Annotated in this window: 51 protein-coding genes and 1 tRNA gene (1 of these 52 running past the window's edge); 29 read left to right on the top strand and 23 right to left on the bottom strand. The window is 65.3% G+C overall.

Going from position 1 to position 56,654, the window contains the following annotated elements; all coding sequences use genetic code 11:
* Positions 1–1,281, bottom strand: partial view of a hypothetical protein gene (locus AC1DPF_RS15980; protein WP_477962331.1) — the 5' portion only. It extends 363 nt beyond the left edge of the window; 1,281 of the gene's 1,644 nt are visible here — the first part of the coding sequence; the start codon lies at positions 1,279–1,281; its stop codon lies off the left edge, out of view.
* Between the two features lie 675 nt (positions 1,282–1,956).
* Between AC1DPF_RS15980 and AC1DPF_RS15975 the strand changes: the two genes are divergently transcribed.
* The 8 genes from AC1DPF_RS15975 (at position 1,957) to AC1DPF_RS15940 (ending at position 9,156) form a co-directional block, all read left to right on the top strand.
* On the top strand, positions 1,957–2,556 hold the full coding sequence (locus AC1DPF_RS15975; RefSeq protein ID WP_477867279.1) for an RNA polymerase sigma factor: 600 nt from the start codon (positions 1,957–1,959) through the stop codon (positions 2,554–2,556).
* On the top strand, positions 2,546–2,749 hold the full coding sequence (locus tag AC1DPF_RS15970) for a hypothetical protein (RefSeq protein ID WP_477867277.1): 204 nt from the start codon (positions 2,546–2,548) through the stop codon (positions 2,747–2,749). Before AC1DPF_RS15975 ends, AC1DPF_RS15970 begins: the two co-directional genes overlap by 11 nt.
* A complete protein-coding gene (locus AC1DPF_RS15965; RefSeq protein WP_477867275.1) occupies positions 2,736–3,953 on the top strand; it encodes a dipeptidase in 1,218 nt (405 codons plus the stop codon). Before AC1DPF_RS15970 ends, AC1DPF_RS15965 begins: the two co-directional genes overlap by 14 nt.
* 1 nt (position 3,954) lies before the next feature.
* Positions 3,955–4,083: a hypothetical protein gene (locus AC1DPF_RS15960; protein ID WP_477867273.1), complete on the top strand. Its 129-nt coding sequence runs from the start codon at positions 3,955–3,957 to the stop codon at positions 4,081–4,083.
* Between the two features lie 85 nt (positions 4,084–4,168).
* On the top strand, positions 4,169–6,082 hold the full coding sequence (locus tag AC1DPF_RS15955; RefSeq protein WP_477867271.1) for an HAD-IIIC family phosphatase: 1,914 nt from the start codon (positions 4,169–4,171) through the stop codon (positions 6,080–6,082).
* 5 nt (positions 6,083–6,087) lie between these two features.
* Positions 6,088–6,333, top strand: a complete 246-nt coding sequence (locus AC1DPF_RS15950) for an acyl carrier protein (protein WP_477867269.1) — start codon at positions 6,088–6,090, stop codon at positions 6,331–6,333.
* 22 nt (positions 6,334–6,355) lie between these two features.
* Positions 6,356–7,963, top strand: a complete 1,608-nt coding sequence (locus AC1DPF_RS15945; RefSeq protein WP_477867267.1) for an MBOAT family O-acyltransferase — start codon at positions 6,356–6,358, stop codon at positions 7,961–7,963.
* Positions 7,963–9,156: a hypothetical protein gene (locus AC1DPF_RS15940; RefSeq protein ID WP_477867265.1), complete on the top strand. Its 1,194-nt coding sequence runs from the start codon at positions 7,963–7,965 to the stop codon at positions 9,154–9,156. Before AC1DPF_RS15945 ends, AC1DPF_RS15940 begins: the two co-directional genes overlap by 1 nt.
* 28 nt (positions 9,157–9,184) lie before the next feature.
* Here AC1DPF_RS15940 and AC1DPF_RS15935 read toward each other — a convergent pair whose 3' ends face one another.
* The 3 genes from AC1DPF_RS15935 to AC1DPF_RS15925 are packed head-to-tail and all read right to left on the bottom strand — an operon-like array spanning position 9,185 to position 12,019.
* The gene (locus AC1DPF_RS15935; protein ID WP_477867263.1) at positions 9,185–10,357 is read right to left on the bottom strand and encodes a mechanosensitive ion channel family protein; all 1,173 of its coding nucleotides are present in this window, start codon (positions 10,355–10,357) and stop codon (positions 9,185–9,187) included.
* 17 nt (positions 10,358–10,374) lie between these two features.
* Positions 10,375–11,829: a putative O-glycosylation ligase, exosortase A system-associated gene (locus AC1DPF_RS15930; protein WP_477867261.1), complete on the bottom strand. Its 1,455-nt coding sequence runs from the start codon at positions 11,827–11,829 to the stop codon at positions 10,375–10,377.
* Positions 11,822–12,019 (bottom strand): hypothetical protein, encoded by a 198-nt coding sequence (locus AC1DPF_RS15925; protein ID WP_477867259.1) that lies wholly within the window; start codon positions 12,017–12,019, stop codon positions 11,822–11,824. The genes AC1DPF_RS15930 and AC1DPF_RS15925 overlap by 8 nt, the downstream gene beginning before the upstream one ends.
* A gap of 63 nt (positions 12,020–12,082) precedes the next feature.
* Here AC1DPF_RS15925 and AC1DPF_RS15920 point away from each other — a divergent pair, with 63 nt between their 5' ends.
* Positions 12,083–13,288: a TIGR04063 family PEP-CTERM/XrtA system glycosyltransferase gene (locus AC1DPF_RS15920; protein ID WP_477962329.1), complete on the top strand. Its 1,206-nt coding sequence runs from the start codon at positions 12,083–12,085 to the stop codon at positions 13,286–13,288.
* Positions 13,289–13,414: 126 nt separating this feature from the next.
* On the top strand, positions 13,415–14,893 hold the full coding sequence (locus AC1DPF_RS15915; protein ID WP_477962327.1) for a hypothetical protein: 1,479 nt from the start codon (positions 13,415–13,417) through the stop codon (positions 14,891–14,893).
* A 108-nt stretch (positions 14,894–15,001) separates the two neighbouring features.
* Here AC1DPF_RS15915 and AC1DPF_RS15910 read toward each other — a convergent pair whose 3' ends face one another.
* The 6 genes from AC1DPF_RS15910 to AC1DPF_RS15885 all read right to left on the bottom strand — a co-directional run bounded on the left by AC1DPF_RS15910 (position 15,002) and on the right by AC1DPF_RS15885 (position 25,068).
* Positions 15,002–17,257, bottom strand: coding sequence for a CHASE2 domain-containing protein (locus tag AC1DPF_RS15910; protein ID WP_477867253.1), 2,256 nt, complete (start codon positions 17,255–17,257; stop codon positions 15,002–15,004).
* Positions 17,211–18,287: a FecR family protein gene (locus tag AC1DPF_RS15905; protein ID WP_477867251.1), complete on the bottom strand. Its 1,077-nt coding sequence runs from the start codon at positions 18,285–18,287 to the stop codon at positions 17,211–17,213. The genes AC1DPF_RS15910 and AC1DPF_RS15905 overlap by 47 nt, the downstream gene beginning before the upstream one ends.
* Positions 18,288–18,322: 35 nt before the next feature.
* Positions 18,323–19,069 carry a response regulator transcription factor gene (locus tag AC1DPF_RS15900; protein WP_477867249.1) on the bottom strand — a complete coding sequence of 249 codons (747 nt, stop codon included), beginning with the start codon at positions 19,067–19,069 and terminating at the stop codon, positions 18,323–18,325.
* A 326-nt stretch (positions 19,070–19,395) separates the two neighbouring features.
* On the bottom strand, positions 19,396–20,667 hold the full coding sequence (locus tag AC1DPF_RS15895) for a DUF445 domain-containing protein (protein ID WP_477962325.1): 1,272 nt from the start codon (positions 20,665–20,667) through the stop codon (positions 19,396–19,398).
* Positions 20,668–20,788: 121 nt separating this feature from the next.
* On the bottom strand, positions 20,789–23,878 hold the full coding sequence (locus AC1DPF_RS15890) for an efflux RND transporter permease subunit (protein ID WP_477867245.1): 3,090 nt from the start codon (positions 23,876–23,878) through the stop codon (positions 20,789–20,791).
* 17 nt (positions 23,879–23,895) lie between these two features.
* A complete protein-coding gene (locus AC1DPF_RS15885; protein ID WP_477867243.1) occupies positions 23,896–25,068 on the bottom strand; it encodes an efflux RND transporter periplasmic adaptor subunit in 1,173 nt (390 codons plus the stop codon).
* A gap of 219 nt (positions 25,069–25,287) precedes the next feature.
* Between AC1DPF_RS15885 and AC1DPF_RS15880 the strand changes: the two genes are divergently transcribed.
* The gene (locus tag AC1DPF_RS15880) at positions 25,288–26,019 is read left to right on the top strand and encodes an SIMPL domain-containing protein (protein ID WP_477867241.1); all 732 of its coding nucleotides are present in this window, start codon (positions 25,288–25,290) and stop codon (positions 26,017–26,019) included.
* 42 nt (positions 26,020–26,061) lie between these two features.
* Here AC1DPF_RS15880 and AC1DPF_RS15875 read toward each other — a convergent pair whose 3' ends face one another.
* The 4 genes from AC1DPF_RS15875 to AC1DPF_RS15860 all read right to left on the bottom strand — a co-directional run bounded on the left by AC1DPF_RS15875 (position 26,062) and on the right by AC1DPF_RS15860 (position 28,102).
* Positions 26,062–26,826 carry a DUF6065 family protein gene (locus AC1DPF_RS15875; protein ID WP_477867239.1) on the bottom strand — a complete coding sequence of 255 codons (765 nt, stop codon included), beginning with the start codon at positions 26,824–26,826 and terminating at the stop codon, positions 26,062–26,064.
* Positions 26,827–26,984: 158 nt separating this feature from the next.
* A complete protein-coding gene (locus AC1DPF_RS15870) occupies positions 26,985–27,233 on the bottom strand; it encodes a GlsB/YeaQ/YmgE family stress response membrane protein (protein WP_477867237.1) in 249 nt (82 codons plus the stop codon).
* 177 nt (positions 27,234–27,410) lie between these two features.
* Entirely contained in the window at positions 27,411–27,710 is a 300-nt protein-coding gene (gene sciP, locus AC1DPF_RS15865; RefSeq protein WP_477867235.1) for a CtrA inhibitor SciP, read from the bottom strand.
* Positions 27,711–27,820: 110 nt separating this feature from the next.
* On the bottom strand, positions 27,821–28,102 hold the full coding sequence (locus tag AC1DPF_RS15860) for a hypothetical protein (RefSeq protein WP_477867234.1): 282 nt from the start codon (positions 28,100–28,102) through the stop codon (positions 27,821–27,823).
* A gap of 112 nt (positions 28,103–28,214) precedes the next feature.
* Between AC1DPF_RS15860 and mnmA the strand changes: the two genes are divergently transcribed.
* Positions 28,215–29,336, top strand: a complete 1,122-nt coding sequence (gene mnmA / locus AC1DPF_RS15855; RefSeq protein ID WP_477962323.1) for a tRNA 2-thiouridine(34) synthase MnmA — start codon at positions 28,215–28,217, stop codon at positions 29,334–29,336.
* A 3-nt stretch (positions 29,337–29,339) separates the two neighbouring features.
* Here the strand turns inward: mnmA and AC1DPF_RS15850 are convergent, their stop codons facing one another.
* The 4 genes from AC1DPF_RS15850 to AC1DPF_RS15835 are packed head-to-tail and all read right to left on the bottom strand — an operon-like array spanning position 29,340 to position 33,022.
* Positions 29,340–30,134 (bottom strand): PhzF family phenazine biosynthesis protein, encoded by a 795-nt coding sequence (locus tag AC1DPF_RS15850; RefSeq protein WP_477962321.1) that lies wholly within the window; start codon positions 30,132–30,134, stop codon positions 29,340–29,342.
* The gene (locus AC1DPF_RS15845) at positions 30,131–31,021 is read right to left on the bottom strand and encodes a cation diffusion facilitator family transporter (RefSeq protein WP_477962319.1); all 891 of its coding nucleotides are present in this window, start codon (positions 31,019–31,021) and stop codon (positions 30,131–30,133) included. The genes AC1DPF_RS15850 and AC1DPF_RS15845 overlap by 4 nt, the downstream gene beginning before the upstream one ends.
* Positions 31,018–31,596 carry a pyridoxamine 5'-phosphate oxidase gene (gene pdxH / locus AC1DPF_RS15840; protein ID WP_477962317.1) on the bottom strand — a complete coding sequence of 193 codons (579 nt, stop codon included), beginning with the start codon at positions 31,594–31,596 and terminating at the stop codon, positions 31,018–31,020. Before pdxH ends, AC1DPF_RS15845 begins: the two co-directional genes overlap by 4 nt.
* A gap of 52 nt (positions 31,597–31,648) precedes the next feature.
* Positions 31,649–33,022, bottom strand: coding sequence for an aminotransferase-like domain-containing protein (locus tag AC1DPF_RS15835; RefSeq protein WP_477962315.1), 1,374 nt, complete (start codon positions 33,020–33,022; stop codon positions 31,649–31,651).
* 121 nt (positions 33,023–33,143) lie between these two features.
* On the opposite strand from AC1DPF_RS15835, the gene AC1DPF_RS15830 reads away from it, so the two are divergent.
* From AC1DPF_RS15830 to AC1DPF_RS15810, 5 genes are all read left to right on the top strand, one after another.
* Positions 33,144–33,293 (top strand): hypothetical protein, encoded by a 150-nt coding sequence (locus AC1DPF_RS15830; protein ID WP_477962313.1) that lies wholly within the window; start codon positions 33,144–33,146, stop codon positions 33,291–33,293.
* A gap of 2 nt (positions 33,294–33,295) precedes the next feature.
* Complete coding sequence (locus tag AC1DPF_RS15825; protein ID WP_477962311.1) at positions 33,296–33,907, top strand: LysE family translocator; 612 nt, start codon at positions 33,296–33,298, stop codon at positions 33,905–33,907.
* Between the two features lie 69 nt (positions 33,908–33,976).
* Entirely contained in the window at positions 33,977–37,309 is a 3,333-nt protein-coding gene (locus AC1DPF_RS15820) for a transglutaminase family protein (protein WP_477962309.1), read from the top strand.
* Complete coding sequence (locus tag AC1DPF_RS15815; protein ID WP_477962307.1) at positions 37,309–39,855, top strand: circularly permuted type 2 ATP-grasp protein; 2,547 nt, start codon at positions 37,309–37,311, stop codon at positions 39,853–39,855. The genes AC1DPF_RS15820 and AC1DPF_RS15815 overlap by 1 nt, the downstream gene beginning before the upstream one ends.
* A complete protein-coding gene (locus AC1DPF_RS15810; RefSeq protein WP_477867216.1) occupies positions 39,855–40,733 on the top strand; it encodes a transglutaminase family protein in 879 nt (292 codons plus the stop codon). Before AC1DPF_RS15815 ends, AC1DPF_RS15810 begins: the two co-directional genes overlap by 1 nt.
* Positions 40,734–40,862: 129 nt before the next feature.
* On the opposite strand, the gene AC1DPF_RS15805 is transcribed toward AC1DPF_RS15810, so the two are convergent.
* The gene (locus AC1DPF_RS15805; protein WP_477867214.1) at positions 40,863–41,945 is read right to left on the bottom strand and encodes a zinc-binding metallopeptidase family protein; all 1,083 of its coding nucleotides are present in this window, start codon (positions 41,943–41,945) and stop codon (positions 40,863–40,865) included.
* Positions 41,946–42,114: 169 nt separating this feature from the next.
* Between AC1DPF_RS15805 and AC1DPF_RS15800 the strand changes: the two genes are divergently transcribed.
* The 7 genes from AC1DPF_RS15800 to pgeF all read left to right on the top strand — a co-directional run bounded on the left by AC1DPF_RS15800 (position 42,115) and on the right by pgeF (position 47,482).
* The gene (locus tag AC1DPF_RS15800; protein WP_477962335.1) at positions 42,115–43,083 is read left to right on the top strand and encodes a DnaJ C-terminal domain-containing protein; all 969 of its coding nucleotides are present in this window, start codon (positions 42,115–42,117) and stop codon (positions 43,081–43,083) included.
* A 110-nt stretch (positions 43,084–43,193) separates the two neighbouring features.
* Positions 43,194–44,057, top strand: a complete 864-nt coding sequence (locus AC1DPF_RS15795; RefSeq protein ID WP_477962305.1) for a YihY/virulence factor BrkB family protein — start codon at positions 43,194–43,196, stop codon at positions 44,055–44,057.
* A 10-nt stretch (positions 44,058–44,067) separates the two neighbouring features.
* Entirely contained in the window at positions 44,068–44,871 is an 804-nt protein-coding gene (fabI, locus tag AC1DPF_RS15790; protein ID WP_477962303.1) for an enoyl-ACP reductase FabI, read from the top strand.
* A gap of 73 nt (positions 44,872–44,944) precedes the next feature.
* The gene (locus tag AC1DPF_RS15785) at positions 44,945–45,361 is read left to right on the top strand and encodes an endonuclease domain-containing protein (RefSeq protein ID WP_477962301.1); all 417 of its coding nucleotides are present in this window, start codon (positions 44,945–44,947) and stop codon (positions 45,359–45,361) included.
* Positions 45,358–46,428 (top strand): chorismate synthase, encoded by a 1,071-nt coding sequence (gene aroC, locus AC1DPF_RS15780; RefSeq protein ID WP_477962299.1) that lies wholly within the window; start codon positions 45,358–45,360, stop codon positions 46,426–46,428. The genes AC1DPF_RS15785 and aroC overlap by 4 nt, the downstream gene beginning before the upstream one ends.
* A complete protein-coding gene (locus tag AC1DPF_RS15775) occupies positions 46,425–46,718 on the top strand; it encodes an acylphosphatase (protein WP_477962297.1) in 294 nt (97 codons plus the stop codon). Before aroC ends, AC1DPF_RS15775 begins: the two co-directional genes overlap by 4 nt.
* Complete coding sequence (gene pgeF / locus AC1DPF_RS15770; RefSeq protein ID WP_477962295.1) at positions 46,715–47,482, top strand: peptidoglycan editing factor PgeF; 768 nt, start codon at positions 46,715–46,717, stop codon at positions 47,480–47,482. The genes AC1DPF_RS15775 and pgeF overlap by 4 nt, the downstream gene beginning before the upstream one ends.
* 7 nt (positions 47,483–47,489) lie before the next feature.
* Here the strand turns inward: pgeF and AC1DPF_RS15765 are convergent, their stop codons facing one another.
* Complete coding sequence (locus tag AC1DPF_RS15765; RefSeq protein ID WP_477867201.1) at positions 47,490–48,254, bottom strand: DUF1134 domain-containing protein; 765 nt, start codon at positions 48,252–48,254, stop codon at positions 47,490–47,492.
* Positions 48,255–48,403: 149 nt separating this feature from the next.
* On the opposite strand from AC1DPF_RS15765, the gene AC1DPF_RS15760 reads away from it, so the two are divergent.
* The 3 genes from AC1DPF_RS15760 (at position 48,404) to AC1DPF_RS15750 (ending at position 50,065) form a co-directional block, all read left to right on the top strand.
* Positions 48,404–48,496 (top strand) — tRNA-Ser (locus tag AC1DPF_RS15760).
* 206 nt (positions 48,497–48,702) lie between these two features.
* Positions 48,703–49,806: an NAD(P)/FAD-dependent oxidoreductase gene (locus tag AC1DPF_RS15755; RefSeq protein WP_477962293.1), complete on the top strand. Its 1,104-nt coding sequence runs from the start codon at positions 48,703–48,705 to the stop codon at positions 49,804–49,806.
* Between the two features lie 61 nt (positions 49,807–49,867).
* Entirely contained in the window at positions 49,868–50,065 is a 198-nt protein-coding gene (locus AC1DPF_RS15750; protein WP_477867197.1) for a hypothetical protein, read from the top strand.
* On the opposite strand, the gene AC1DPF_RS15745 is transcribed toward AC1DPF_RS15750, so the two are convergent.
* The 3 genes from AC1DPF_RS15745 to AC1DPF_RS15735 form a co-directional block, all read right to left on the bottom strand.
* Entirely contained in the window at positions 50,066–51,205 is a 1,140-nt protein-coding gene (locus AC1DPF_RS15745) for an FAD-dependent monooxygenase (RefSeq protein WP_477962292.1), read from the bottom strand.
* Between the two features lie 91 nt (positions 51,206–51,296).
* Positions 51,297–52,319 carry a Rieske 2Fe-2S domain-containing protein gene (locus AC1DPF_RS15740; RefSeq protein ID WP_477962290.1) on the bottom strand — a complete coding sequence of 341 codons (1,023 nt, stop codon included), beginning with the start codon at positions 52,317–52,319 and terminating at the stop codon, positions 51,297–51,299.
* A gap of 10 nt (positions 52,320–52,329) precedes the next feature.
* The gene (locus AC1DPF_RS15735; RefSeq protein WP_477867191.1) at positions 52,330–53,043 is read right to left on the bottom strand and encodes an SDR family NAD(P)-dependent oxidoreductase; all 714 of its coding nucleotides are present in this window, start codon (positions 53,041–53,043) and stop codon (positions 52,330–52,332) included.
* A gap of 270 nt (positions 53,044–53,313) precedes the next feature.
* On the opposite strand from AC1DPF_RS15735, the gene AC1DPF_RS15730 reads away from it, so the two are divergent.
* Positions 53,314–55,761 carry a TonB-dependent receptor gene (locus AC1DPF_RS15730; RefSeq protein ID WP_477867189.1) on the top strand — a complete coding sequence of 816 codons (2,448 nt, stop codon included), beginning with the start codon at positions 53,314–53,316 and terminating at the stop codon, positions 55,759–55,761.
* Between the two features lie 13 nt (positions 55,762–55,774).
* On the top strand, positions 55,775–56,654 hold an 880-nt coding region (locus tag AC1DPF_RS15725), incomplete at its 3' end, for an NAD-dependent epimerase/dehydratase family protein (protein WP_477962287.1).

Below are 56,654 nucleotides of genomic sequence, written 5' to 3'. Positions count from 1 at the left end.
CAGCGCAGCCAGCCGCACCAACGCGCCGATGCGAAGGGGATTGGTCCTACCGAGCCGATCGTCGTCGATCACCTGGCGCAGGAGGACGCTGGCGTCGGACGGAGCCTGCGCGCGTACGATCGGTTCCGCAATGAGCAGTTTCAGCGTATTCGCAACGACCGCATCCGCAGCCACCCCGGGCTGGTCCAGCAGCGTGCGCAACTGGCTTCGATAGGTGACGGCGCCGGATTTTCGCCAGAGCGGAACTTCGGCGGCCAATTGCGTCTCGATCGACATCAGCGCCGGCAGCGGCGCACCCGCTCGAATGGCCAGGTCGCGGGCCTGAGTAAGCCACATTTGTCGATCGTCCGGAGTTGCTACCGTCTCTCTGCCAAGAGCGAGCAGGACCGGTATCGCGGATATGCCGCCACCCGTGGCCTGTCGACGCGCCAGTTCGGCCTTCAGCGGCGCGAATCTGGCCGCATCGCTCGCACCCTCGGCGGCAGGCGGGGCGTGCGACGCCAGAAGCCATTTATCAAGACTTGCCGCCAGCGCCTGGCCGATCGGTGGACGCTGCGCGCTTGTGGAACAGCGAAGTTCGACCCGCGTGATCAGGCGGAATAGTTCTGGGATTTTGGCCACTTGCTCGGATCGCCACGACCAGCYGGTCACCGCGCGAGCAAATTCGAATGCAGCCTGTCCGTTGGTGGACGCATATACCGGCGTGACCCTGCCGACCGATCCATCCGCTCTGATGCTGAACTCAACCACCGCGACATCGTCCGGCTGAAGATTTGCGGGTCCGCCACAAGGCGGGGGAAGCATATGGACGGCAGTCTGGAAGGGCGCTCTTTCGATACGGCCCGCACCGGTATAGGCGAGATAGTGGCGGGCATCGTCCCGTTTTCCGGAGAGTAGTGCCGCTATGGCAAGGTCCGATCGCGTCACGATCTCCGCCGCACCAACCTTGAGATCAAGGCCGCCCTGGTTAGTCACGGCCTTTTTCAGCAACGCATATGCTTCGATGGAGAGGCCATGATTGAGCATCGCCCGCGCTCGCAGCGTCTGAAGGTTGGCGATGTTGGTCTTTTTGGGGCTGTCCACTTGAGCTGCGACGATCGCCAGCGCCTGATCAGCGTATCGGATTGCCGCATCGCCGGGATCGAACATCGTGCTGCAGCCGAGCGCGACAAGTGCGCTGGTTCGATTTGCCACATCATCGGCGAGATCCAGCGCCCGCTTGAACTCTTCCGTAGCGGCGGCATAGTCGAGATGGGCGATGGCCAGATTGCCCAGCTCCATCTCCGCGAGAAATCGGTCGCGGCGAAGTTCGGGACGGTCTGACGGTACGCCCTTCAGACCCAGCCGCAGAGTCGATTCTCCCTCCTCCAGTCTCTCCATGCGGGCGAGATCGATACCTTTGCGCAGGCGTATCGTGCCGAGGACCAGCGCGCTCCGCTGAACCCCCGGGAGTTTCTCGAGGGCCTCGAAGCCGCGAACGGCTTCATCATAGCGTCCGGCATCATGCGCGGCCGTCGCGCTGTCGAACTGCGACTGCAGCGAAGCAGCCGGAGCGGCGGGCCGCGCTGGAGGGCTCTCTGCCATCGCCGAGCCGGCCGCCAGCAGCATCGCGGCAAGGTTGCTGATCATATGTTTCCCCGTTTGCCGCAGCCTATCCGAGAAAGCATGAGGATCAAGCCGGCGGCCGTGTCGGATTGCTCCACTCTGGGAGCTATTCCGCCCTGCGGCGCATCCCGTCTGCCAGGATGCTGCCGCGTCTCATAGGAAACCGGCGTTAGTCTCCGAAACATCGGGGCGCGCTGGAGCTTGTGCCGTTGATTTCTGCACAGGAATAGGTTTTTTGATAATAATGCTGCAGCGCGGGAATCGCCGCTGGACAGCCGCTGCCAAGGCAGGTGTCTGTTGCGTAGCTGAAATGAAGGTGAGGATCGGGTCGACAGTATCAAGGGAAGCTCAGTGAGCGGTCTCGCCAAGCGTATCGACTGGTTCAAGGCGAGCATATTGCCGCATCGGGGAGCATTGCGGGCGCGTCTGCGCCGCGCGTCGCCGTCCGAGGCGGATCTCGATGATCTGGTGTCCGAGATATTCGCGCGGGCCTATGGTGCCGAAGATTGGACGAGCATCGCTGATGGACGGCATCATCTCTTTCGCATCGCCCGCAACATGTTGATCGATAATGCGAGGGGCAACGCGATGCTGCCTTCCGACAGCGTAGCCGATCTCGACCAATCCCAGCCTGACAGCCGAGCCGAAGCCGGGATCTCGGCGCGCGACGAATTGCGCCAGATGCAACGCGTGATCGAGGCTATGCCGCCGCAATGCAGGCGTGTATTCGTGCTGCGCAGGGTGCATGAGCGCTCGATTGGGGCGATAGCGGCGGAGATGGAACTGTCGCTGTCCACCGTCGAGAAGGATCTTGCCAAGGCGATGCTGTTGCTCAGCCGGGCCATCGCCGAGATGGAGGAGGGGGTCTTTGAGCGTGGCGAATCCGCCGCAGAGCGACGAAGAGCGCCGGCAGGAAAGCGCGGCGAGCTTTTTCGTCAGGATGCTCGATGACCCCGCCGATGTCGTCCGTGCCGAGATCGAGCAATGGCTGACTGCAGATCACCGCAACGCGGTCGCCTTCGCGCAGGTCGCGAGGGCATGGGATCGGGCGGGCATGCTCCGTTCGGTCGCGCCGTCCCCCGATCATGATCCCCATCGTTCCCCCGGTGAGCCGGTGCTTCCGCCCGATCATGGCCAGCAATAACCGCTGGATGGCGGTTGCCGCCGCTATGCTGGCGATGGCCGCGCCGGCCGCAGCGGCGACGCTCCAGCAGCGGCTGCTCACGCTCGACAGCCATCTCGATACCCCGGCGTCGCTGGCGAAGCCCGGCTGGAAGATAGAGGATCGCCACGCTTATGCTCAGGACTATAGCCAGGTCGATCTGCCGCGAATGAAGTCGGGAGGGCTCGATGGCGGCTTCTGGGCGATCTTCACGCCGCAGGGGCCGCTCGATGATGCCGGCTTTGCCCATGCTCGCGACTATGCGCTCCTGCGCGGCATGGCGATCCGCGAGATGGCAGCGGCCGATCCGAAGAATTTCGCGCTGGCGGTGAACGCCGCCGATGCACCGGCCATCGCCGCCCAGGGCAGGCGCGTCGTTTATATGAGCATCGAAAACGCCTATCCGCTCGGGCACGATATCAGCCTTCTGGAGACCTTTCACGCGATGGGCGTGCGGCTGCTCGGCTTTGCGCATTTCACCAACAACCAGTTCGCCGACAGCTCGACCGATCCCGCGGGTCCGAAATGGGGCGGGCTCAGCCCGGAAGGCAAGGCTTTGCTCGCGGAGGCCAACCGGCTCGGAGTCGTGCTAGATGCCTCGCATTCCTCCGATGCGGTGTTCGACGATTTCCTGCGGCTGTCCAAGTCGCCCTTCATCCTGTCGCATTCCGGCTGCAAGGCCGTCTTCGACCATCCGCGAAACATCGACGATGATCGGCTGCGCAAGCTGGCAGCGGCCGGCGGCGTCATCCAGATCAACAGCCTTGGTGCCTATCTCCGCAAGCTGAATAACGATCCCGAGCGCGGCAAGGCGCTCGACGCGCTGGCGCGCCGGAGCGAAGGCGCACCACTTGGCGTGGGATCCTATCGCGCCCTGCTCGCCGAGCGCCACGCCATCGATATCGCCCATCCCGCCGAACGGGCCAGCTTCGACGATTTCATGGCTCACCTGCTCCACGCGCTGAAAGTGGCCGGCGTCGACCATGTCGGAATCGGTTTGGACTGGGATGGCGGCGGCGGCGTGGTGGGGCTGGAGGATGTAACGGGCCTCCCCAAGATCAGCGCCGCACTGATCAAGGCCGGCTACGGCGAAGCCGACCTCCAGAAAATCTGGAGTGGCAATCTACTGCGCGTGATGGCGGCGGCGCAGGCCGAAGGCGCGCGCGAGCGAGGCGAGGCGCCATGAGGTGACGGCCGGTCTGCTGGCCCCGCGCCTCATGGAGCCCTTCGAAGCGATAGCGCCCGGCGGCGTGCCTGTGCCGCTGGTGCGGATGGGCAAGGCCATTGCCTTTGGCGCCGATTTATCGTCATCGTGAAAGTACCGATGATGATCGCCCGTACCTTCCAAACTCCATCTCCAGCCACAGGCGAAGCCAGCGTTGTTCGGCAGGGAAGATCTGCATGACCGACCGGCCGGCGCAGGCCTATCCGGAACTTTCCTGGTTGCCCGATCCGCTGCCGACCTGGGCCGCCGAGCTTGCCGCCGAGGTGCCACCGGAGCAGGGCTGGCAGCATCTGATTGCGCTTGCCGCCTGGCGGCTGGGCGGTCTGGCGACCGTTCGGCTCGATCGCCGCCTGCAGCGCCTGTTCGGAGACGGGCCTCCGCCTGATCTCTCTACCCGGCCGGTGCGCCTGGCGGTGCTCGCATCATCGACGGTGGATCACCTGCTGCCCGCCTTGCGAGTCGCCGCCCTGCGGCGCGGCCTGTGGTTGACGACCTATGTCTGCGACTATGGCCAATATCGGCATGAGCTGCTCGATCCCGGTTCCGCGCTCCATGCCTTCCGGCCCACCGCGATCCTGTTCGCGCTGGACTCCCATCATCTCGCAGGGAGCTTCCGCGTCGATGAATCCGCCTCTGCGGCAGACAAGAGGCTCGACCGGCTGGTCGACGATCTTGCTTCGCTGTGGAGCAAGGCGCGGGCATCGTTCGGCTGCGCGATCCTGCACCAGATGGCGTTGCCGGTTTTCCCGGTACTGCTGGGCAATGCCGAGCATCGGCTGGCCGGTTCTCCCGCTGCGGCCATCGCTGCCCTGAACCAGCGGCTGCGTCTTCGCGCGGATAGCCAAGGCGTCGACATCGTGGCGCTCGACAGCCGCGCCGCGCAGGACGGCATAAGGGCGTGGCACGATCCGGTGCTGTGGCACCGTGCAAAGCAGGAACTGCACCCGCTTGCAGCGCCGGTCTATGGCGATCTGGTGTCGCGTCTGCTGGCGGCGCAGCAGGGCCGCTCGTTCAAATGCCTGGTGCTCGATCTCGACAATACCCTGTGGGGCGGGGTGATCGGCGACGATGGCCTGGAGGGGATATCCCTCGGCCAGGGGAGTGCGCTCGGTGAGGCCTATGCGGCGTTCCAGCGATATGTCCTCGACCTGTCGAAGCGCGGGATCATCCTCGCCGTCTGTTCGAAGAATGACGAGGCCAACGGGCTCGAGCCGTTCGACAAGCATCCCGAGATGCTGCTCCGCCGATCCGATATCGCCTGCTTCGCGATCAACTGGTCCGACAAGGTCGCCAACATCCGCTACATCGCGGAGCGCCTGAACATCGGTCTCGATGCGCTGGTGTTCGCCGACGACAACCCGTTCGAGCGGAACCTGGTCCGGCGAGACCTGCCGATGGTCGCGGTGCCCGAGCTGCCCGAGGATCCAGCTCTATACGCCGAGTGCATCGCGTCCGCGGGCTATTTCGAGAGCGGCCAGCCGACGGAGGAGGACCTGGACCGAACGCGCCAATATCAGGCGAACGCCGAGCGCGAGGAGCTGCGCGGCGCGACGACCGATCTCGAATCCTATCTGCGCAGCCTCGACATGGAGATGCGGTGGCGACGTTTCGACGCCATCGGCCAGTCGCGCATCGTCCAGCTGATCAACAAGACCAACCAGTTCAACCTCACCACGCGGCGCAGCAGCGATGATGAGGTGGCGGCGCTGAGCACCGACGATCGCGCGCTGACCCTGCAGATCCGGCTCGTCGACCAGTTCGGCGACAACGGGGTGATCGCGATCGTGACCGGCCGCGACGGTAGGCCAGGCGACATCGTCCTCGATACCTGGCTGATGAGCTGCCGTGTGCTGGGCCGCCAGGTGGAAGAGGCGACTCTCAACCTGGTCGCGGCCGAGGCGCGACGGCTCGGCGCGTCGCGTCTCATCGGCGAGTATATTCCGAGCGCGAAAAACGCCATGGTGCGCGATCATTATGCGAAACTCGGATTCGCGTTGCTCGAGGACGGCGGGGAAGGAGTGACCCGCTGGGTCTTGCCGCTGGACAGCTTCGCGCCAAGACCGACTTTCATTCGTAGCGTAGGGGGGTGAACTTCATGGATCAGGCGCAGGTAGCGGCGCAGCTATCGGAGATATTGGGCGAGGTTCTCGACGAACCCGGTCTGGTGCTGACGCCGGAGACGACGGCGGCCGACGTCGCGCACTGGGATTCGATGACCAACATCACCTTCGTCGTCGAAGTCGAAAGCCGCTTCGGCATCAAGTTCAAGACCGCGGAGATCGAGGAAATGCGCAACGTGGGGGACATGATTGCGATGATCCGGGAGAAGCTGGCCAGATAATCGATAGCGCGGGGCGGGGGCCATGCTGTTCAATTCCTACGAGTTCATCCTGGCGTTCGTTCCGATCGTCGTGGCGATCTATTATGCGTTCGGCACAGCGCGCCGGTCGGCGGCGCTGTTGTGGCTCGTCTTCGCCTCGCTGCTCTTCTATGCGTGGTGGCGCCCGCTCAACGTCGCGCTGATCGCGCCGTCGATTGCCATCAATTATCTGCTCGTCACCCTGCTGCTGCGCCTCGACGATCGCCGGCCACGGCTGGCGACGGCGCTGTTCTGGGTAGGGATAGCGTTCAATCTCGCCTTCCTGGGCTATTTCAAATATCGCAATTTCTTCTTCACCACGGTCAACGATGTCACAGGCAGTTCCTTCTCGCTCGACGATCTGATCCTGCCGCTGGGCATATCGTTCATTACCTTCCAGAAGATCGCGCTGCTCGTCGACGTGCGGGCCGGGCGGGTCGCCAAGGTGAACCTCCGCGACTACGCGTTGTTCGTCCTCTTCTTCCCGCAGCTGATCGCCGGGCCGATCGTCCATTATCGCGAGCTCATGCCGCAATTCGCCGCCGCCGATGGGCGCGCGCGGAGCGAGGATTTCGCGGTGGGGCTGACGCTGTTCTTCACCGGCCTGTTCAAGAAGGTGATGATCGCGGACCCGATCGCGGCGCTGATCGGCCCGACCTGGACTGCAGCGAGCGTTGGTGGCCATCCCGGGCTGGCGCAAGCCTGGGGTGCGGCGCTGGGCTATATGCTTCAGCTTTACTTCGATTTTTCGGGCTATTCGGACATGGCGATCGGCGCGGCGCGGCTGTTCGGCATCAAGCTGCCCTATAATTTCGATTCGCCGCTCAAGGCCACCAGCATCATCGATTACTGGTCGCGCTGGCACGTGACGCTAACCCGCTTCCTGACCGCCTATATCTTCAGCCCGATCAGCCTCGCGCTCACCCGCAAGCGCGCCGCGAAGCGGCTACCGGGAATGGCCGGCCGCCGCACCACATCGAAGGCATTTTTCGTGCTGCTCGCCTATCCGACGATGACGACGATGGTGCTGGCCGGCGTGTGGCACGGCGCGGGGTATCAATTTCTGCTGTTCGGCGTCTTGCACGGGGTGGCGCTGGTGATCAACCATGGCTGGCGGCTTCGTCGCCCGCTCTGGTGGCCAAGCGGCAGCACGGCCGCAATGCTCACCAAGCCGGGATCGTGGGCGCTGACCTTCCTGTTCGTGGTCTCGGCCGAGGTCTTCTTCAGGGCTTCGTCGGTCGGCGCCGGAATCGACATCTTGCGGGGCATGGCCGGGGTCAATGGCTTCACCCTCCCGGCGGCCATCGCGGCCAGGCTTGGGCCCGGCCTGCCGGTCGCCGCCGCTTTCGAAAGTGGAGTCGAGTTCGCCCAACTCTGGGGTCTGATGGCAATCGCGTTGTTCGTCGTCCTGGCGTTGCCCAACAGCTATGAGATGCTCGCCGATCATGCTCCCGCGCTCGGCTTCAAGACTCGCCCGTCGGGCCAGACCCGATTGCTCGGGTGCATGACCTGGGCGCCCTCCGCGCGCTGGGCTGTAGGGCTCTCGGGCGTCACCGCGCTGGGCCTGCTGTCGCTGAATCGCGTCAGCGACTTTCTGTATTGGCATTTCTGATGGCGCGGGTCTCGGGGATGCTGGTCTATTGCAAGCGCTGGCTCGCGGCCTTGCTGCTGCTGGTAGCGATTGTCGCCCTGGTCAACGGGCTCGTCGATCCTTATCTCGTGATCGGCGCGCCCCGGATTACGGGCGTGAACGCCGCGAAGCCGGTGACGATCGATCACACCCAGCTTGCCAAGAACCATCTTGTCCTGCGCATGCCGGCGCGGGGCCTGATGCTGGGCAGCTCGAAGGTCGAGGTCGGCCTCGATCCTGCCAGCACTTCCTGGCCCGCTGACGGCCGTCCAGTCTTCAACTATGGCATACCCGGCAGCGGCATCCGCGATGCCACCGCCAATCTGCGCCGCGCCATGGCGCAGCATGCGGTGCGACGCGTCCTGGTTCTGATCGAGCTCGAAGAATATATGCGCCCGGAAGCGGCTGGCGCACCGATCAGCCCGGCTCCCGCCCGATTCCCGGCCTTGGGCGACGGGGCCGGTGACGTGCTGCTGGCGACTCTGTCGACCGATGCGCTGGTGGCGAGCGCGAAGACGCTGTTGGCGCAGCGTGATCCTAACGTCATCGACCTGTCGCCTGCAGGCACAATGAGCGAAGGCGGATTCCGCAGGGTAGCGCTGTCAGACGGCTTCGACGCCCTGTTCCTGCAGAAGGACCGCATGCTGATCGCCAGCTTCGCTGACATGGCAGCCAGGCTGAAGGCCAACCCCGATGCGCCGCTGGCGCACCTTGCCGATCTGGAGGACCTGATCAGGCTGTGCCGCCAGCATGGCATCACGCTCGACATCGCCATCGCGCCTTTCCACGCCGATTATCTCGACGCCCTCGATCGCGCCGGCCTCTGGCCGCGCTACGAGCAGGCCAAGCGCGCGCTGGCCGTGCTGGTGGCCGAAGCGGGGCAGGGACAGGTGCCGCTATGGGACTTCCTCGGATATGACAGCTTTTCGACCGAGCCCGTCCCCGATCCGGGCGACCGCTCGGGTTCGACCCGCTGGTTCTGGGAACCGAGCCATTTCAGGCAGCGCCTTGGAGAGAAGATCCTCGCCACGATCTACCGCGGCGACCGGGCCTATGGCGTGCCGCTGGCACCAGGCAGCATAGATACGCGATTGCTCGCCGAGCGGCAGGCGAGACGCATCTATCGGACAGGCGGCAGAGCCGGGCTTGACCGGCTGGTTCGCGCCAGCCGCTAGCCTCGGCGTTCCGTCCGCTGCCGGCGGGTCAACCGACCTTTCGGGGCGCCGTGGCCGGTTCCGGCAGCGCATAGGGCATGATCATGGTTCCATCCGGCGCTGCGGTGAAGGTCGTCTGGGTCGGATAGGCGAACATGATGCCTTCGCGCGCAAATGCCTCCAGGATCGCGATGCATATCTCGTGACGGACATGGTTGAACACCTCGCCATCCTCGTCGATCACGTCGAACAGCAATTCGAAATCGAGGCTCGACGCGCCGAAATTGATCATCTGACAATGCAGGAAGGCGCTCTTGTCCTGCCGCGTCACGATCGCCTTCACCAGATCGGGGAGCCGGCGCAGCACCTCGGGCGGGGTCTGGTAGGTCACACCGAGCATCAGCGTCGCGCGCCGGCGCATGGTGTGCGCCAGATTGTGCAACTCCTTGTTGAGCAGGTTGGTGTTGGAGATCACCACCTCCTCGCCGGTCGCTGCGCGCAAGCGCGTGGTCTTCAGACCGATCGCCTCGACGGTGCCGGTTGTCTGGTCCCATCTGACCGTGTCGCCACGGCGGAACGGCTTGTCGAAGATTATGGCGAGCGACGCGAACAGGTCGGAGAAGATGCCCTGGGCGGCGAGGCCGATGGCGATGCCGCCGATGCCGAGGCTGGCGACCAGGCCCGTGATGTTGACCCCAACATTGTCGAGGATCAGGAGGGTCGCGACGATGAAGCATATCGCCGTGACCAGCACGCGGATCAGGCCGATCGCCGATCCGAGCGTCGAGGAATTGCTTTCGTCCTCGCCGGCCCGATGTTCGGCGATGCCGATCAGTATCTCGCGCGTCCACAGCGCAGCCTGGATCGCGGTCGCGACGATGAACAGGAAGCGGACGGTATCCGCGACCATCGCCGGCGGCATCGCATAGCCGCTGACGATCCTGGCGGCGAGCATGATGATGAAGAACAGGTTGGTGCGTGCGACGGCCCGGCCGAGGATGCGGGGCCAATGGCCGATATGCCTGCGCCGGCACATTCTCGTGCCGAGCATGCGGAGGCCGAACAGGCCCACCACGATCATCGCGCCCGCTATGCCCGCCAGGGCGATGCTGAGATAATGGCTGGTCGTCCAGCCTATGATCTGGGTCCATAGCTGCTGCAAGTCGGTGGCCGACTGTATCAGGGGATTACCCCCGCCGTTGCTGGTCAAATCGCCGTTCACTTTCATTCGAACACCCGTCATTTTCCGCTCATCGTTCCCCAACGGGGCTGCGTCCGGCGCCGTTCCGCCATAGTCGGCTGGGGCGTGGGAGCTTCGGGATGAGGTTCCTCTTCCTGCGCGATCTGCGCCTCGGTTTCGATCTCGCGCCGGCGCTTGCGGAACGGATTCCAGGCCCGCTTCTTGATATGGGTCTGCACATAGCGGTCAAAGCCGATCTCCACCGCGATCATGAAATAGATGAACGGCTGGAAGGCGATGCCTACGAACGAGCAGCCTAGCATATAGATCAGATGGCCGTTCTGGAGCGCCGCCGCCAGCGGCGAGACCCAGGCATTTTCGCCCTGGTGCTTACGGTAGGTTCGTCGGATCACCTCCATCCGGACGATGCCGATCAGGTGCACCATCAGGAAGATCGCCAGGCCCGGATAGCCCTGTTCGCCGAGCATCTCGAAATAGGCATTGTGGAACGCGCGGCCGGCATCGTAGCCGATCATCTTGACCACGGTGCCGTCGGCGGTCTTATAGCTCATGTCGATCTCGAGCTTGTTGCCGATGTACGAATTGAAGCCGCCGCCGAACGGGTGATCCTTCGCATATTCGATCGTCCACTTCCACACCGCCAGCCGGGTCGAAGCGGAAGCATCGGCGTGGTAGCCCTGGATTGTGTCCATCCGCTGCGTGTAGCTTTTGGGCAGGAAGGGAATGCCGCCGATGACGATGGCGGCCATGATGGCAAGATAGGTCATCCGCCGCCGCGCCGCGCGAAGCTCCAGCACGGCCATCAGCACGATGCATAGCAGCCCGGTGCGGGTCTGGGTGCCGATCGGGATCAGCAGGCAGGCGAAGGCGAAGGCGTACCAATAGAGTCTGGAGAATATCGTTGGAACCACGATCGTGGAATATTTCGCCATGTACAGGATCAGCGGGATCGACGAGATCGCGAAGGCCGATATGGTGCTGCTTTCGTACATGCCGCTGTTGTTGGCGACCATGAGGTTGAGGGTGCCATAGCCGCCGCCGCCGGCCAGTGTCTTCATGCCGCCGACGATCGCGATCGATGAAATCGACAGCAGCATGAACAGCAGAATGCCCTCGATGCGGACGCGCGTATAAAGCGTGACGGGCATGAAGATGGCGAACACCATCGCCTTCCACACCCAGTCCCATTTCTCCGCCGCGGCATCGGGATAGTCCGCGGTCGCCGTCGTGTAGGCGCACAGCAGCAGCAGGATGATCAGCAATATCTGGCGTGGGGTCGGCTTGCTCAGGCTCTTGTCGTCGTTCATCGCCCAGCCGGCGAACGACGCCACGAAGACCATCAGCGATATCGGAACCGAACTCAGCAGATAGTAGGACAGCCGCTGCGGCGACACGATATCGACATAGATATAGGTGCACAGAAACAGGAAGGGCCGGCGAAATCCCAGGAGCATGATCCCGACCAGGAAGCCGATCAGGAAAAGGTCACGCACGGTTCGAGCCAGGCCTGATTTCGCCGGTTTCCACCCCGGCGCGTCTTGGCGTCTGCTTTTTGGGGAGCACCGTCTTGAAATGCCGGCCCGTCTCGTTCGGCTCCTCGTTGAGATGAGGATGGACGAGCATCTTTAGAGCGACGAAGCCGAGCAGGAAATGGGCCAGCAATAGCGACAATGTGTCGATCATGAACGGTGTCCCGACCCGATTCCGGTTGACAATGAAAGCCTCTTCATGCGCGTTTCGTTACAGATGAAGCTTCTCCATATCCTAGATCATAGCCTGCCCATACACAGCGGCTATACTTTTCGCACACGGGCGATCCTCAAGGCGCAGATCGCGATGGGCTGGGACGTGCTCGGCGTGACCGGCCCGCGCTACAATGCCCCGCAGCCCGACCCTGCCGAAGAGGAGGGGCTCAGCTTCCGGCGGACGCCGCCGGCCCGGGCTGGACGGCCGCCGATCGGCGAGTTGCGCGAAATCGGCGCGCTGACCAGGCGGGCGGTCGAAGTGGCTTCCGAATGGCGGCCCGACATCATCCACGCCCATTCGCCTGCGATGATCGGCCTGGCTGGCCTGCGCGCCGCGCGCCGGCTGAAAATTCCGTTCCTGTATGAGATACGGGCCTTCTGGGAAGATGCCGCAGTGGGCAACGGTACAGGCTGCGAAGGTTCGGCGATGTATCGCCTCACCCGCATGCTGGAGACATATGTCGTTCGGCGTGCGGATGCGGTGTCGGTGATCTGCGAAGGCTTGCGGTCGGATCTGGTGCGGCGCGGCATCGCGGGCGACAAGATCATGGTATCGCCCAATGGCGTCGATCTCGACCTGTTCGGCGATCCTCCACCGCGGGATGCGGCGCTTGCTGCGCAGCTTGGGCTCGACGGCGCCGACGTGATCGGCTTCATCGGCTCCTTCTATGACTATGAGGGGCTCGACGACCTGATCGCGGCGATGCCGATGCTGGTCGCGCGGCGGCCGCAGGCGGTGCTGCTGCTTGTCGGGGGCGGGCCGATGGAGGCGGCGTTGCGCGCCCAGGCTGTGGCGTCCCCGGCCGCGGACCGGATCCGCTTCGTCGGGCGCGTGCCGCACCAGGAGGTGGAGCGCTATTACAGCCTCACCGACATATTGGCCTATCCGCGCAAGTCGATGCGGCTCACCGACCTGGTCACGCCGCTCAAGCCGCTGGAGGCGATGGCGCAGCGCCGGCTGGTGGCGGCATCGGATGTCGGCGGTCATCGCGAACTGATCGAGGATGGGGTGACCGGCACATTGTTCCGGCCCGATGATCCGGAGGCGATCGCCGAGGCGCTTGCGGGGCTGCTCGATGACAGGAGCGGCTGGGACAAGCGGCGTGATATCGCCCGCGCTTTCGTCGAGCGCGAGCGCAACTGGAGCGTGAATGTCGCGCGCTATCGGCCGGTTTACCAACGCTTGACCGCCAGGACTGCGGGCTGAAATATATTTGGCATTTGTTTTCGACGGCAAGTGAATCCCAATTTCGCCGTAATAGTAAGCGATAAGACTTCAGATATGGGCGTTCCGATGGTTCAGAAGCAGACGCGTCGACGGTCCAGCCTCGTCATGGGTGCGCTGTTGGCGCTGCTGTTGGGAATAGCCGCGGCCTTTTTCGTGTTCGCCGTGCCGATCCACATGCTCGAAGCGGTGACGACGACGACCCGGCTGTCCAGGCTCATGGTCCAGGCCGAGCCGCCGATATCACCCAATGACCGGATGTTGCTCGCGGTGCTGGCCGGGATTCTCACGACGGGCATCGGCTGGGTGCTGGTCGACTGGCTGCTGTTCGGCCGCGCGGGGATGCGGACGCTGATACGGGAGCGCGAGGACGATTATGAGGACGAGGACGGTGATGCCTTCCGTCCGACCGATCCGTTCGATCTGGTCACCCCGGCCCTGCTGCCTGCAGGGGATTGGAATCCGCCGGCTTTCGGAGATGCGCGACGTCCGCTGTCGGCACGGACGGACATCGGCGATCCGCCCCGGGCTGGTATGGTGTTCGGCGAAAGCCCGGCGTCGAATCCCGGCATCGATCAGCAGATCCCGCCGATCGACCAGATAATCCCTGGCGCCCAGGGCTCAGCTGTCGCTGCGCCGCCGCCGTTTCACACGCCGTCACTGCAACCGCCGCCGCTGCAGTCGATCGTGCCGCCGCCATTGTTCCCGACCGCGCCTGCAGGCAAGCCGACGCCCAGTGTGCCGCCGGCGCAGGGCGGCGCCGGGTTGTGGGGCGCGCCGGAGAGCCGGGACGCCGATGGCCGGCTTCCGGCCTCCTGGCCGCAACTCGACCTGCCCAGCGCGGAAGCATCTCGGCAGGAGGTCGCCTCACCGTCACTGCCCGGGGCTGACCTTGCGCCCCAGCCGATTGCCGGGATGCCGAATTGGCTTCCGGCCCCAGGGCCCCGGCCCGAGCCCCAGCAGCCGGCCGAGCAGTCCGCAGCTCCGGCGGCGTCGATCCTGCCCGAACCGCTCGCCGGGCAGGTGGAGACCGCTCCGCCGGCGCCCATTGCTGCCGCGCAGCCGATGCCACCGCTAGAATGGCCAGCGCCAGTGCCCGCGCCGTTGCAGCCTTCTTCGCGGTCTTCCGCTGCACCCGAAGCGCGTCTTACCCAGCCGGTGCAGTCGATTGCTCCGCAGCCGCAGGTCCACGAGCCGCTATCTCCGCAGGCCATGCCGGCGCCGCCAACCTCCGCGCAGCTGCCGGCCGTTCGCACATCCTCGGAGCCCGGCTTCGATCGGGCGAGGCTGGAGGATCTGCTGGCAAGGCTCGAGCGTGGTCTTCAGAATCGCCGTTCCCCGGTTGCTCCAACCTTGCAGGCGCCGGTTACTGCGCCGCGCGCCGACCTGCCCGCCGGTTATGCCGCGCCGCCGCCGATAGCGCCGCCTCCCGAACCGGTACATACGCTGCAGCCCGTGCTTCAGCAGCCTCAGCTGCAGCCTGCGGCGGCGCCGACGCCCCAGGCCTTTGGCGGGGGCCGAGACGCGTTGCTCGACCAACCCCTGCACGTCACGCTCGATTTGCTGCGCAGCATGGTGAAGCGCTGATCTCCGCTTCATCGAAGCGGCGATCCCAGCATCAATATGCAAGGATAAGCTTCGCTAGGCTCGTCGCTACCCTGGATGAGAGGGGGTGACGATTCGCTCAAACCGCCATCAACTGCGGCCTTCTATTGCCTCGCTCTGCGGAAGCTCGATGGCGAAGCTGGTGCCCTTCCCGGGCGTGCTGTCGCAGCTGATCGTTCCGCCGTGCCGCGCCACCACCGTGCGGACGAGCGCGAGGCCGAGGCCGACGCCCTCCCGCGGGCCCTGCTGGAAGCGGGCGAACAGCTTGCCGAGCTGCTCCTCGGTCATGCCGGCTCCCTCGTCGGCGATCGTCAGGCGAACATGGCTGCCGCTGCTGGCCAGGGTGCAGCGTACAGTGCCCTCGTCGCTATATTTGATTGCATTGCCGATCAGGTTGATCACCGCGCGGGTCAGCAGTTGGCGGTCACCATCGATGAGGTGCGGTTCGTCGATGCCTTCCATCGCAACATTGATCCCCCGAGCCTTGGCTTCTGGCCATAACGTGTCGGCCGCATCGATCGCGACGTCGTTGAGATCAACCGGCTCATTTTCCAGCGGCTTGGCTTCGGCGCGCGCGAGCTGGACGAAGTCCTCGGCCAGGTCGAGCGTGCGATTGGCGAGGCTTTCGATCCGCGCCGCTATCGGTTCCGGGACGCGGGCGTCGGCTCCCCGCAGCAGCGTCAGGATCGCAGATTGCGGCGCGCGCATGTCGTGGCTGAGCAGCTGCAGTGCCTCGTCACGGTGGCGCTCGGCCTGCTTGAGCGGGCTGATGTCGACGATACGCACGATCCACCCTACTTGTATGTCCGCGGCGTCGCGTTGGGCGACATAGCGCGTGGCGAAGCACCCGCCATCTTCGGCCGCCGCCTCGGCGCTGCCTTCGATCGGGGCGCCGGCGGCGAAGGGGGAGAGCGGGCCGCCATCTGTGGCGTGGAGCCGCGCCAGCAATGCCCGCAGGTCGGCGCCGCGATCGAGCGGGATGCCCAGCCGTGCCGCCAGCCGACGCCCTTCCGCGTTGGTGAGCGCGAGCCTGCCATCGAGGTCGGTCACGAACAGGGCGTCGGGCAATCGCCCGATGGCGTCCGACAGGAAGCGCCGCAAGTCGCGCAGCCGATCGATCGCCTGGCCGAGCAGGCTTGCCTGGAGCGTGATTTCGCGGCGGCTGCCCGTGCCCCGCTTGCGGGGAAGACCATCGTCCTCGCCCTGAAGCTGGCGCAATTCGCCGGTCATGTAGCTGCTGACGGCCTGCAGGCGTCGCCAGCCCCATAGCGGGTAGACGAACAACAGCCCGATCAGCGTGGCCGAGGGCGGCAACCAGATATGGGTGATCCGGAACAGGCCGAAGGTCAGCGCGACCGTCGCGCAGCTGACCGCAAGCGCGAGATTGGCGGTGCCGCGCGGACTGAGTAGCAGGAATCCCAGCAGCAGCGCCCACAGCGCTGCCAGCGCCGCCGCCAGCGTCCAGCCATCGGCGGCCGGCGTGATCGTTTCCCCGCGCAGCAGCGCGTCGAGCAGCTGCGCCTGGATTTCCACACCGGCCATCTGGCTGGTCGTCCCCGACGTCGGCGTGGGATAGCTGTCGCCCATTCCGTCGGCGGTCGCGCCGACCAGTATGTGCCGGCCGGTGAGCAGCTCGGCGGGGACGCGGCCCTCGAGCAGGTCGACGAACGAGAGCGTGCGGATATGGCCCGCCGCGCCGCCATAGGGGATCAGCACGGGCCGTGTCTGCCATAGCCCGGGCTTGCCGCGCTCGGCAGCGGGAGCCGACGCCAACCCGGCCATCATCGCTGCGAGCTGCAGCCAGCTGCGACCGTTGCCGCCCTCCTCGAGATAGGCTTTGCGGATCACCCGGTCGCCGTCAAAGCGGAGGTTGACCTGTGCGATCCCTGTCGCTGCGGCTGCGAGCTCACCGGCGGGGAGTGCCACATCATAGGCGGTGCCGTCCTTCCCCGGCACGTCGATCACCAGCGGCAGATATGTGGGATTGCGGCGTACCGCTGCGGCGAGGACAGGGTCGTCGGCGGTAGGCTCGACGAACAGCACGTCATAGCCGATCGTGCGCGGGTGGGCCTCCGCCAGCCGGTCGAGCAGCCGGGCATGGATCCGGCGTCGCCAGGGCCAGCGGCCGATCGCCTGCAGGCTGCGATTGTCGATCGCGACGACGACGATGTCATCCGGTGGAGCGCGCTCAGTGACGCTCAGCGCATGATCATAGACGATATGGTCGAGCCGCTCCGTGAGCCGCCCGAGCACCAGCCCGGCGACCAGCAGGGAGGCGGCCAGCGCGACCGCCAGCCATTCAGCGTAGAGTCTTGCCGGGACCGGACGCTGGTTCGGTTCGGTCATTGCCGGTCATGCTCGACGGATGTTCCCCGGACGCAGCGGCAATCCGCTGGCCCAGCGCAAAGGTGGCGGGTAGGCCCTCCAGGCCGGAGGGCGCTATCGCCGTCAGACGGACGTAGAAGGAGACGCCCGTGCTGAGGGTGAAGCTGGCGCTGGGCTGCTCTGTGACCGCCTCGTCGAAAACGTCCTTGAACGCCGTATCGGTGGCAAGCTGGACGCGATAGCGCGCTGCGCCCTCGATGGGCTTGATCGTGACGACCATCCCCGTAGCCGTCCTTTCCATCTGCAGCAGCACTGGCGGAGGCAGCAGCGCGATCGGCCCCTCGATGCCGGCCGCGGTGCCGATCACGCCGAACGCCTTGGGGACTTCGGTCTGGTCCTTGTCCGCATCGGGCGCCACGCCCACGGTGCCGCCGACCACCTCGGTCAGTGCGCGGCCTTCAGCAGCGTCGAACGCCACGCGGAAATCGGTACCGCGGACGGCGGACACCGACAGCGGCGTCGTCACCCGGAAGTTGCTCGCGGGGTCCAGGATCGGGGTGACGGTCGATCGCGAGCGCCCCGCTTCCAGGACGAAGTTGCGGTCGAGGCCGCCCGACAGCAGCACGCGGCGCAGCTTGTCGATCCGTATCCGGCTCTGCGAGGGCAGGGAGATCGAGCTTCCATCCGGCAGCCTGACCGTGACGAAGGCGTTGGCGCCCGTCTCCACCCGCATGCCCTGGCGCACGCTGGTGCCGACCGCGACCGGCCTGTTATCGACCGTCACCACGCCGCGGAATGATGCGATTTCACCGATCACCGGCTCGGTCCTGAGCAGCGCATCGGGGATCAGCAGCACCATGCCAGGGGGCAGGTGATAGGGGTCGGCGATCTTGTTCAGCCGCTGGACGGTCTGGAAGTCGCCGGTCTTGGAGAGATATCGCGCGGCCAGCGTATAGAGGGTGTCGCCGTTGCGCACGGTGTAGCGATAGGGCGGGTCGACCGGCACAGCGTACAGCGGCGCGCTCACGAGCAGCGCCAGCAGCGCGCCCATGAGAACCAGCAGATGACGATGCCCCCCTATCCGTATCAGTTTCCGCTAGCCTCCGCTTCGAGCGCTTCGAGCCTGTAACCATAGCTATAGACCGGTACCAGGCGAAAGCCGCGTTCCGGGCGCAGGCCAAGCTTGGCGCGAATGCGCGAGATATGGGCGTCCAGCGTGCGCGTCGGCAGGTCCGGATTGCGGCCCCAGACCATCTCCAGCAGATAGGAGCGCGACAGCGGTCGGTGAACATTCCGGAACAGCGTGGCCGCCAGTTCGAACTCCTTCGCCGTCAGGGTGATCGATTCATCCTCGACCGTCACGGTCTGGCGTCCGGGGAGCAGTGTATAGGGCCCATAGCTCTCATTCGCGCCAGGCGCCTCGCGCGGACCTGTACGGCGGTGGATCGCGGCGATCCGCGCCAGCAGCACCGGCGGCTGCACCGGCTTGATCACATAGTCGTCCGCACCGGCCTGCAGCCCGGTGACGATGTCCTCGTCGCTGTTGCGGTTGGTCAGCAGCAATGAGGGGACGGGCTTGTCCATGTTCTCGTGCATCCAGCGGATGATCTCGACGCCGCTCTTGTCCGGCATGTTCCAGTCCAGGACGACGAGATCGAACGTGTCCTGCCGCAGCTTGGAAGTCAGCGTCCGGGCGTTCTGGAATTCGTAGCAATGATGGCCGGCGTCGATCAGCGCCTGGATGACGAACGCCCGTGCCGACGGTTCGTCGTCGAGGACGGCGATGCGCATGCTGTCATCCGGCGCAGCCAGGGGCCTGGTGGGGTGGTCCATGCCGGTAAGCATGCCCGCCGTAACGGTCTATGCCAAGAGCCGGCGCCGCGCACCGCGCATAATTGTCTCGCCTCGCTGCGTGGAAGCTCGGCCGATATGCACCGTTATGGATGCAACAAAGCGCGAATTTGCAATCGTTCACAAGGTATTGCGGACGATCATAGTTAAGGTCGCGGCCGTAATGCCGGCGCTGCAGAGGATCGGGGGCCGGGACTGGGGTTTGCTCCCCTCCACCTGGCCGGCCTGTCTGCCCTGACAGGCCAAGGCTCGGCGTCGCCGGCATTGCTGTTGCACCCGTTGCTTTGCGTATTCGCGCTCGATTCGGGTTAGATGATCCCGGCCAGCACGTGCAGGCCTATGCCGATCAGCCCCCCGACCAATGTGCCGTTGACCCGAATATATTGCAGGTCGCGGCCCACGGCGTTTTCCAGCTGGTGGGTCACGGTCCCGGCGTCCCAGCCATGGATCGTCTCCGACACCAACTTGACGATATTGTCGCCATAATCGGCAACGAGGCCGACCGTCATGCGGCGGGTGAAACGGTTGATCGTCCGTTTGAGACCGGCATCGTTCTGCAGCGTGGCGCCAAGCGTGCGGAGCGCATCGCCGACATGGCCGCCGAGCGCGGCATTGGGATCCCGCGCGGTTTCGATCAGGCGCAGCCGCGCGCCCTGCCACAGCGTGTCCAGCCAGGCGGTCACTGCCGGACTTTCGAGCATGTCGGCTTTGAGCCTCGCCACCGTGGCGCGGGATTCGGGATCGTGCTGCAGCTTGTCCGCCAGTTGTTCCAGTCCCTCCTGCGCCTTCAGCCTGACCGGATGTTCGGGATCGGTCGACATCTCGTCGAGCAGCTTGTGCAGCCCCTCGATGATCGCGGTGGACAGCTTCTCGTCCAATCCGGTCCACTTCATGATCTTGCCGGCGCGCGCCTGCACCATTTCGTGGATCATCGCTTCATTGTGCAGCAGGATCCGGCCCGCCCAGCCGATGACGCCGTCGAGCATCTCGGCATGCCGGTTCTCGACGATCGCGGCGTCCAGGGTGCGGCCGAGCAGGGGGGCGATGTCGAACCCGCGCAATCGGCTGGCGAGTGCGTTCTTCACCATGGCCCCGAAGTGGTCGTCGCCGAGCGACTCCAGGATCGTCGCCAGCGCGCGGCCAACGCCGGCGCGCGTCCGTCCGCCCGCTGGCGGTGCCGCCAGCAGACGGCCGATCGCGCCGGCCACATCGACCCGTCCCATCCGCCGGGCGACGACCGACGCCGTCAGGAAATTGACGCGCAGGAAAGCCGCGAGGCTGTTGCCGATGCGATCCTTGTTACGTGGGATGATCGCGGTGTGCGGGATCGGCACTCCGAGCGGGTGACGGAACAGCGCGGTGACCGCAAACCAGTCGGCCAGGCCGCCCACCATCGCGGCTTCGGCGAAAGCGCGCAGATAGCCCCAGCCCGTCGATGCTCCGGGTGCTTCCTGCGCTCGGGCGAACAGATAGAGCGCGGCCATGATGACCAGCAGCCCGGAAGCCACGATCCGCATGCCGCGCACCCCGCCTTGTGCGGGATTGAAGCGGTCGAGTCCGGTGGCTTGCAATATGGTCATGCGGACCAAATGGCTGTCGCGCGTAAATGTTCAACCGAAACGATAGCTGCCTGCCTCGCCTGTGGAGCGTCTCGATGCGTGCCGCGTGATGCCTATATCCGTCAAGTCGGCAGAAGCCGCGCTACTCCGCGGGCTGCGGCATGCCCGGTTCGATCCGGTGCGGCTCGTTGTTGACCAGCGCGCGGCCAAGCTTGGGGCCGATCCACTTTTCGAGATCGTCGGCGAGGGTGAAGCCGGCAGGGACGATCACCAGGGTCAGCAGCGTCGACAGCGCAAGGCCGCCGATCACGCAGACCGCCATCGGCGCCCGCCAACTGCTGTCGCCGGCCAGCCCGAGCGCGATCGGCAACATGCCGGCGATCATCGCTACCGTGGTCATCACGATCGGCTGGGCGCGCTTGTGGGCAGCTTCCAGGATCGCGTCGGTGCGGTTGGCGCCATGGCGCATTTCCTCGATCGCGAAGTCGACCAGCAGGATCGAATTCTTGGCGACGATCCCGAACAGCATCAGCAGGCCGATATAGACCGGCATCGAGATCGACATGCCGCACAGCTTCAGCGCGACGATGCCGCCGAGCGGCGCGAGCAGCAGCGAGCCCATGTTGACGAAGGGCGGCAGCACCCGTTTGTACAACAGCACGAGCACCGCGAAGACCAGCATGACCCCCGACAGGACGGCGATGATGAAGCCCGAGATCAGATCTTCCTGGAACTCCTGATCTCCGACCTTCACCTGGCGGACCCCGACGGGCAGCTTCTTCATTATTGGCGTGGCATAGACTGCCTTATAGGCGTCGCTGCTGACCGCGCCGGGGGCCAGATCGGCGCCGATCACGAGCCGCCGGACCTGGTTGTACCGCCGGATCTTCGATGGCCCGGTACCGAAATGGATGTCCGCGACGACGCGCAACGGCACGGTGCCGCCGGCGGTGGTTTGCACCGGCATGTTCTGGATCGTCGAAAGGTCGCGGCGCGAGTCCTCGCTGAGCGACACGCGGATCGGAATCTGACGATCGCTGAGCGAGAATTTCGCCATATTCTGCTCGATGTCGCCCAGCGTCGCGATCCGTATCGCCTGGCTGAGCGCGGCCGTGGTCACGCCAAGATCGGCGGCGAGATCGAGCCTCGGCTTGATGATGAGTTCGGGACGCTGGATATCGCCGTCGATCCGCGGATCGCGGACCAGCGATATGCCGCGCATCTGATCGATCAAGGATTGCGCTGCGAACTGCAGCTTCACCGGATCGTCACCCGCGAGCATGATCGTCATGTCGCGACCGAAGCCGCCGGTCTGCGACTGGAAATTGACGCGCGCATCGGGGATTCGGGACAGCAGCGGCGCGGTGTCGCGTTCGAACTGGATACTGGTCCGGTCGCGGTCCTTCGCTGGCTTCAGCGTGATGTAGATGTTCGCGAAACGCGTGTCGCCATCGTCGCCGATGGATGCAAAGGCATTCTCGACCTCCGGCTGCTTGTGCAGGATCGCCACCGCCTCGTCGGCAATCTTCTGAGTGTCCTCAACGATGCGCGCGCCTGGCGTCAGCTCGATTTTGACCTGGCTATAGTCGACGTCCAGCGGTGGCTGGAACTCGGATGGCATCGTTGCCATCAGCCCGATCGTAGCGACGAATGCGACGGCGCCGAGCCCGATGGTTTTCCAGCGATTGACGAGCGACCATTTCAGAAGGTCGAGATATTTCTCCATGGTCTTGCCGCCGCCATGTTCCTTGACGCCCTCGGCCTTCAGGAAAAAGGCCGCGATCATCGGCGTGATAAGGCGCGCGACGAGCAGGCTCATCAGCACGGCGACCGCGACGGTAAGCCCGAACTGCTTGAAGAACTGGCCGGGGACGCCGGGCATGAACGACACCGGCACGAACACCGCGACGATCGCCATCGTGGTTGCCACCACGGCAAGGCCGATCTCGTCGGCAGCGTCCATGGAGGCCTGGTAGGCGGTCTTGCCCATCCGCATGTGGCGGACGATATTCTCGATTTCCACGATGGCATCGTCGACCAGAATGCCGGCGACGAGACTGAGCGCGAGCAGACTGATCGTGTTGAGCGTGAAGCCCATCATGCTCATGAACCAGAAGGCGGGGATCGCCGACAACGGGATCGCCAGCGCCGAGATCAGCGTCGCGCGCCAGTCGCGGAGGAAGAAGAACACCACCACTACGGCCAGCACCGACCCCTCGACCATGGCATGAAGCGCGGACGTATATTGCTCCTTGGTATAGACGACGCTGGTGTACAGTTCCTTGAACTGGATGTTCGGGTTTTCGGCGCGAAGGTCCTTCAGGATTTTCTGTGCCTTGTCATAAACCTCAACGTCCGACGCGCCCTTGGCCTTCTGGATGCCGATCGACAGCACCTGACGGTCATTCATCTTGGCCAGCGACCGCTGCTCGCCATAGGAATCGCGCACGGTGGCGATGTCGGACAGCCGGATGGTACGGCCGTCGCCCATCGAGATCTGCGTTTCGCCGAGTGTGTATGCGGAGGCGGCATTTCCGAGCACGCGAACCGATTGTTCGGCGCCGGCCAGTTCGGCCCGTCCTCCGGCAGCATTCAGATTGGTGGCGCGCAACACATTGTTGACCTGGCTTGCCGTAACGCCATGCGCCTGCATGCGGGCCGGGTCGAGGATCACCCGGATCTCGCGCGAAACGCCGCCGCCACGGAACACCGCCGCCATGCCGTCGATCGCCTGCAGCCGCTTGATCGCGGTGTTGTCGACGAACCAGCTGAGCTGCTCGAGGGTCATGTCGATGCCCTCGACCGAATAATAAGCGATCGGACCGCCCTCGATTTCGATGCGGGAGACCTGCGGTTCCAGAATCCCCTCGGGCAGGTCGGACCGGATCTTGGCGACGGCATCGCGGACATCATTGACCGCGCGATCGACCGGCGTGCCGAGCTGGAATTCGATGTTGGTGCCCGACGTGCCCTCGGTCACATAGGAGGTAATCGACTTGACGTTGCCGATAGAGGCGACGGCCGCCTCGACCTTCCGCGTGATCTGCGTCTCCATTTCGGTCGGCGCGGCGCCGGGTTGCGTGATCTCGACATGCACCGCGGGGAAGCTGATGTCGGGCATCTGGTTGATGTCCATGCGCGCGAAGCTGATCAGCCCCGCGAGCGTCAGCGCGATGAACAGCACGATCGGCGGGATCGGGTTCCGGATCGCCCAGGCTGAGATGTTGTTCATGTCTCGGGTCCGATCTGTCAGCGGCCGGCGGCAGCCGGCGACGAAAGATGCGGCGTCACCTTGTCGCCCGGATTCAGGAAGGCGCCGGCCGACAAGACGACCTTCTCGTTGCCCTGCAGGCCCGAAAGGATCACCACGCCCGCATCGGTAACATCACCGGTCTTCACGTCGCGCCGGGCTGCCTTGTTGTCGGGGCCGACGACATAGACGAACGCTCCCTTTTCGTCGCTAAGCACTGCGGACTCCGGCAGGCGCGGTGCAGAGACCGTGCCGCTCAGGATCGAGGCCGAGGCGAATCCGCCAGGGCGAAGGGCCGAATCGTAGCGCATCTGCACGCGCGCGACACCCTGGCGGGTCTGGGGATCGATCACGGGAGAGATCTGCCACACCGTGCCGGGAAAGGCGCGCGTGCCGCCGATGGGCGTTACCTGCGCGGTGTCGCCCACCTTGAGCCTGGCGAGATCCTGCTCGGCCAGCTGCGCCCGGATTTCGAGTTCGCCGCCCTTCGCGACGCGGAACAGCGCGCCGCTGGACGGGCTGACAACCTGGCCCGGCTCGACGGCGCGGGTGAGCACCAGGCCGGCGGCGGGCGAACGGATGTCGAGACGGCCGATCTGGGCCCGCGTCTGGCCATATTGGGCGCGGGCCACCGCGACCCGGGCGACCGCGGCGTCGCGGCTCGCCGTCTTGCGGTCGATATCGGCCTTGGAGATGAAGCCGCGCGCGACCAGCGCCTTGGCGCGATCGAGCTCGGCCTGCGCCAGAGCGGCATCGGCCTGCGCCACGCGCACCGAGGCGGCGAGCGAATTGGCTTCCTGCGCCTGGACCGAGCGCTCGATAACGGCAAGCGTCTGGCCTGCGGCGACCCAGTCGCCCGGCTCGACCAGCACGCGTTGGACCATGCCGCCTTCTCCAGCGACGCCCACCGGCATCTCGCGCTTCGCGAACAGCGTACCGGTCGCGTTGATGGCGGCGGCGATATCGGTGCGACCGGGAACGATGACGGTTACGCCCGGCGGTGGTGGAGGTGGCGCTGCGTCCTTCTTGCCGAACATGGCGATACCGATGAAGACCGCCAGCAGCAGCACGGCGATCACCGCAGCGATGATGATCAGGCGCCGCCGTCGAGCCCGGCCGCCATCATAATCATATACTTTATAGTCAGACTGGATGCCGGATTCGACGTTCATCCCCATACGCTTTCCACTGCCGGCCCATCGAGCCCTGATGACGATCGGACTGTATTATATCAATATGTCACCTCGCTCAAGGGCACGGCGCCATATCACCCTCATCGAGCCAGAGCTTGGATCATTTCGCACCCGTAAGGCGTTCAGCCCATGTGCAGCGATGATCGATATATCCCTAGCACGTCGCGAAGTGGGCGGCAAAGCAGGAGCTAAACCGAAATGGGAGATAACACCCGCAACATTGCCCTCGTGGTGCCGCTGGCGCTGGCGCTGATGGGCCCGGCGGCGGCGCAGGAGCCGGCTGAAGCGACCATGCGTCCGCCGATGGCCGGCACCCGGCTGGACGTGATCGCAAGCGGCGAGGTGAGCGCGGTGCCCGACATCGCCACGATCGGCGCAGGAGTCGTCACCCAGGCGGCTACCGCGGCGACGGCGATGAGCGATAATGCGCGCCGCACAGCTGCTACGGTGGCCGCTATCCGCAAGGCCGGCGTTGCCGATCGGGACATCCAGACCACCGCGATCAGCCTCAATCCGCAATATCGCTATGCCGACAATCAGCCGCCGGTGATCACGGGTTATCAGGCGTCGAGCCGCGTGAGCGTGCGCTTCCGCGATATCAAGGCCGCAGGGCCGATTCTCGACTCGCTGGTCGCGGCCGGCGCCAACCAGATCGACGGCCCGGCGCTCTCGATCGACAGGCCGGAGCCGTTGCTCGATCAGGCCCGCGAAAAGGCAATCGCCGCGGCGCGGGCGCGGGCGGCGCTCTATGCCCGAGCGGCGGGGTTGCGGGTCACGCGGATCGTCGCGATCAGCGAGGGCAGCTACGACGCCATACCCCGTCCGATGCAAATGATGATGGCGCGCGCCAAGGAGTCGGCGGATTCCTCCATCGAGGCGGGCGAGCAGAAGGTCGCGATCAGCGTCTCGGTGACGTTCGAACTGAATTAGCACTCTATCGCGCGGTTCATCTGTGGACGGATGAACCGCGCCTCACCCCCCGTCGCTTTCCTCGCTCTTTCGGAAGGGCTGGAGGCGGATCTTGGTGCGGTGATCGTCGGCGGCGATACCGGTGCCATCGAGGTTCTGGCCGCGATAATAATGTTTCTGCCACTTCGCGGCCGAAGCCTCGGAATCGGGCTTCCTGAGCCCGTCGAGGAAATTGGCGCGGCTCGCGGTCCAGGCGTCGAACGCCGCCTTCAACTCCGGCTCGTCGGCGATCGGCCGCACCTCGGGCATGATCTTCTCCAGTTCGCCGCGCCGGGCCGGGAAGACATGGCAGAAGGCTTCGCCCTGCTCGAAGCGGATCACGGTGTTGGGCCGGGTGAACTGCCAGTTCATCGTGAAGGTGAAGGGGGTCCAGTCGGTTTCGACCATGCCCGACAGCGGCGCGATGGCGTCCTTGGGCCGGTTGATTGGGCCCTGCACCATCAGGTCATATCCGGCATCGGTGCGAAACACGGCCGGAATGTGGAAGGTGAGGACGCCATAGCCGAAATGGCTGATCGCCGGCTTGTGGTTTTCGTCGTCGGGGGTGATGCGGATCGCGTCGGAGGTCCGGCTGCCGTCCCACCAGGCGGAAAATCCGGCGGGGCAGAGAATCTCCCAGCCATGGGCATTGGCGATCGTCAGCGGCAGGCAGCGATAGGCATAACGCTGGTCGGTCGCGTCCATCCAGTCGCGCTCATAGGGAGCCGGGCGAATTTCGAGCGGCTGCCTCGGCAAGCCGTAGGCGATGAGCTTGGCGCGACTGGTCATAGGTGATGATGCCCCGAACGATTGATGCCATGATTGGCGTTACGGCCGGGCTCTGTCGAGAGGCTTGCAACCGCCAGCCGCGCCACGGCGAAATCATCGGGCATGAAAAAGCCGCCGGAGATAGCCCCGGCGGCTTTGCGTCAGAGATTTGCGGAAGCTTAGCGCATCGCGCCGCGGCGGACGAGATTGACGATTGCCAGCAGGATCACCGCGCCCAGGAAGGCGCTCAGCCAGCCATAGATTCCGCCCGCGCCAAGGGTTGGGCCGAACAGCACGCCGCCGATGAACGAACCGATGATGCCGACGATCACGTTCAGGATGATGCCCTGCTGCGCATCGGTGCGCATGAGAATGCTGGCCAGCCAGCCGATGATGCCGCCCACGATAAGGAAGATAATAAGGTTCATCGAGTCCTCCTGCCGTTGTCATAGGCTCTCGATCATGTCGAAAGCCATCGTTACGCACTACGTTCGAACCCCGCCTCTTGTTCCTTTTGCGCCCATCCGGACGGGTTGTTGTCGGCCTGAAACAGAAAACCCGCCGCCCTTGCGGGCAGCGGGTCCTGTCTCGACCGGAAAGCCCGATCAATATTTCTGCTGGCGCTCGTACAGCGATTTATAATGCTGGATGCGGGTAACGCGCAGCCCCGGCATTCCTGAGCGGTCGACCGCGCGTTGCCAACTGGCGAACTCCTCGACGCTCAGATTATAACGATCGCAAACTTCGTCCGCGCTCAGCAGGCCGCCATTGACGGCCGCCACGACTTCGGCCTTGCGGCGCACGACCCAGCGGGTCGTTCCGGCCGGCGGCAGCGAGTCCAGCGTGAGCGGTTCACCCAGCGGGCCGATAACCTGATGCGGACGAAATTTCTGATTTTCAAGCATACGTTACCCCAAACATGGTCATGCGACCCAGACTCATTCCCCGACACGGTCTTGGCGGTCCGCAATCAAGGAATCTTTGCGTGAGACGGTAAATGGCGGGAACATCTTCGTTAACGCGCCCCGCCACCGACGCGCGCGGCGGCGCCGGCATGGAAGCTGCCCTGCACGCCGAGCCCGCCAACGGCATCGGTGCGCGGCGCGGCCAGCAGGATCGCGGCCGCCCGGTGGGCATGATCATGATGTTCGGTGGGAGCGCCGTTGTGACGTGCAAGCCGTGCGGTGGGCGTCTCCGCCTGGAGGGCGGCGAGTTGTTCGCACAACAGAGTGAAATCCAGCGGTGCTTCCGCCGGCCTGGCGTCGCTGATGCGGAATTCGTCGATCCTGAACTTCATGCTGGCGAGTCCCGTTTTCCGTCTCAGCACAAGAAACGACGGACCGGGAGGAATCTTTAGTCATTTTCCAATCGATTTTGCGAGCTTAGCCGGCAGCTGCTATGGGCGCCCGATGAATCCTGAGTTCCAGATCGAAAGTCGCGACGGCACCTCGCTGAAGGGCGCGCGCATCGTCGTCGCCATGTCGGGCGGTGTCGACAGTTCGGTGGTAGCCGCGCTTGCCGCCGCAAGCGGTGCCGAGACCATCGGCGTGACGCTCCAGCTCTATGATCACGGCGCCGCCGTGGGCCGGAGCGGCAGCTGTTGTGCCGGGCAGGATATCCGTGATGCCCGGGCCGTCGCCGACAGGCTGGGCATCGCCCATTATGTGTTTGATTATGAGAGTCGTTTCCGGGATTCGGTAATTGCCGATTTCGCCGATGAATATGCCGCCGGGCGCACACCGATCCCCTGTGTGCGGTGTAATCAGGGGGTCAAGTTCACTGACCTGTTCGGCATCGCTCGCGATCTCGGTGCGGACTGCCTGGCGACGGGCCATTATGTGCGCCGCGTGATCGGAGCCGGGGGGCGGGCCGAACTGCACCGTGCCGCGGATCCTGCGCGCGATCAGAGCTATTTCCTGTTCGCCACGACCCAGGCGCAGCTCGACTATCTGCGTTTCCCGCTGGGCGGCATGCCGAAGCCGCGTGTCCGGGCGATCGCCGCGGAACTCGGCCTTGGCGTCGCCGCCAAGCCGGACAGTCAGGACATCTGCTTCGTGCCGGATGGGGATTATGCGAGTATCGTCAAGCGGTTGCGGCCGGAATCTGCCGATGAGGGCGAGATCGTGAATCTGGAGGGCAGGGTGCTTGGGCGGCACAAGGGGCTGATCCACTTCACGGTCGGACAGCGTCGCGGCATCGAAATCGGCGGCAGCCCGGAGCCGCTCTATGTCGTGCGGCTGGAGCCCGCCACCAAACGCCTGGTCGTCGGCCCGCGCCGCGCCCTGGCAGTGTCGGCAGCGGCACTCGACGATCTCAACTGGATCGGCGAGGGCCATGCCGGACCGGTGACGGCAAAGGTGCGCTCGCTCGCCAAGCCGGTGCCGGCGCGCTTCGAGGGAGGTGTCGTCCGGTTCGAGCAGCCCGAATATGGGGTCGCCCCCGGACAGGCAGCCGTGCTCTATGCGGGCGACCGCATCCTCGGTGGCGGGTGGATCCGCGAAACCGTGGCAGCGGAGCTCGAGCCGGCCTGACGATCAGCTCAGGTTGAACACACCCTCGATCACCGTCGCGCATTTGCCGCCCAGCACCACCCGGTCACCCTCCAGCGCGCAGCTCAGATAGCCGCCACGCGCCGATGCCTGATAGGCGCTGAACCTCTCCCTCCCGAGGCGCTTCGCCCAAAGGGTGGTCAGCATGCAATGCGCCGAACCGGTCACAGGATCCTCGTCGATACCCGCTCCGGGAGCGAAGACGCGGCTGACGATGTCGGTCTCGTCGCCGGGCGCCGTCGCCATGAACAGGATATCGCCAAAGCTGCGCATCTTCCTGAAATCAGGCGAAAGATCGTGCACTTCGGCCGCGCTGCCATATAGGAAGACGGCATAGCCGCCGTCGCGCCAATAGCTTTCCGTCGGGGTGCCGCCGAGTACCGCAGCATGATCGGGTAGCGGCTTTGGCGCGACTTCCCATGCCGGGAGGGCCAGGCTGTAGCCGTCGCCGTCGCGCGCCACTTCGAGGATGCCGGCCTTCCGGGTCGCAAAGCGCACCTTGTCGACCGATGTCCGGGACGACAGGAGGGCATGGCCGGCGGCCAGCGTCGCATGGCCGCACAGTGCCACCTCGATCTCCGGCGTGAACCAGCGCAGCTCGAAATCGGCGTCGTCGCCGAGCCATGTCACGATGAAGGCTGTCTCCGCGAGGTTGTTCTCGGCGGCGATGGCCTGGAGCGTCGCGTCGTCGAGCCACGCCTCGAGCGGCATCACCGCGGCCGGGTTGCCGGTGAAGGGACGGTCGGCGAAGGCGTCGACCTGCTGGAACGGGATTTTCAAGACCGCATCTCCTCGTTGCCGTCGACATGTCCGGCAGGATCGGGATGGATCAATATTTCGACGCCGGGGAACGCCTCGCGCAGCTTGTCCTCGACTTCGTCCATCACCCGGTGCGCATCGCCGACGGTCATCAGCGGATCGACCCAGACATGGAACTGCACGAAGTCATGATGGCCTGCGGTGCGGGTCTTCAGGTCATGGATACCCTGCAGTTCGGGGTGGCGATTGGCGACTTCGACGAAGGCGCGGCGGCGCTCCTCGGGCCATTCCCGGTCCATCAGCTGGTCTATCGCCTGGCGCGACGCGGTGTAGGCGCCGTAGAGCAGCCATCCGGCAATAGCGATGCCGGCCACTGCGTCGGCACCCTGGATGTCCATGAACTGTTCAGCGGCCAGCGCCGCGATGACCGCGGCGTTGAGCAGGAGATCGCTCTGGTAATGGATGTTGTCGGTGCTGATCGCGAGCGATCCGGTCTGCGCCACGACGCGCCGCTGGTAGGTGACCAGCAGCAGGGTCAGCGCCAGTGCGATCAGCGACACCAGGATGCCAGCTTCGGCATCGGCCGGCCGTACTCCCGCGATCAGCTTCTGGATCGAATGGGTGGTGATCCAGAAGGCCGACAGGCTGATCAGCACGACCTGGAAAAAGGCGGCGATCGCCTCGGCCTTGCCATGGCCGAACCGGTGCTGCCGGTCCGCCGGGGTCGCGGCGAGGCGGACGCTGTAGAGCGTTACCAGCGAGGCGATCAGGTCCAGTCCGGTATCCGCGAGCGACCCGAGCATCGCCGCCGAGCCGGTGGTCCAGCTGGCATAGCCCTTCAGGCCGATCAGGAACAGCGCCACGGAGACCGAGGCCATCCCGGCGCGGACGTTGGGGGCGAGCGTCATGGGTAGAGCAGGCCCTCAGTCCAGCCGTCGCCGTCCAGGGTGAACAGGCGGCGTTCATGAAGCCGATGGGCGCGATCCTGCCAGAATTCGATCCGCTCCGGCGCGACGCGAAAGCCCGACCAGTGCGGGGGGCGGGGTACATCGACGCCTTGGAAGCGTTCGGTGATCGCTTGGTAGCGCGCCTCGAAGGTGGCGCGGCTATCGAGCGGGCGCGACTGGTCCGATGCCCAGGCGCCGAGCTGCGAATCGCGCGAGCGGGTTGCGAAATAGGCGTCGCCCTCCGCGGCGCTCACCTTGCTGACCGGTCCCTCGATGCGAACCTGGCGGCGCAGCGACTTCCAGTGAAAGAGCAGCGCGGCCCGGCTGTTTTCCATCAGCTGCTCGGCCTTGCGGCTTTCATAGTTGGTATAGAACACGAAGCCGCGTTCGTCATGTCCCTTCAGGAGGACCATTCGGACCGACGGTCGACCATCGGCACCGACGGTCGCAACCGCCATCGCTTCAGGATCATTGGGTTCCGCCTGGCGCGCCTCGGCGAACCAGCTGTCGAACAGGGCGAGGGGGAAGTCTGTCATGGTCTGTCTTCTAGTGCGCGCATGGCAAATATCCACCGCCGGCTGGGATGTATCAGATGACCGCCGATGCGGCAGGGGACCGGCCCCCGTCCAGCGCCAGCGCCACCCGATCCAGCGCTACCGCCAGCTGCGCCTGGTCCGTCGCCACGCCCAGGCAAAGGCGCACGCCGGAGATCGAGGAAGGATCGACCAGCGGCGCCGATGGCGGCGTGAGTTCGACGCCGGCCCGCATCGCGCGCGCCACCATGCGCTCGGCCTCCAGCTCCGGCATGGGCAGCCAGAGATGCGGGCAGCGCGGATCGCCCGGCGGGCTGATCGCCGGCCCCAGGCGCTCGATGGCCATCCTGCCGCGTGCCGCCATCTCCGCCTGGACCTCGGCGACGATCTCGTCCGCCGAGCCGTCCTCAATCCACTGGTTGGCGATCAGCGCTCCCATCGCGGCGGGCGCATAGACCCTTGCGAGGATCAGTCGCTGCACCCGATCGAGATGATCGTCGTCGGGCAGGATCAGATAGCCGGCGCGCAGGCCCGGCGCGAGCGCCTTGGAGGTGCCGTTGATGTAGAAGCAGCGCTCCGGCGCATAGCTGCTGAGCGGGGGCGGCGCATTGCCGATAGCAAAAGCCGAATAAAGGTCGTCTTCGACGATCCACAGCTGACGCGCGCGCGCGATCGCGGCGATTTCGGCGCGACGGGCGTCGCCCATGATCCGGCCGGTCGGGTTCTGAAGGGTCGGTAGTGTGTAGAGCACCCGGGCGCCTCCGGCGGCGGCCCGGTCGAGCGCATCGGGGAGCAGGCCCTGCTCGTCCATCTCCAGCCCCAGTGTGCGGTAGCCGCCGGCGCCCGCGATCGAGCGGACGCCGAAATAGGTCGCGGCTTCGGTCATGACCGTGTCGCCGGGGCGGCACAGCGTATCGAGCGCCAGCGTCATTGCCTGCTGGGCGCCACTGGTGACGACCAGCCGGTCGGCACGGGCATCGGCAAGACCGCTAACCCGCCGCAGCCAGCTGGCGGCGGTGCGGCGGTGCGCCTCATAGCCGCCCGGTGGCGCATAATCGAGGAACTGCGCGATATCGCCGCGCTTGCTCAGCTTGGCTAGCGTGGCTGCGAAGCGCCGCTGGCTTGCCGCGAGCGGCGGCAGGTTGCGGGCGAGATCGATCGAACCATCCGTGCGGCCGGGACGAGGCGCGGTATCGGCCACGAAGCTTCCGCGTCCTACCGTGGCCGTCAGCAGGCCCTGCCGCGCCGCTTCTCCATAGACGGCGGTGACCGTGCCGATGCCGATGCCCAGCCGGTGCGCAAGCTCGCGATGCGGGGGCAGCCGGGTGCCCGGCGTGAGGCGGCCTTCGTCGATATCGCGCCGCAGGGCCGCGAGCAGCCGGCCGGACACGGTGTCAGCATCATCATCGAGAACGGGAGTCCAGATCATCGGGCATCCAGATTGCAGTTATAATGTCACAATGACAATATCGCCTTTGACATATGACAAAGTAGATCGCAATGGGCGAGTGTCAATCCCAAACAGGATAGGGACAATGAGACAGATATGGATGACAGCCCTCGCTAGCTTCTTGCTGATCGGCTTCGCAGCCGTCGTTTCCGCCGCCGCCCTCGCCTCGGCCGGGCCCGATGCGCGGCCCGAAGGACGGCGAATGATGATCGACGCCCAGTACCGTCTCGCCATGTGCTTGCGACGATAGTCATGGCACCCGATACGCTTCTCGCACTCGGCGCCTTCTGCATCGCATCGACGGTGACGCCCGGCCCGAACAACATGATGCTGTTGTCCTCCGGCGCGACCTTCGGCTTTCGCCTGACGCTGCCGCATATTTTCGGGATCAGCATCGGTTGCGTGGTCATGGTGTTGTTGCTGGGGTTCGGCCTGGCCAGCATCATCGCCGGGGCGCCGTGGCTCTACACGACGCTGCACCTCGTCTCCACGGCCTATCTCCTCTACCTTGCGTGGCGGATCGCGACGTCGGCCGGCATGGGCGTGGCCTCGCCGCGGGCGAAGCCGCTCACCTTCCTCGATGCAGCAGCGTTCCAGTGGGTCAACCCAAAGGCCTGGGCGATGAGCCTGGGCGCTGCGACCAGCTTCTCGCGGCCCGGCCACCTGATCGCAGACGTGACCTTGGTGGCGCTGGTGCTCGCGGCCTGTGGCCTCCCCTGCATCATGCTGTGGGCCGGCGGCGGCACCGTGGTGCGCCGGCTGTTCACCCGCCCGTCGGCGCTGCGGGCCTTCAATATCGGCATGGCCGTGCTGCTGGCGGCGTCGCTCTTCCCGGGATGGGCGGAGCTGACCCGACCGGCCTGAACTTTATCGTCGTCGGGAAATCCAAGTCCTTATTGCACCGCACAAAGGGATGTGCTGACTCTGTCAGCCATGATTCAGGCCGCTCTGCACCACAAGACAGTCTATCGCTACGATCACCCGGTCGTGCTCGGGCCCCAGGTGATCCGGCTACGGCCGGCGGCGCACAGCCGCACCGCGGTCGACAATTATTCGCTGCGGATCGTTCCCGAGAACCACTTCATCAACTGGCAGCAGGATCCGCACGGCAACTGGCTGGCTCGGCTCGTTTTCCCGGAGCGGACCAACGAGTTCTCGGTGACCGTGGATCTGATCGCGGACATGGTCGCGATCAATCCGTTCGACTTCTTCGTCGAGGATTATGCCGAGCAACGCCCGTTTACCTATGCGCCCGATCTCGCTTCCGATCTCGCCGCTTATTTCGAACTCGAGCCGCAGGGGCCGCTGTTCGACGAGTTCGTGGCGCAGTTCGCCGATGTGCGCATCCGCACGATCGATTTTCTCGGCAATCTCAACATCGCGATCAATCAACGCGTCGGCTATGTCATCCGGCTCGAACCCGGCGTGCAGACGCCGGAGGATACACTGGCGATCGGCACCGGCAGCTGCCGCGACTCTGCCTGGCTGCTGGTCCAGGCCGCACGGCGGCTTGGCCTCGCTGCGCGCTTCGTGTCGGGCTACTCGATCCAGCTGACGCCGGACATCATCCCCATCGAAGGGCCCAAGGGCGTGTCGCAGGACGTCTGCGATCTCCACGCCTGGGCCGAGATCTACCTGCCCGGCGCCGGTTGGATCGGCATGGATGCGACCTCCGGCATGTTCGCGGGCGAGGGGCATATCCCGCTCGCCGCCACCCCACACTATCGCTCGGCTACGCCGATCGAGGGCGCGGTGCTCGAACCCGCCCATGTCGACTTCCACTTCGACATGAACGTCCAGCGCATCGCCGAGGCGGTGCGGATCACCAAGCCGTTCACCGACGCGCGCTGGGATGCGCTCGATCGGCTGGGCGAGCAGGTCGACGCCGACCTGGTGGCACAGGATGTGCGGCTCACCACCGGCGGCGAGCCGACCTTTGTCGCGCTAGATGATCCCGAGGCGCCCGAATGGAACGGCGACGCCGTCGGTCCCACCAAGGCGGGCTATGCCGACCGGCTGATCCGCAAGCTGCGCGAGCGCTATGCGCCCGGCGGCATGCTCCATCATGGCCAGGGCAAATGGTATCCGGGCGAAAGCCTGCCGCGCTGGGGCTATTCGGTCTATTGGCGCACCGATGGCGTGCCGGTCTGGAAGGATGCCAGCCTGATCGCGGGAAGCGACACCGGCAAGGCGGTGACCAGCGACGATGCCGGCACCTTCCTGGCGGAGATCGCGGAGAGCCTCGGGGTCGGCGCCGAGATGGTGCAGGAAGCCTATGAGGACGGCATCGAATGGGCGGTCAAGGAAGCCCAGCTCCCGGAAAATGTCGATCCGACCGATCCCATGATCGACGACCCCGAAGCGCGGCACCGCATGGTCAAGGCCTTCGAGCATGGGCTGAGCAAGCCGGTCGGCCATGTCCTGCCGATCCAGCGCTGGCAGGCGGCGCAGGCGCCCGAGCCGCGGCGCTGGCGATCGGAACGCTGGCAGGTGCGGCGCGGCAAGCTGTTCGTCATGCCCGGCGACGCCGCCATCGGCTATCGCCTGCCGCTCGGCTCGCTGCCCTATGTGCCGCCGGCCGACTATCCCTATCTCCACGTCCAGGACACCACCGAGCCGCGCGGGCCGTTGCCACTTTTCGAGCCGGCGCGCGGCGAAGAGCCGGCCCAGCGGGCCGAGACCGTGGCGCCTGCGGCCGGCGGCACCGCGGCGCAGGCGCGCCAGGAACAGAAGATCATCGAGGGCGCGGTCCGCACCGCGATGACGGCCGAATCGCGCGGCCACTATATCGCGGTGTTCCTGCCGCCGACGGAGAAGCTTGAGGATTATCTGGAACTGGTCGCCGAGATCGAGGCGACCGCCCAGCGCACCCGCGTTCCGGTGCGGATCGAGGGCTATGGCCCGCCGCCCGATCCGCGCCTCAACGTCCTCAAGGTGACGCCCGATCCGGGCGTGATCGAGGTCAACGTCCAGCCGGCGGCGAGTTGGGCCGAGACCGTCGACATCACCACCGGCCTTTACGAGCTGGCGCGCGAGACCGGGCTGACCGCCGACAAGTTCATGATCGACGGCCGCGCGATCGGCACCGGCGGCGGCAACCACATCGTGCTCGGCGGGCGTTCGGTGACCGACTCGCCGTTCATCCGCCGGCCGGACATGCTCAAGAGCTTCATCCTCTATTGGCAGCGCCATCCGGCGCTCAGCTATCTGTTCTCGGGCATGTTCATCGGTCCGACCAGCCAGGCGCCGCGTATCGACGAGGCGCGCCATGACGGGCTGTACGAACTCGAGATCGCGCTGTCTCAGGTGCCGATGCCGGGCCAGGGCGAGACGCCGCCGCCATGGGTGGTCGACCGGCTGTTCCGCAACCTGCTGGTCGACGTCACCGGCAACACCCACCGCACCGAGATATGTATAGACAAAATGTTCTCGCCGGATGGGCCGACGGGCCGGCTGGGGCTGCTCGAGTTCCGCGGTTTCGAAATGCCGCCGGAACCGAAGATGAGCCTGGCCCAGCAACTCCTGATCCGCGCGCTCGCCGCCTGGTTCTGGCGCGAACCGCAGCAAGGCGGGCTGGTGCGCTGGGGCACCGCCCTGCACGACCGCTTCCTGCTGCCGCATTTCGTCTGGGCCGATTTCATGGAGGTCCTCTCCGACCTGCGCCACGCCGGCTATGATTTCGATCCAGCCTGGTTCGAGGCGCAGCGCCAGTTCCGCTTTCCGGTTCACGGCACGGTCTCGGCAGGCGGCGTGACCCTGGAGATCGCGCATGCGCTCGAGCCCTGGCATGTGTTGGGCGAAACCGGTGCGATCGGCGGCACGGTGCGCTATGTCGACAGCTCGACCGAGCGGCTACAGGTGAAGGCGAGCGGCCTGGTGCCGGGCCGCCATATCGTGGCGGTGAACGGCCGTGCGGTGCCGATGACGCCTACCGGCGTGCCGGGCGAAGCGGTCGGCGGTGTGCGCTACAAGGCGTGGAAGCCGGCCAACTGCCTCCACCCGCTGCTGGATGCCGATGCCCCTTTGACCTTCGATCTGCTCGACAAGTGGAATGGTCGTTCGCTAGGCGGGTGCGTCTATCATGTCGCGCATCCGGGGGGACGCAGTTATGACACCATTCCGATCAACGATCTCGAGGCCGAGGCGCGCCGTCGCGCGCGCTTCCAGGGCCATGGCCACACGCCTGGCCCGGTGACGATCCCGATGACCGAACGGGCCAGCGAGTTCCCGGTGACACTCGACCTTCGCACGCCGCCCAACTGGTAATGGCCGTCGCGCAGGGGGATATGATGGCGGAACTGCCAGGCATGCCGAGCCTCGGGGATGGTTGGCTCCACAGCTATATCGGCAAGGCGGGAAGAGCCGATGCATTGCGCGGCGACGTCGGGCGCGGCGCCAAATGGTGGCACGCGCTGTTCGACGGCGTCGGACGGCTGAGCGAAGGCCGGCTCGACCTGCTTCAGCAGCGCATGGCGCGCCAGGTGCAGGAGCTCGGCACGGCCTTCCGCCTGCCGGGCGAGGAACGCGAACGGCCCTGGCCGGTGTCGGCGATGCCGCTGCTGATCGGTGAGGACGACTGGGCGATCATCGCCGCCGGCGTGTCGCAGCGCGCCGAGCTGCTGGAACGGGTGCTCGACGATATATTCGGCGAGCAGAAGCTCGTCGCCTCCGGCGCCATCCCGGCTGCGCTGGTCACGGGAAGCCGCGCCTATTGGCGCTCGCAGGTCGGAATCAAGCCGCCTGGCGGCCATCGCCTCCACATCTACGCGGCCGATCTGTGCCGCGACCCCAGCGGCGAATGGCGGGTGCTCGACGATCATGTCCGCGCACCGGTGGGAGCCGGCTATGCCCTCGAAAACCGGCTCGCCTCGACTCGCCTGATGGGCTCGCTACAGACCCGCCTGCATGTGGAGCGGCTGGCGCCGTTCTTCTCGGCATTCCGCGAGGGGCTGGCGTCAGCATGCCGCCGGTCGGAACCGCGCATCGGCCTGCTGACGCCGGGACGCTACAACCAGAGCTATGCCGAGCAGGCGCATCTCGCCCGCTATCTCGGCCTGTTGCTGGTCGAGGGCAGCGATCTGGCGGTGCGCGAGGATGGCCTGTTCGTCCGCACGATCGAGGGTCTCAAGCGCGTCGACGCCCTGTGGCGTCGCATCGATTCGCGGCTGCTCGATCCGCTGGCCTTCGATGCGACGTCTGCGATCGGTGTCCCTGGTCTGATGGACGCGATGGCGGCGGGGCAGGCGGTGATCGCCAACGCTCCCGGCGCCGGCGTGGTCGAATCGACCGCGATTGCAGCCTTCCTGCCCACGCTGGCGCGACGTCTGCTGGGCGAGGACCTGGCGCTTCCCAACATCGCCACCTGGTGGTGCGGACAGGAGACCCCGCGCGCGCAGGTGGAGGCGCGTCTCGATGAGATGCTGATCGCGCCGGCCTTCACCGAAACGCCGGTGGGCCTGCCGCGTGGCCGCCCGGTGCTCGCTTCCACGCTGAGCAGCGCCGAGCGCGCGACCCTGCTGGCCGACATGCACCGGCGGCCCCATGACTATGTTGCGCAGGAGGATGTCCACCTGTCGACCACCCCCGTCGTGCAGGACGGACAGCTGGTGCCGCGGCCGTTCACGGTGCGGGTGTTCGCCGCGCGTGACGGGCAGGGGAACTGGACGGTGATGCCCGGCGGCTTCGCGCGGATCGGCGACGATTCGGATGCGCGCGCAACGGTGATGGGCGAGGGTGCTTTCTCGGCCGATGTGTGCATCGTCGGGTCGAAGGCGGTCGAGCCGATCTCGCTGCTGCCCCAGAAGGTGCCGATCCGGCGCAATCCCGGCACCCTGCCGAGCCGCGCCGCCGACAATCTCTACTGGCTGGGCCGCTATCTCGAGCGCGGCGAGGCGACCTTGCGGCTGGTGCGCGCGACGCTGGGCGGATCGATCGTCGCCGATGGCGGTGCCGCGCTTTTCCCGCTGACGTTGGACAGGCTCGGCACGATGCTCGTCTCGTCCGGAGCGGCCGTGCCCGAGCAGGACGAGCATGACGAGGAAGAGGATGACGCGCCCGAGCACAGCTTCGGCGAAACCCATGATCTGCGCGAACTGGCGCGGTTGGCGCTGGACGGCGAGGGACCGGCGAGCGTCGCCACCCTGATCCGCAATGCCCGCGTGATCGCCAGCGGCACGCGGGACCGGCTGTCGGCTGATGTCTGGCGGCTGGTCGATGCGCCGCTGGCCAATGCCACCTCCGAAGACGCGGAGGCGACCCTCGCGCGGGCGGTCGACCTGCAGGAGCGTTTCTCCGCGCTGTCCGGCCTTGCGGCGGAAAATATGGGGCGAACCGCGGGCTGGCGGTTCCACGACATGGGGCGCCGGGTCGAACGAGCGCTGTGGGGCTGCCGCCTGGTCCGCATTTTCGGCGGCAAGGACGCATCGGCCGACGACCTGACCACCTTGCTCGATCTGTGCGACAGCCAGATCAGCTACCGCGCCCGCTATCTGATGGGACTGGCGCTGGAGCCTGTCCGCGACCTGGTTGCGCTCGATCCCTATAATCCGCGCGCCATTGTCTATCAGATCGAGCGGATCTCCGAGCATCTCAAGGCCTTGCCCGCGCTCCGTGACGACGGCATGGCCGAACCGCATGTCGCGATCTTCTATCGTATCGAGGCGGTGACGCGCACCACCAGCGCGGACGCGCTCGATTCGAAGATGATGCTCAGCCTCGAGAACATGCTGTCGGAGATGTCCAACGCGATCAGCGCCCGCTTCTTCCTGCAGGGTAGCGAAGGCTTCCGGATGTCCGGTATGACGCTCGCTTGATGCTCTATCAGGTCCGCCACAAGACTCGCTTCCGCTACGCCTTTCCGGTCAGCTTCGCGCGGTGCAATCTCAGGCTGCAGCCGGTCGAATGGGGGGGGCAGACGCTGGAGGACTATGTGCTGGAGCTGTCCCCGGCTGCGCACGTCACCGGAACCCGGCCGATCGGCTATCTCGGCAATGTAACGCGGATGGTGATGGACCGGCCGTCGCGCGAACTCAGCATCGAGAGCAGCTTTCGCATCCGCGTCGACCGGCCCGTGCCGAAGCCGCATGTCGACGATCCGACCATCGGCGAGATCGCGGTGCTGGCGCGGACGACGACGGACATGGGGGTCGAGAGTCCAGCCAATTATATCTACCCCTCGCTGTCCATCCCGCTCAGTCCGGAGATTACCGCCTGGTGCTCGGAGCATCTCGATCCGCATCGCGGCATCATCGAGGCAGGGTTGGCGCTCGCCACGCGCATCCATGACCGCTTCACCTATGACGGCAGCGCGACGACCGTCGATACCACCCCCGCCGAGGCTTTCGAGAAGCGCCACGGCGTCTGCCAGGATTTCGCGCAGATCATGATCGCCGGGCTGCGGGGCGTGGGCCTGCCGGCCGCCTATGTGTCGGGCTATCTGCGCACCGTGCCGCCGCCGGGCAAGCCGCGGCTGGTCGGCGCCGACGCCACCCATGCCTGGGTGGTGATATGGTGCGGGCCGGATCGGGGCTGGCTGGGTTTCGACCCCACCAACGCCTGTATGGTCGGCAGCGATCACATCATCACCGCGATGGGCCGCGATTATGCGGATGTCGCGCCGATCGATGGGGTCTTCACAGGGCAGGACGGGCAGAAGATTGATGTTTCGGTCGATGTCGAGCCGATCGAGTAGGGTTGGTTGGAACGATTCCGGCATGCTGAACTTGTTTCAGCATCCACTGCTCGGCACGGGAGCTCTCTCCAGCGGAAGAGTGGATCCTGAAACGAGTTCAGGATGACGTACCAACGGGTATTCCTACTATCATCCCCGCCCCGCCGCCTTCGCGACCAGGCGGTTCACATAATCGATCTTCCCCATGATCGCCGGCGTCAGCCGGAACGGATAGAGGTCGGGCTGGCCCATGCTCCGGTTCACAGCGTTCAGCGCGAAGCTGTAAGGCACCATCTCGGCCATCAGCTGGTCCGTGCTAGCGGTATAGCAATCGAAGTCGACCACGGCGCCAGGGTGGCTCTCCGGCCCCGGAAATGGCGCCATCCGCATGTCGAAGCCGCCGATCGTCGCCAGCGTGTCCACCAGGTGGAGATAATGAGCGAAGGTTTCGGCGAAATCCTCCCAAGGATGCGACGTCGCGTAGAAGCTTACATAGTCGTCGGTCCAGACCTTCTGGCTGCTCGGGCCGTAATGGTCCTGCAGCGCCTGGGCATAGTCGATCGTCTCGTCTCCGAATATGGAGCGGAACGCCTGCAGTTCCTGCGGGTCCTGCTCGACCAGCCGCGACCAGTAATGATGGCCGACCTCGTGCCGGAAATGGCCGAGGAGCGTGCGATAGGGCTCGCCCATGCTCCGTCGCATCCGCTCGCGCTCGACATCGTCGGCTTCGATCAGGTTAAGCGTCACCACGCCGCCGTCATGGCCGGTCAGGACCTGTCTCTGGCCCTGCAACTCGGCTGAGGGGTCATATAAGAAATCAAAGGCAAGTCCCTGGATATGATCGACTTCCTCGGCCTTGGTTTCCAGTGGCAGACCCAGCTTGATCAGCGTGTGGAACAGCCGGCGCTTCGCTTCCTCGATCCTGCCCCAGCGCTCGGGCACGGTTGGGACGGTCAGGTCTGGAATCGTGCGATTGTGGCGGCAGGCGCGACAGAAGGGGGTGTTGTCGGTGGTCGAGACCAGCCAGTTGCAGACGCCATATTCATTGTTGTTCGCGCAGACCGCGACGTCATGGGTTCCGCCGTTGCCGTCGCGCCAGGTGGTGGCGCCGTCGCCGAGGAACAGGAAGCCATCCGACGCGGGGTCGAAGCCCAGCGTGAAGGCGCAGCCTGGGCACACGCGCACCTCGAAATGGTTCAGGCGCTTGCAGTTAGGGCACGGATAAGGCGCCATAGGTAAGTAACTCGCTTGTAGTTGGGAGGTTTCGGTCGCAGAACGCCAGCGGACCGGCCGAGTTGCCCTGCGGCAAATGAAATTTGCACTTGCTTAATGGCGAGGCGGTACACATCTGATCTGTTGCATAAATGCAACAGGGTGCGATTGCAGGATGACGACGACGACTATGGCCGATCTGTATTCGAAGCTTGGGGTGAAGCGCGGCGCCGACGAGGCCGAGATAAAGAAGGCCTATCGCAAGCTCGCCAAGGAGCTTCATCCCGATCGCAACAAGGACAATCCCAAGGCGACCGAGCGCTTCGCCGATGTCACGGCGGCCTATGATCTGCTGTCGGACCGGGACAAGCGCGCCCAATATGACCGTGGCGAAATCGATGAGCAGGGCAATCCGCGCGGGCCGTTCGGCTTCGGCGGACGTGGCGGCGGCGGCGGCTTCAATCCCGGCGCCGGCCCAGGCGGGGCAAACTACGAGTTCACCGGCGACGGCGCCGATTTCGGCGATATCTTCGAAGGTATTTTCGGCCGCTCGCGCGGCGCAGGCGCGGGTGCTGGCGCGCGCCGGCCGGGCGGTTTTGGCGGCTTCGGCAGCCAGGGCGGCGGTCGTCCGCCCAAGGGCCCCGACATCGCCTATCGCCTGGCGGTGCCGTTCGAGGATGCCGCGGCGCTGAAGCCGCAGCGGATCACGCTGGCCAATGGCAAGACGATCGACGTCAAATTGCCCAACGGCGTCGAGTCTGGCACCCAGATGCGGCTGACCGGGCAGGGCGAGGCCGGCCCTGGCGGCAATGGCGACGCCATCATCACCGTGGACATTCGCCCGCATCGCTACTTCAGGCGCGACGAGGATGATGTCCGCCTTGACCTGCCGGTGGCGATCGACGAGGCGCTGCTGGGCGCGAAGGTCAAGGTTCCGACGGTCGACGGCGCGGTGATGCTCGGCATCCCCAAGGGCAGCAGCTCGGGCAAGACGCTGCGGCTCAAGGGCAAGGGCTTCTACCGCAAGGATGGATCGCGCGGCGACCAGCTTGTCACCGTGATGATCGACATTCCCGCCGAGGATGCCGAGCTGGAAGCCTTCGTCGAGAATTGGTCCGCAAAGGGCAAGCGCAACCCGCGAGCCAATCTGGGCGTTTGACGGCGTAACAGTCTTTCCAGCTGGGTGGGACAATAGGGAGCGCGGCTCTGACAACGGACCAATCTCCCGAAGCGCGCCGGCGTCGTCCTTTCGAAAAGCATCTGGCGGAGATGCGCCCCGGCGGCCGGGTCTACACGATCGTCAGGCGCGCTGCGCTGGGCGTGTATAACGACGGCTTCATCCACGCCGGGAACATCGCCTATCTGGCGCTGCTGACGATGTTTCCCTTCTTCATCGTGATGGCGGCGCTGGCGCAGCTGTTCGGACGCACGCCCGATGTCCAGCATGCGGTCTATGGCTTCCTGCGGACTGTCCCGATATCGGTGCGCGACCTGATCTCGCAGCCGATCCGCGACGTGCTCGCCGCCAATAACAGCGGCGCCCTGCTCTGGCTGGGCGCGCTGGTGGGGCTGTGGACCGTCGGCAGCTTCGTCGAGACGATCCGCGACATCCTCCATCGCGCCTATGGCACCAAGCCGTCCCGCGGCTTCTGGCACTATCGCGCCGGTTCGATCCTGATCATCATCGTTTCGGTGATCCTGACCATGTCGGCGTTCAGTGCGCAGGTGGTGCTTACCGGCGTCGAGCAGTTCATCTGGCGGCTGCTGCCGGTCGGCGCCAGCCTTCAGCCGCTGATCAACCTGTCGCGGATCGCGCCGCTGCTGATGCTGGTGGGGGCGCTCTATGCGATGTTCGCCACGCTCACTCCATCCAAATATCGCTATGCGCCCTGCCCGAAATGGCCGGGTGCGCTGTTTACCGGCCTATGGTGGATGGCGGTGACGATGCTGCTGCCCGTCGTGGTGAGCGCATTTGGCGGTTATGGCCGCACCTATGGCAGCCTTGCGGGCGTCATCGTGACGCTGCTGTTCTTCTGGCTGGTGGGGCTTGGGCTTGTTTTCGGCGCTCATCTCAACGCGGCTCTAGCGGAAACCCCGGAAAGCTCTGTAAAGGAGGCGGCGCCGAACGAGTAAGGGAGATGTCGTGGCGGGTTTGATGACGGGGAAGCGCGGGCTGATCATGGGCCTCGCCAATGATCGCTCGCTGGCGTGGGGGATTGCCAAGGCACTCCACGAACAGGGCGCCGAAATGGCCTTCAGCTATCAGGGCGAGGCACTGGAGCGACGCGTGCGTCCGCTGGCCGAGCAGGTCGGCTCCGACTTCCTGATCGAATGCGACGTCTCGAACGATGCCGCGCTCGACGTCGCCTTCGCGACGCTGGCCGAGCGCTGGCCGACGATCGACTTCCTGGTCCACGCGATCGGCTTTTCCGACAAGAATGAGCTGCGCGGCCTGTTCGTCGACACCAGTCTCGACAATTTCCTGATGACGATGAACATTTCGGCCTACAGCCTGGTAGCGGTGACGAAGCGTGCCCGCCCGATGATGCCCGAGGGCGGCTCGGTGCTGACGCTCAGCTATTATGGCGCCGAAAAGGTCGTGCCGCATTACAACGTCATGGGCGTGGCCAAGGCCGCGCTGGAGACGAGCGTCAAATATCTGGCGATGGACCTGGGCCCGGAGAATATCCGCGTCAATGCGATCTCGGCCGGCCCTATCAAGACCCTGGCCGCGAGCGGGATCGGCGATTTCCGCTATATCCTCAAATGGAATGAGCTGAACTCACCGCTTCGCCGCAACGTGACGATCGACGATGTCGGCGGGGCCGGCGTCTATCTCCTGTCGCAGCTGGCGAGCGGCGTGACCGGCGAGATCCACCACGTCGACGCAGGCTACAACGTCATCGGCATGAAGGCCGAGGACGCGCCGGATATCGCCTTGGCTTAGCAAATGAACCCTCTCCCTTCAGGGGAGAGGGAGGGACCCGCCGCACAGCGGCGGGAGGGTGAGGGCAGGCTCAATGCAGCGACCACCTGGCACCGAGCCGATCGAACGGCTGAGATCGCTCCGTACCTTCTGTACGGACGCAGAGAAGCTGCTCTGGTCGAATCTGCGCGGTCGACGCCTCGAAGACGCGAAGTTCCGGCGGCAGGTGTGGCTTGGAAACTATATTGTCGACTTCGTATGCCTCGATCGGAGGCTCGTGATCGAAGCCGACGGCGGCCAACATGCCGAGCAGCAGGAATATGACGATCGACGCACGGCCTTTCTCGCGCAACAGGGCTATCGCGTGCTGCGCTTCTGGAACAATGACGTGCGCGACAACCTGGACGGGGTACTGACTTCAATCATGAATGCCTTGAAAGAAGAACCCTCACCCTCCCAAGCCTCCGGCTTGGGTCCCTCCCTCTCCCCTGAAGGGAGAGGGGCTCTATGAGCTACAACTCCTTCGGCCGCGTTTTCCGCTTCTCCACCTGGGGCGAGAGCCATGGCCCCGCGATCGGGGCTGTCGTAGACGGCTGTCCTCCGGGGCTCGAACTGAAGGAAGGCGACATCCAGCCCTGGCTCGACAAGCGCCGGCCGGGCACTTCGCGTTTCACCACCCAGCGGCAGGAGCCGGATCAGGTGCGCATCCTGTCCGGGGTTTTCGAGGGCAAGACGACCGGCACGCCCATCAGCCTGATGATCGAGAATGTCGACCAGCGCTCAAAGGATTATTCCGAAGTCGCGCTCGCCTATCGGCCTGGCCATGCCGATTATGCCTATGACGCCAAATATGGCTTTCGCGACTATCGCGGCGGCGGGCGATCGTCGGCGCGCGAAACGGCGTCGCGGGTTGCCGCCGGCGCCGTGGCGCGGCTGGTGATTCCCGAGGTCCGGATCCGCGCCTACCTGGTCGAACTGGGCGGGGATGCGATCGACCGGGCGGCCTTTGACGACGCGGCGATCGACGAGAACCCGTTCTTCTGCCCGGACCGGGCGGCGGCCGCGCGCTGGGAAGCCATCGTCGACGGCGCGCGCAAGGCGGGATCGTCGGTGGGCGCTATCGTCGAGTGCATAGCCGAGGGGCTGCCGGCCGGCTGGGGCGCGCCGCTCTATGCCAAGCTCGACAGCGAACTGGCGTCGGCGATGATGAGCATCAACGCGGTCAAGGGCGTCGAGATCGGCGACGGCTTCGCGGCGGCGCGGCTGACCGGCGAAACCAATGCCGATCCGATGCGGCCGGGCCATGACGGCATGCCGCTGTTCCTCGCCAACCATGCCGGCGGCGTGGCGGGTGGCATTTCGACCGGCCAGCCGGTGGTGGTGCGGGTCGCGCTCAAGCCGACCTCCTCGATCCTGACGCCGGTGGAGACCATCGGCAATGACGGCCAGGCCGCGGACATCCGCACCAAGGGCCGCCACGATCCCTGCGTCGGCATCCGCGCCACGCCGGTGGTCGAGGCGATGATGGCGCTGGTGCTCGCCGACCAGAAGCTCCTGCAGCGGGCTCAGCGCGGATGAGCTCCGATCCGGGGCGGATTGCCCGGCGCATCCACGTCAAGGGCAAGGTTCAGGGGGTGTGGTATCGCGGCTGGGCGATCGATCAGGCGAACGAACTCGGCCTCGATGGCTGGGTGCGCAACCGGATCGATGGTTCCGTCGAGGCCGTGGTGGCCGGGCCGGCCGACAAGGTTGAGGCGCTGATCGTGCGCTGCCATGCGGGGCCACCCGCAGCGCGGGTCGACAAGGTGACCGTCGAGGACATAGCCGGCACTGTCGCTGCGGGCTTCATCCAGAAGGCGACGATATGAGCGTGAAGCCGATCCGCGTCGATGCGTTGGGCGATCTCCCCCACGGCTTTCTCGGCCGCGAGGGCGGCGTGTCCGAAGGGATTCACGCCGGGCTCAATGTCGGGCTGGGTTCCGACGACGATCGCGCCGCTATCGTCGAGAACCGCCGCCGCGCCGTCGAGGCGATCGCTCCGGGCTATCGCCTCGTCACGCTCCACCAGGTTCATTCGGCAAACGCCGTAGCGGCCACCGAGCCCTTTGGCGATGCTGGACGGCCCCATGCCGATGCACTGGTCACCGACCGGCCGGGCCTGCTGCTCGGCATCCTCACCGCCGACTGCGTGCCCGTGCTGTTCGCCGACAAGGGGGCAGGGGTGATCGGCGCCGCCCATGCCGGCTGGAAGGGTGCGATCTCGGGCGTGACCGATAGCACCATCGACGCGATGGAGAGGCTGGGCGCACAGCGTTCGGCGATCACCGCCGCGATCGGCCCCTGCATCGCGCGCGCAAGCTATGAAGTCGACGAGGCTTTCGTGCGGCGTTTCGAGGACGATGATCCAGCCAATGAGCGCTTCGTCGCGGACGGGCGCCGGGCCGGCCATGCCCAGTTCGACATCGAAGCCTATGTCGCGCATCGGCTGGCATCGGCCGGCATCGCGCGGGTGATCGCACTTGGCGAGGACACCTATGCCCAGCCCGATCGATTCTACAGCTTTCGCCGCGCGACCCATCGCGGCGAACCGGGCTATGGCCGGCAGATCTCGCTGATCGGACTGCCCGCCTGAGCGATCCTCAGAACGGCACCGCCTTCGATTCCCGGGTGAAGTTCATATAACCCACATTGACGCCGAGCCGCCAGCCGACGCCGAGCCGGATCGGGATCAGCACGACGTCGCCCCGGCGCAAATAGGTCGCAGTGAACCCGCCGACGACATAGGCCGCCCCTTCGGCGGAAGGATAGCGGCGGAAGAGGTCGTTGCTGTCGAACAGGTTATAGACGAGCACGAAGCTCTTCGAGCCGTTGGCGCCGAGATCGAAGCCCAGCGACGGGCCGGTCCAATAGACCGGCATCTGCCCCTCGACCTTGTGGAACAGAGTGCCCGAGCCGTAGCGCACGCCCACCACGATCGCGCCGCCGGCCTCGCGGCCGGCGATATAGGCGTTCGGTCGCCCCTGTTCCTTGAAGATTTTCTCGACCAGCTTGGCAAGCCCCTCGGCGCCCCGGCCGAACACGCCTTCGGCGGCGCTGAGTACGTCATCCTGGGCATAGGTGTTGTTGGCGGCGGCATCGGCGGCCTGCGCCCGCGCACCGGCGGGCGGCGGCGGGGCGGCCTCTCGTGACACCGTGTCAGCAGCGGCCTCGGTGGATTGCGGGGCAGCGGGCTGTGCAGGCGCGGCGGGAGCGGCCACCTTCGTGCCATAGTCGGCCTCGCTCGCAGGTACCGGCGCAAGGTCGTTCGCCTGGTTGGGATCGACGGTGCGCACCTGCGCCCGGGCAGCGCCCGTTCCGCCAAGGGCCAGCATCACCGCCACGCCCAGCACCTTGCCGTAGTTCATCGCCACTCTCCGATAACCGCCTTGCCTTGGCACAGGTAAAGCCGCTTTTGCCTGTCGCTGCAATGAACGCGGTGATGATTATCCGGATAGGCGATCGAGGCGGTTGATCGCAGGGCATGCGCTCGCTATAGCCCGGCCTCTGCCTTCCCGGAGACGTGGGTGAGTGGCTGAAACCAGCGGTTTGCTAAACCGCCGTAGGGGGATTACTCCTACCGAGGGTTCGAATCCCTCCGTCTCCGCCAGGCACCCCTCCGCAGGGGGCCGCAACAGCCTGCTGGGATTGGCTAAACAGACCATCGAACATCGGCGCTTGCAGCACCGCAAGTTCGCCGCCTAACGTCAATCCCCAGACGAGGCCCGCACTCCGCTAATTTACTCCACGACCTGCGCCAAATGTCCTGACGACGGACATTCGCAAACTTGAAGCGATCCAAGTTTTAATGAGGCGATGATGGAAAGAGTTGATGCCATCATTGTGGGGGCCGGTGTCGTCGGGATCGCAATCGCGCGCGAGCTGGCGCTTTCAGGGCGTGAAGTGGTGTTGGTGGATGGCGAGCCGACCCAGGGCAGCTGGACCAGCAGCCGCAACAGCGAAGTCATTCATGCCGGTCTTTATTATCCAGCCGGTTCGCTGAAGGCGCGGCTGTGCGTCGAAGGGCGGGACCGACTCTATGACTATTGCGCCCGCCATGCAGTTCCCCACAAGCGGCTGGGCAAATTGATCTTTGCGCGGGACGAGGAGCAGATCCCCGTGCTCGAACGGATCCTGGCCGCCGGGACGGCCGCCGGGGTTTTGGACTTGCGCGTTCTGGATGCGATGGGTGCTCGTCGGTTAGAGCCGCGTCTGGATTGCGCGGCGGCGCTCTTATCGCCCTCGACGGGTATTGTCGATTCCCATGCACTGATGGCGACCATGCTCGGCGAGGCGGAGGCGCATGGAACTTTGTTCGTTCCGCGCACCCGCGTGACACGCGCCGTGCGCCGTGAAGGCAGCTGGCATATTTATGTAGAGGGAGAGGACAACGCCGTTCTTTGTGCGTCATTGCTCGTGAATTCAGCGGGACTGGCAGCGCAGGATCTTGCATCCGCGATCGAGGGACTCGATCCTCATTTCGTTCCGCCGCTATATCTGGCGCGCGGGGTCTACTTCACCCTTTCGGGTCGAGCGCCTTTCGAACATCTCATATATCCGGTGCCCGAACCCGGCGGTCTGGGCCTTCATCTGACGCTCGACCTCGCCGGACAGGCGCGCTTCGGCCCCGACGTCGAGTGGATTGATCATGTCGACTATCATCTCGACGCGACCCGCAAACCGGCCTTTGTCGCGGCGGCAAAGTCAATCTGGCCCGATGTCGATCCTGACCGTCTGGAACCCGGTTATACGGGGATCAGGCCAAAACTCAGCGGCCCAGGCGAGCCCGCGGCCGATTTCGTGATTTCGCTTCCGAGCGATCACGGATGCGCTGGATTGGTCAATCTGTTCGGAATCGAGTCCCCCGGCCTCACCTCTGGCCTCGCGATTGCGCGCTATGTGCGGGACGGGCTTGTATGAACGACGGTGAACGATTCGATTATATCATAGTCGGTGCAGAAAGAGATCGTGGTGCGTCCAGTTGCGTCGCAAGGTCGAGACGGTGTCCGCTACCTTCGATACACGGGCCGAGGCCGAAGCTTGGATTCGCATCATCTCGCAGGCGACGCCTGGCGGTATCTTCCTTTCCGGCGGGCTGGGGGCACGTACTTCATCCCCGATGGTACAACCGGGCCAATTCAACTTCGGTTCGATCGTGAGCGATACCCGTTTTGTCTGATCAAAATGGGTCGTTGAGGCGTTGTAGCGCGCCTTCAAGCATATGCGCATGAACTTCCGGGTCGCCATTCTCCAGTTGTAGCCTGCCTACGGCAATGCTGGTCTCGATAACATCGCGACAGCGTTCGAACCGGCGTTCCTGATAGGCAAGAAGCGCCTTCGCCACCTGGTTGGAGTTCGCAAGCTCCTCGGCCAGTACGATGCCGCTTTCGACGGCCATACCGGCCCCCGACGCGAGGTGCGGAGTCGTGGCGTGTACAGCATCTCCGACGAGCACGATCCGTCCATTGAACCAGTCCTTCGGCTGGAGCGCGGCAGCAAGGGGCCGGTAATTGATCCAGTCCTCGGGCGTCATGTTGTCGCGGATCCAGCCGGCATTGCCGCCGAAGTCCTTGAGCAGTTCTTTCAGGGTATCGAAGAGCTGCTCTTCGTCCATGAAATTCTCGCGCTCGACATGGGGTGTAAGCATCCACATGTAGACGTGGTCGGGCGCACAGGCGGTGATGCCGCAGGGGTTGGCATGGCCGAGAAAGAATTCGCCAGCTTCAAGCCCCGGCGGCTTGCGGATCGAGATGCGCCAGCATCCCTGCCCGGTCGGTACGGCAGGTCCCATATGCGGGAAGGCGAGATCGCGTACGGCCGAGAACACGCTGTCGGCACCGACGACGAGATCGTAACGGCCTTCACCGCCATCGGAAAAGTGCACGTCGACGCCATCATCGCGGTTTTCGAGCGCGGCGACAGTGAGGCCGAGGCGCACCGGGATGGCAAGTTCGCGCACGCGCTGCTGCATGATGTGATGCAGCACGGGGCGCATGATCCCGCCGGTGGCGGGCAGGCCTTCCTCGATCACCGGCTCGTCGAGATCGAACATGTGCGTGCCGTCATAGCGGAACAGACGGGTCTTGCTGGTGATCGCGCCCTGCTGCTTTATCTGGTCGAGCAGGGCTAGCCGCCGATAGGCGCGCAGGGTGGGGCCGGTTATCGTGATGCCTGCGCCATAGACGCGCCAGTCCGGGTCGAGATCGATCAGGTCGACCATCACCCCTCGTTCGGCAAGGCTGATCGCGCTTGCCATTCCGCCGATACCCCCGCCCACGACAAGCGCCGTTGCGATGCTGCTGATGCTCTTCCCGGTCATGGCCGATGCATGAAGGGGCCGGTCCCGGCTGGCAAATTGGAACAATGGATAGGAATCCATCGACGCCGGCGGGGCGTTCGGCCGCGCGCTTTCAGGTCAGTGCTGCGCCCTCGTCTGCGATCTTCTGGGCGAGCAGGCGACGGGCGCGGGTGCTGGCCGCATCGATCTTGAGCAGAACCGGCTCAAGCGACCAGAAATCCGTATTGCCGATGCGCGCCTGTTGGCTTTCCAGCATGGGCTTGTCCTCGTGCACGAAGGCCTGCTCGAGCGCACCGCGCAGGAACTGGCTGAAGCCCTCGTCGTCCACACGGAAGCGGCGGGTCGAGCAGTAGAAGTAGTGTGTCGACGTGGCTGTTTCCGGCACCATGTTGTGCAGGGTATAGCCCTCGTCGTGCCAGGTTCGCGGTTGTCCGGCGGGCACGGCAGCCACGCCCAAAGTCATCATCGCAGGAGCCTGCCAGACAACTTCGGTCCACACGTCGGCGCGACCGGCTCCTTGGACGGTGGCGCGGAAGGCCGGAGGCGGGTCGCAGTTCTCGGCCAACCAGTCGACTACGACCTTGCCGCCCTCCTGCCGGTTGGTGGTCTTCGCGGTGCTGTTGATGCCGCCGAGCGTATCGGGGTGCAGGAAGTCGGCGTGACTGAGATCGAGGATGTTGTCGCTGAGCAGCTGGTAGTTCGCGGCGGTGGGCATGTAGCCGGAAATACGGGCCTGTGGCGGAGTCTCGTCGATGTACGACAGATCGGGGATCAGCGCCGGATCGGCGTCGGCATCGCCCAGCCAGACCCATATGATCGTGTGCCGCTCGGCCACCGAAAAGCTGCGCACGGCCAGCGCCGATACGATCGGTCCGTGCGGATTGTGCATGCAGTTGCCGTCCGCGTCGAAGCCGAGGCCATGGTAACCGCAGAAGATGATGTCGCCATCGACCCGGCCCGCCGAGAGCGGCGCGAAGCGATGCGGGCAACGGTCTACCAGCGCGGTCAGCGATCCTTCGGCGCGGCGGTAGAAGACGAGCGGCACTTCGCAGATGGTGCGGGCGAGCTTGCCGCCTGCCGGGACTTCGCCGGAAAACCCGGCCTGATACCAGGTGTTCATCAGGTATTTGGTCATGGTTCGCATCCTACCAGGCGGTGGCACCGGCATCGATCGAGAAATCTGCCCCGGTGACGTAGCGCGCCTCGTTGCTGGCAAGCCAGGTGGCGCACCATGCGATGTCGGATGGTTCGCCGACCAGCTTGAGCATGTTCTTCGACAGCACGATCTCGAGAAATTCCGGATGCATATCGAGATGGCGACCGGTGGATTCGGTGCGGATGAAGCCGGGGGCGATGGTATTGGCGCGAATGTTGTGCGGCGCGCCTTCCATGGCCAGCTGGCGCGTCATGGAAAGGATGCCACCTTTGCCAGCGCAGTGGGCAAGCGCGGGCGAGCCTTCGAGCGCCTTCCAGGCATTGGCGCTGGCGAAATTGATCACGCTCGCCGCCGCGCTTGCCTTGAGGAGGGGCCATGCCGCGCGGGTGGGCAGGAAGACGATGTCGAGTTCGGCATCGAGCGTCCTTTTCCAGTCGGCATAGGTCAGGTCCTCGATCCAGGCGAAGATGGCAAAGGCTGCGGCGTTGACGAGGATATCGATTTTGCCGTGCTGCGCACCGACCTCGGCGAAGAGGGCGTTGGTGGCGGCTTCGTCGAGCAGGTCGCAGGCGTGGTCAGCCCCCTTGAGATCGACCCCGATCACCGTTGCGCCTTCGGATGCGAAGATTTCCGCACAGCCTTTGCCGATGCCGTTTCCGGCACCCGTGACGATGGCGATCTTGCCTGCAAGCCGGTTTGCCATTGTTTTCTCCCACGATCTGCGTTGCCAATGCGCAGGCATATGCCCGCCATTGCAGTTGGATAGAGCGCCTTGTCCGGCAGGGAAAACTCGAAGTGTCGATAGGTATCCATCGACCGGCAGGGGTTCGGGACGCGCAACGCTGGCAAGTGTTGCCGCGCATACATTCGAACCGTCGATAGGAAAGTATCGATACAAGGAGCGGGCGTTTCAGGCGAGCAGGCACTATCCCGGCAGCCAACAGCGATATCGAGCAATAGGGGAGGGATTCTTATGCGCCTGGTACTTCTTGGAACAACCGCCATCACCGCCCTTGCTCTGGCCGTGCCGGCCTTCGCGCAGGAAGCGCAATCGACCCCGTCCGACGACACTGGTCTGGGCGAAATCATCGTGACCGCGCAGCGCAGGGAAGAAACGCTGCAGAAAGCGGCGCTGGCCATAGATGCCGTGTCGGGCGCGGATCTTTCCGAGCGCGGCATCAGCAATGCCATCGACATCACCAAGGCCGTTCCGGCAATTTCGTTTCCGGCAGCGGGCGGGAACATCTCGTCGATTTTCGTCCGCGGCGTGGGGAACATCACCACGGCAAGCTGGACCGATCCGGCCGTAACGCCGAGCTATGATGGCGTAGTGCTGGGCCGCGGCGGCGGCGTGTTCGGCGCGGCCTTCTATGACCTTGCCCGCGTGGAGGTGTTGAAGGGGCCGCAGGGTATCCTTTATGGTCGCAATGCCACGGGCGGCGCGGTCAACATCATTCCCGCCCGTCCCGAGATCGGCCGCACCTCGGCAGGATTCAACCTTGGCTACGGCAACTACAATGCGGTCGATGTCGATGCGCATGTCAACCTCGGCGTAAGCGCCAACAGCGCCCTGCGCCTAGGGGCTGCCTATTCCGACCGTGATGGCTTCAATCGCGACGGGACCGACGATCTGCACCGTGGCTCGCTGCGTGCGCAGTACCTGATCGAGCCTTCGAGCGACCTCTCGCTGCGCATCGGTGCCGATTACACGCATCTTGGCGGCAAGGGCATCGGCGGTACCTACATCGGTGGTTTTGCGCCCAACGGCACCGGAGGCTACAACTTCTTCCCTTCGGGCCTTGATGACAGCGAAGGCTTCAACACCGCTGCGGCCAACGCCTTCCGCCGGCAGAACCTTGGCGGGCCGGCCTTTGCGTTCCTCAGCTCGATGAACGCCGACCAGCGGCTGGACAGCACCTACTGGGGCGTCAACGCCGAGCTGAACTGGAAAACCAGCATCGGCAAGGTGACGATCATTCCGGCCTATCGTGAAAGCGAGGATCACACCTTCTTCTATGGTCCGGCATTCAACACCGCGAACACCAACGAGAAGATCCGCCAGACCAGCTTCGAGGCGCGTCTCGCGGGGAACGTGGGCATGGTCGACTATGTCGTCGGCGGGTTCTTCTTCAACGAGAAGATCGACGCGAACAACCAGTTCAACCAGGAGTTCGTGCTCCCGATCATCGACTATCGTCACAAGACCGACAGCTATGCCGCGTTTGGCCAGCTGACCGCGCACGTTTCGGATCGTTTCCGCCTGATCGGCGGCGCGCGTTACACGCATGACAAGAAGTCGATCGACGGACTGATCAACAACTTCATCACGTTCTGCGGCGGATTGCCGCCGGCATTGGTGACTCCGCCTGCCTCGTTCGGGATCGGCTGCGCCACGCCGGGCAACGTGCCTCATTACCCGAACTTCCTGAATTCTGCCGATACGGTCAACTGGCTGGCGGCCAACGGCTGGATCGCCGCCAACAGCGCGAACCAGAACAACCCGCAGGTCTTTCCGCTGCTCAGCGGCGTCGGCGCGATTCTCAAGACGCACAGCCCGGTGAAGGACACGCTTGGCTTCTCGCGCGTGACGTGGAAGGCTTCGGCGGAATTCGACGTGACCGACCAGAACCTGCTCTATGCGACGGTGGAGAGCGGCTACCGGGCGGGCGGCCTGCAGATGAGCGAGAGCCGCACCCGCTACAAGCCCGAGTTCATTACCGCCTACACCATCGGGTCCAAGAACCGCTTCTTCGACAATCGGGCCCAGCTGAACCTCGAAGCCTTCATCTGGAAGTATCGTGACCAGCAGATCACCTACTTCACGGTCGATACCTCGGGCACGCTCATCAACTCGAGCGAAAACGCCGGCCGAGCCACGATCAAGGGCATCGATGCCGACCTGCAGGTGAAGCCTGCGCGGGGCACCGCGCTCAGCGCCAAGGTCCAGTACCTCGACGCCAAGTACGACAACCTGCACCTCTTCACCGCTGCCCCACGCGACAACTTTGCCTGTCCGTTCACCTTCACTGGCGGCACGGCTGGCGGCGCGCCCGTCAAGGACTTCAACTGCTCGGGCAATCCGCTGCTCTATTCGCCGAAGTGGACGGTGAATCTGGGAGCCGAACAGGTGGTGCCGCTGGGCGACAGGCTGGAGCTGGTGGCCAATATCGATACCGCCTGGCGCGACCGCCAGTGGGGCGGGTTCGAATATCTCGCCTTCGAGAACATCCCGGCCTACTGGACGACCGATGCCTCGCTGACCCTGCGGACGGCGGATGGTGGCTGGGCGCTGACCGGCTTTGTGCGCAACATTGAGGGCAAGCGCCGCAACCTTGCGCCGCAAGCCGCGCCGATCGGTGTGGCTGTGGGCCACTTCTCGGCACCGCGCACCTATGGCCTGCGCCTGTCCGGCAATTTCTGAGGAGCCCGACGGCGTGAACGTGGTGGTGACCGGTGCCGGCGGGTTCGTCGGACGAGAGCTAGTCCGCCTGCTCGTCGATGCCGGTCACACGGTTACCGGGATCGACAGCGCGGCGGGGGGCGTGCCCTCGGACGCTCGGTGCGTTGCCGGCGACCTGGGCGATGGCGCGGTGCGCGCCGCGGCACTGGGGCAGGGCTGCGACGCGCTGATCCATCTTGCCACGGTTCCGGGGGGCGCGGCCGAGGCTGATCCGGCCGCCTCGCGCCGGATCAACCTCGATGCGATGTACGATCTGCTGCTGGAAGCGGCGGCGGTCAATCCGGGCCTGCGCGTCGTCTACGCCAGTTCGATTGCGGTGTTCGGCGATCCGCTGCCGCCGCTGGTCGACGATACCACGCCGCTTTCTCCCAAGATGATCTACGGGGGGCACAAGGCGATGATGGAGGACGCGGTGGCGATGTTTTCCAATCGCGGCCTGATCGATGGGGTGAGCGTGCGTCTGCCCGGCATCCTTGCGCGGCCCAAAGGGCCTTCGGGCATGAAATCGGCGTTCATGTCGGACCTGTTCCACGCATTGAAGGCGGGCGAGGAATTTACCTGCCCGGTTTCAACGCAGGGCAGGATCTGGGCGCAATCGGTGCGACAATGTGCGCGCAATTTCGCGCATGCGCTTACGCTGGATTCTGGCCTTATGCCATCGACCCGCGTAGTGACGCTGCCCGCGCTGCGCATTGCGATGGGTGATCTTGCGACAGAAATTGCGCGTCAATGCGCAGTTCCGACGGACCTCGTCTCCTACGCGCCGGATGCCGCCCTCGAAGCGACTTTCGCAACGCAACCGCCGCTGGCGACGCCTGCCGCGGAGCGTGCCGGTTTTGCGCATGATGAAGACC

The organism is Rhizorhabdus sp. P4_G6 (assembly GCF_056401045.1).
This window is presented reverse-complemented; position numbering and strand designations above follow the sequence as displayed.

What these genes read in the sequence shown, in the direction of transcription:
- AC1DPF_RS15970 (WP_477867277.1), top strand. Translation starts at nt 2,546, where the DNA reads ATGCTCGATGACCCCGCCGATGTCGTCCGTGCCGAGATCGAGCAATGG.
- AC1DPF_RS15965 (WP_477867275.1), top strand. Translation starts at nt 2,736, where the DNA reads ATGGCCAGCAATAACCGCTGGATGGCGGTTGCCGCCGCTATGCTGGCG.
- AC1DPF_RS15955 (WP_477867271.1), top strand. Translation starts at nt 4,169, where the DNA reads ATGACCGACCGGCCGGCGCAGGCCTATCCGGAACTTTCCTGGTTGCCC.
- AC1DPF_RS15950 (WP_477867269.1), top strand. Translation starts at nt 6,088, where the DNA reads ATGGATCAGGCGCAGGTAGCGGCGCAGCTATCGGAGATATTGGGCGAG.
- AC1DPF_RS15945 (WP_477867267.1), top strand. Translation starts at nt 6,356, where the DNA reads ATGCTGTTCAATTCCTACGAGTTCATCCTGGCGTTCGTTCCGATCGTC.
- AC1DPF_RS15940 (WP_477867265.1), top strand. Translation starts at nt 7,963, where the DNA reads ATGGCGCGGGTCTCGGGGATGCTGGTCTATTGCAAGCGCTGGCTCGCG.
- AC1DPF_RS15925 (WP_477867259.1), bottom strand. Translation starts at nt 12,019, where the DNA reads ATGATCGACACATTGTCGCTATTGCTGGCCCATTTCCTGCTCGGCTTC.
- AC1DPF_RS15920 (WP_477962329.1), top strand. Translation starts at nt 12,083, where the DNA reads ATGAAGCTTCTCCATATCCTAGATCATAGCCTGCCCATACACAGCGGC.
- AC1DPF_RS15915 (WP_477962327.1), top strand. Translation starts at nt 13,415, where the DNA reads ATGGGTGCGCTGTTGGCGCTGCTGTTGGGAATAGCCGCGGCCTTTTTC.
- AC1DPF_RS15910 (WP_477867253.1), bottom strand. Translation starts at nt 17,257, where the DNA reads ATGACCGAACCGAACCAGCGTCCGGTCCCGGCAAGACTCTACGCTGAA.
- AC1DPF_RS15905 (WP_477867251.1), bottom strand. Translation starts at nt 18,287, where the DNA reads ATGGGCGCGCTGCTGGCGCTGCTCGTGAGCGCGCCGCTGTACGCTGTG.
- AC1DPF_RS15900 (WP_477867249.1), bottom strand. Translation starts at nt 19,069, where the DNA reads ATGGACCACCCCACCAGGCCCCTGGCTGCGCCGGATGACAGCATGCGC.
- AC1DPF_RS15895 (WP_477962325.1), bottom strand. Translation starts at nt 20,667, where the DNA reads ATGACCATATTGCAAGCCACCGGACTCGACCGCTTCAATCCCGCACAA.
- AC1DPF_RS15890 (WP_477867245.1), bottom strand. Translation starts at nt 23,878, where the DNA reads ATGAACAACATCTCAGCCTGGGCGATCCGGAACCCGATCCCGCCGATC.
- AC1DPF_RS15885 (WP_477867243.1), bottom strand. Translation starts at nt 25,068, where the DNA reads ATGAACGTCGAATCCGGCATCCAGTCTGACTATAAAGTATATGATTAT.
- AC1DPF_RS15880 (WP_477867241.1), top strand. Translation starts at nt 25,288, where the DNA reads ATGGGAGATAACACCCGCAACATTGCCCTCGTGGTGCCGCTGGCGCTG.
- AC1DPF_RS15875 (WP_477867239.1), bottom strand. Translation starts at nt 26,826, where the DNA reads ATGACCAGTCGCGCCAAGCTCATCGCCTACGGCTTGCCGAGGCAGCCG.
- AC1DPF_RS15870 (WP_477867237.1), bottom strand. Translation starts at nt 27,233, where the DNA reads ATGAACCTTATTATCTTCCTTATCGTGGGCGGCATCATCGGCTGGCTG.
- sciP (WP_477867235.1), bottom strand. Translation starts at nt 27,710, where the DNA reads ATGCTTGAAAATCAGAAATTTCGTCCGCATCAGGTTATCGGCCCGCTG.
- AC1DPF_RS15860 (WP_477867234.1), bottom strand. Translation starts at nt 28,102, where the DNA reads ATGAAGTTCAGGATCGACGAATTCCGCATCAGCGACGCCAGGCCGGCG.
- mnmA (WP_477962323.1), top strand. Translation starts at nt 28,215, where the DNA reads ATGAATCCTGAGTTCCAGATCGAAAGTCGCGACGGCACCTCGCTGAAG.
- AC1DPF_RS15845 (WP_477962319.1), bottom strand. Translation starts at nt 31,021, where the DNA reads ATGACGCTCGCCCCCAACGTCCGCGCCGGGATGGCCTCGGTCTCCGTG.
- pdxH (WP_477962317.1), bottom strand. Translation starts at nt 31,596, where the DNA reads ATGACAGACTTCCCCCTCGCCCTGTTCGACAGCTGGTTCGCCGAGGCG.
- AC1DPF_RS15835 (WP_477962315.1), bottom strand. Translation starts at nt 33,022, where the DNA reads ATGATCTGGACTCCCGTTCTCGATGATGATGCTGACACCGTGTCCGGC.
- AC1DPF_RS15830 (WP_477962313.1), top strand. Translation starts at nt 33,144, where the DNA reads ATGACAGCCCTCGCTAGCTTCTTGCTGATCGGCTTCGCAGCCGTCGTT.
- AC1DPF_RS15825 (WP_477962311.1), top strand. Translation starts at nt 33,296, where the DNA reads ATGGCACCCGATACGCTTCTCGCACTCGGCGCCTTCTGCATCGCATCG.
- AC1DPF_RS15820 (WP_477962309.1), top strand. Translation starts at nt 33,977, where the DNA reads ATGATTCAGGCCGCTCTGCACCACAAGACAGTCTATCGCTACGATCAC.
- AC1DPF_RS15815 (WP_477962307.1), top strand. Translation starts at nt 37,309, where the DNA reads ATGGCCGTCGCGCAGGGGGATATGATGGCGGAACTGCCAGGCATGCCG.
- AC1DPF_RS15810 (WP_477867216.1), top strand. Translation starts at nt 39,855, where the DNA reads ATGCTCTATCAGGTCCGCCACAAGACTCGCTTCCGCTACGCCTTTCCG.
- AC1DPF_RS15805 (WP_477867214.1), bottom strand. Translation starts at nt 41,945, where the DNA reads ATGGCGCCTTATCCGTGCCCTAACTGCAAGCGCCTGAACCATTTCGAG.
- AC1DPF_RS15800 (WP_477962335.1), top strand. Translation starts at nt 42,115, where the DNA reads ATGGCCGATCTGTATTCGAAGCTTGGGGTGAAGCGCGGCGCCGACGAG.
- AC1DPF_RS15795 (WP_477962305.1), top strand. Translation starts at nt 43,194, where the DNA reads ATGCGCCCCGGCGGCCGGGTCTACACGATCGTCAGGCGCGCTGCGCTG.
- AC1DPF_RS15785 (WP_477962301.1), top strand. Translation starts at nt 44,945, where the DNA reads ATGCAGCGACCACCTGGCACCGAGCCGATCGAACGGCTGAGATCGCTC.
- aroC (WP_477962299.1), top strand. Translation starts at nt 45,358, where the DNA reads ATGAGCTACAACTCCTTCGGCCGCGTTTTCCGCTTCTCCACCTGGGGC.
- AC1DPF_RS15775 (WP_477962297.1), top strand. Translation starts at nt 46,425, where the DNA reads ATGAGCTCCGATCCGGGGCGGATTGCCCGGCGCATCCACGTCAAGGGC.
- pgeF (WP_477962295.1), top strand. Translation starts at nt 46,715, where the DNA reads ATGAGCGTGAAGCCGATCCGCGTCGATGCGTTGGGCGATCTCCCCCAC.
- AC1DPF_RS15765 (WP_477867201.1), bottom strand. Translation starts at nt 48,254, where the DNA reads ATGAACTACGGCAAGGTGCTGGGCGTGGCGGTGATGCTGGCCCTTGGC.
- AC1DPF_RS15755 (WP_477962293.1), top strand. Translation starts at nt 48,703, where the DNA reads ATGATGGAAAGAGTTGATGCCATCATTGTGGGGGCCGGTGTCGTCGGG.
- AC1DPF_RS15745 (WP_477962292.1), bottom strand. Translation starts at nt 51,205, where the DNA reads ATGACCGGGAAGAGCATCAGCAGCATCGCAACGGCGCTTGTCGTGGGC.
- AC1DPF_RS15740 (WP_477962290.1), bottom strand. Translation starts at nt 52,319, where the DNA reads ATGACCAAATACCTGATGAACACCTGGTATCAGGCCGGGTTTTCCGGC.
- AC1DPF_RS15735 (WP_477867191.1), bottom strand. Translation starts at nt 53,043, where the DNA reads ATGGCAAACCGGCTTGCAGGCAAGATCGCCATCGTCACGGGTGCCGGA.
- AC1DPF_RS15730 (WP_477867189.1), top strand. Translation starts at nt 53,314, where the DNA reads ATGCGCCTGGTACTTCTTGGAACAACCGCCATCACCGCCCTTGCTCTG.